At 36.1% G+C, this 56,712-nt stretch carries 67 protein-coding genes, 3 tRNA genes, 1 pseudogene and 2 riboswitches (1 of these 73 running past the window's edge); of the genes and pseudogenes, 55 read left to right on the forward strand and 16 right to left on the reverse strand.

Annotation, left to right across the window (positions count from 1 at the left end; translation table 11 throughout):
* The 3 genes from IGJ41_RS04340 to IGJ41_RS04350 all read left to right on the forward strand — a co-directional run.
* Positions 1–20: transfer RNA gene (locus IGJ41_RS04340), tRNA-Gln, on the forward strand (it extends 52 nt beyond the left edge of the window).
* Between the two features lie 25 nt (positions 21–45).
* Positions 46–116 (forward strand) — tRNA-Cys (locus IGJ41_RS04345).
* 13 nt (positions 117–129) lie between these two features.
* Positions 130–213 (forward strand) — tRNA-Leu (locus IGJ41_RS04350).
* Positions 214–230: 17 nt separating this feature from the next.
* Here IGJ41_RS04350 and IGJ41_RS04355 read toward each other — a convergent pair.
* From IGJ41_RS04355 to IGJ41_RS04365, 3 genes are all read right to left on the reverse strand, one after another.
* Complete coding sequence (locus tag IGJ41_RS04355) at positions 231–491, reverse strand: hypothetical protein (protein ID WP_010827271.1); 261 nt, start codon at positions 489–491, stop codon at positions 231–233.
* A gap of 64 nt (positions 492–555) precedes the next feature.
* A riboswitch (M-box (ykoK) riboswitch) is annotated at positions 556–723 on the reverse strand.
* Between the two features lie 62 nt (positions 724–785).
* Positions 786–1,565: an ABC transporter ATP-binding protein gene (locus tag IGJ41_RS04360; RefSeq protein WP_002360638.1), complete on the reverse strand. Its 780-nt coding sequence runs from the start codon at positions 1,563–1,565 to the stop codon at positions 786–788.
* Between the two features lie 88 nt (positions 1,566–1,653).
* The gene (locus tag IGJ41_RS04365; RefSeq protein WP_002384764.1) at positions 1,654–3,426 is read right to left on the reverse strand and encodes an ABC transporter permease subunit; all 1,773 of its coding nucleotides are present in this window, start codon (positions 3,424–3,426) and stop codon (positions 1,654–1,656) included.
* 44 nt (positions 3,427–3,470) lie between these two features.
* Positions 3,471–3,639: riboswitch (M-box (ykoK) riboswitch) on the reverse strand.
* A gap of 314 nt (positions 3,640–3,953) precedes the next feature.
* On the opposite strand from IGJ41_RS04365, the gene IGJ41_RS04370 reads away from it, so the two are divergent.
* The 3 genes from IGJ41_RS04370 (at position 3,954) to IGJ41_RS04380 (ending at position 6,761) form a co-directional block, all read left to right on the forward strand.
* On the forward strand, positions 3,954–4,469 hold the full coding sequence (locus IGJ41_RS04370) for an AAA family ATPase (RefSeq protein WP_162782995.1): 516 nt from the start codon (positions 3,954–3,956) through the stop codon (positions 4,467–4,469).
* A gap of 268 nt (positions 4,470–4,737) precedes the next feature.
* Positions 4,738–6,336, forward strand: a complete 1,599-nt coding sequence (locus tag IGJ41_RS04375; RefSeq protein ID WP_104855718.1) for an Nramp family divalent metal transporter — start codon at positions 4,738–4,740, stop codon at positions 6,334–6,336.
* Positions 6,336–6,761 carry a universal stress protein gene (locus IGJ41_RS04380; protein WP_002358161.1) on the forward strand — a complete coding sequence of 142 codons (426 nt, stop codon included), beginning with the start codon at positions 6,336–6,338 and terminating at the stop codon, positions 6,759–6,761. The genes IGJ41_RS04375 and IGJ41_RS04380 overlap by 1 nt, the downstream gene beginning before the upstream one ends.
* A gap of 54 nt (positions 6,762–6,815) precedes the next feature.
* On the opposite strand, the gene IGJ41_RS04385 is transcribed toward IGJ41_RS04380, so the two are convergent.
* On the reverse strand, positions 6,816–8,486 hold the full coding sequence (locus tag IGJ41_RS04385) for a PucR family transcriptional regulator (protein WP_002358159.1): 1,671 nt from the start codon (positions 8,484–8,486) through the stop codon (positions 6,816–6,818).
* A gap of 380 nt (positions 8,487–8,866) precedes the next feature.
* Here IGJ41_RS04385 and IGJ41_RS04390 point away from each other — a divergent pair, with 380 nt between their 5' ends.
* From IGJ41_RS04390 to IGJ41_RS04410, 5 genes are all read left to right on the forward strand, one after another.
* Positions 8,867–10,528 carry a peptide ABC transporter substrate-binding protein gene (locus IGJ41_RS04390; protein WP_002363656.1) on the forward strand — a complete coding sequence of 554 codons (1,662 nt, stop codon included), beginning with the start codon at positions 8,867–8,869 and terminating at the stop codon, positions 10,526–10,528.
* Complete coding sequence (locus IGJ41_RS04395) at positions 10,529–11,779, forward strand: amidohydrolase family protein (protein WP_162782996.1); 1,251 nt, start codon at positions 10,529–10,531, stop codon at positions 11,777–11,779.
* Complete coding sequence (locus IGJ41_RS04400; RefSeq protein ID WP_002371358.1) at positions 11,776–12,993, forward strand: amidohydrolase; 1,218 nt, start codon at positions 11,776–11,778, stop codon at positions 12,991–12,993. Before IGJ41_RS04395 ends, IGJ41_RS04400 begins: the two co-directional genes overlap by 4 nt.
* A gap of 234 nt (positions 12,994–13,227) precedes the next feature.
* A complete protein-coding gene (locus tag IGJ41_RS04405) occupies positions 13,228–13,707 on the forward strand; it encodes a GAF domain-containing protein (RefSeq protein WP_002360627.1) in 480 nt (159 codons plus the stop codon).
* A gap of 66 nt (positions 13,708–13,773) precedes the next feature.
* Positions 13,774–14,205, forward strand: a complete 432-nt coding sequence (locus IGJ41_RS04410; RefSeq protein WP_002382065.1) for a VOC family protein — start codon at positions 13,774–13,776, stop codon at positions 14,203–14,205.
* 45 nt (positions 14,206–14,250) lie between these two features.
* Here IGJ41_RS04410 and IGJ41_RS04415 read toward each other — a convergent pair whose 3' ends face one another.
* The 3 genes from IGJ41_RS04415 to galM form a co-directional block, all read right to left on the reverse strand.
* On the reverse strand, positions 14,251–14,889 hold the full coding sequence (locus IGJ41_RS04415; protein ID WP_002379300.1) for a sugar O-acetyltransferase: 639 nt from the start codon (positions 14,887–14,889) through the stop codon (positions 14,251–14,253).
* Between the two features lie 120 nt (positions 14,890–15,009).
* Positions 15,010–15,156: a hypothetical protein gene (locus IGJ41_RS04420; protein WP_002384758.1), complete on the reverse strand. Its 147-nt coding sequence runs from the start codon at positions 15,154–15,156 to the stop codon at positions 15,010–15,012.
* A gap of 130 nt (positions 15,157–15,286) precedes the next feature.
* Entirely contained in the window at positions 15,287–16,345 is a 1,059-nt protein-coding gene (gene galM / locus IGJ41_RS04425) for a galactose-1-epimerase (RefSeq protein WP_002384757.1), read from the reverse strand.
* Positions 16,346–16,532: 187 nt separating this feature from the next.
* Here galM and IGJ41_RS04430 point away from each other — a divergent pair, with 187 nt between their 5' ends.
* The 21 genes from IGJ41_RS04430 (at position 16,533) to tnpA (IGJ41_RS04530) (ending at position 32,108) form a co-directional block, all read left to right on the forward strand.
* Positions 16,533–17,696, forward strand: coding sequence for a galactokinase (locus IGJ41_RS04430; RefSeq protein WP_016626768.1), 1,164 nt, complete (start codon positions 16,533–16,535; stop codon positions 17,694–17,696).
* A gap of 15 nt (positions 17,697–17,711) precedes the next feature.
* Positions 17,712–18,701, forward strand: a complete 990-nt coding sequence (gene galE / locus IGJ41_RS04435; RefSeq protein WP_010710165.1) for a UDP-glucose 4-epimerase GalE — start codon at positions 17,712–17,714, stop codon at positions 18,699–18,701.
* 14 nt (positions 18,702–18,715) lie between these two features.
* The gene (gene galT, locus IGJ41_RS04440; RefSeq protein ID WP_016626403.1) at positions 18,716–20,206 is read left to right on the forward strand and encodes a UDP-glucose--hexose-1-phosphate uridylyltransferase; all 1,491 of its coding nucleotides are present in this window, start codon (positions 18,716–18,718) and stop codon (positions 20,204–20,206) included.
* 6 nt (positions 20,207–20,212) lie between these two features.
* Positions 20,213–21,217 carry a LacI family DNA-binding transcriptional regulator gene (locus IGJ41_RS04445; RefSeq protein WP_438713939.1) on the forward strand — a complete coding sequence of 335 codons (1,005 nt, stop codon included), beginning with the start codon at positions 20,213–20,215 and terminating at the stop codon, positions 21,215–21,217.
* Positions 21,218–21,226: 9 nt separating this feature from the next.
* On the forward strand, positions 21,227–21,793 hold the full coding sequence (locus tag IGJ41_RS04450) for a kinase (protein WP_002408620.1): 567 nt from the start codon (positions 21,227–21,229) through the stop codon (positions 21,791–21,793).
* 27 nt (positions 21,794–21,820) lie between these two features.
* Positions 21,821–22,120, forward strand: coding sequence for a hypothetical protein (locus tag IGJ41_RS04455; protein WP_002390034.1), 300 nt, complete (start codon positions 21,821–21,823; stop codon positions 22,118–22,120).
* A 66-nt stretch (positions 22,121–22,186) separates the two neighbouring features.
* On the forward strand, positions 22,187–22,699 hold the full coding sequence (locus tag IGJ41_RS04460) for a GNAT family N-acetyltransferase (RefSeq protein ID WP_016626404.1): 513 nt from the start codon (positions 22,187–22,189) through the stop codon (positions 22,697–22,699).
* Positions 22,700–22,729: 30 nt separating this feature from the next.
* Positions 22,730–23,488, forward strand: coding sequence for an aminoglycoside adenylyltransferase domain-containing protein (locus tag IGJ41_RS04465; protein WP_162782997.1), 759 nt, complete (start codon positions 22,730–22,732; stop codon positions 23,486–23,488).
* Between the two features lie 23 nt (positions 23,489–23,511).
* Entirely contained in the window at positions 23,512–23,952 is a 441-nt protein-coding gene (locus IGJ41_RS04470; RefSeq protein WP_010712279.1) for a GNAT family N-acetyltransferase, read from the forward strand.
* 192 nt (positions 23,953–24,144) lie between these two features.
* Complete coding sequence (emeA, locus tag IGJ41_RS04475; protein ID WP_173964005.1) at positions 24,145–25,299, forward strand: multidrug efflux MFS transporter EmeA; 1,155 nt, start codon at positions 24,145–24,147, stop codon at positions 25,297–25,299.
* A 204-nt stretch (positions 25,300–25,503) separates the two neighbouring features.
* On the forward strand, positions 25,504–25,959 hold the full coding sequence (tnpA, locus tag IGJ41_RS04480) for an IS200/IS605 family transposase (protein WP_002411089.1): 456 nt from the start codon (positions 25,504–25,506) through the stop codon (positions 25,957–25,959).
* 217 nt (positions 25,960–26,176) lie between these two features.
* The gene (locus tag IGJ41_RS04485) at positions 26,177–27,499 is read left to right on the forward strand and encodes a Y-family DNA polymerase (protein ID WP_024797167.1); all 1,323 of its coding nucleotides are present in this window, start codon (positions 26,177–26,179) and stop codon (positions 27,497–27,499) included.
* A 4-nt stretch (positions 27,500–27,503) separates the two neighbouring features.
* On the forward strand, positions 27,504–27,893 hold the full coding sequence (locus IGJ41_RS04490; protein ID WP_002358138.1) for a hypothetical protein: 390 nt from the start codon (positions 27,504–27,506) through the stop codon (positions 27,891–27,893).
* Positions 27,894–27,964: 71 nt separating this feature from the next.
* Positions 27,965–28,162: a hypothetical protein gene (locus tag IGJ41_RS04495; RefSeq protein WP_002360617.1), complete on the forward strand. Its 198-nt coding sequence runs from the start codon at positions 27,965–27,967 to the stop codon at positions 28,160–28,162.
* A gap of 17 nt (positions 28,163–28,179) precedes the next feature.
* Positions 28,180–28,485: a hypothetical protein gene (locus tag IGJ41_RS04500; protein ID WP_002358136.1), complete on the forward strand. Its 306-nt coding sequence runs from the start codon at positions 28,180–28,182 to the stop codon at positions 28,483–28,485.
* A gap of 52 nt (positions 28,486–28,537) precedes the next feature.
* A complete protein-coding gene (locus IGJ41_RS04505) occupies positions 28,538–28,969 on the forward strand; it encodes a universal stress protein (RefSeq protein WP_002391595.1) in 432 nt (143 codons plus the stop codon).
* Between the two features lie 70 nt (positions 28,970–29,039).
* Positions 29,040–29,282: a hypothetical protein gene (locus IGJ41_RS04510; RefSeq protein ID WP_002358134.1), complete on the forward strand. Its 243-nt coding sequence runs from the start codon at positions 29,040–29,042 to the stop codon at positions 29,280–29,282.
* A 369-nt stretch (positions 29,283–29,651) separates the two neighbouring features.
* Positions 29,652–30,098 (forward strand): GNAT family N-acetyltransferase, encoded by a 447-nt coding sequence (locus tag IGJ41_RS04515; RefSeq protein WP_002390030.1) that lies wholly within the window; start codon positions 29,652–29,654, stop codon positions 30,096–30,098.
* A gap of 139 nt (positions 30,099–30,237) precedes the next feature.
* Positions 30,238–30,951, forward strand: a complete 714-nt coding sequence (locus IGJ41_RS04520; RefSeq protein WP_002365483.1) for a DsbA family oxidoreductase — start codon at positions 30,238–30,240, stop codon at positions 30,949–30,951.
* A 70-nt stretch (positions 30,952–31,021) separates the two neighbouring features.
* Positions 31,022–31,417, forward strand: coding sequence for a DUF805 domain-containing protein (locus IGJ41_RS04525; protein WP_002358131.1), 396 nt, complete (start codon positions 31,022–31,024; stop codon positions 31,415–31,417).
* Between the two features lie 235 nt (positions 31,418–31,652).
* Positions 31,653–32,108, forward strand: coding sequence for an IS200/IS605 family transposase (gene tnpA / locus IGJ41_RS04530; protein ID WP_002411089.1), 456 nt, complete (start codon positions 31,653–31,655; stop codon positions 32,106–32,108).
* A gap of 227 nt (positions 32,109–32,335) precedes the next feature.
* Here the strand turns inward: tnpA (IGJ41_RS04530) and IGJ41_RS04535 are convergent, their stop codons facing one another.
* Positions 32,336–33,757, reverse strand: coding sequence for a helix-turn-helix domain-containing protein (locus IGJ41_RS04535; protein WP_002382000.1), 1,422 nt, complete (start codon positions 33,755–33,757; stop codon positions 32,336–32,338).
* A gap of 174 nt (positions 33,758–33,931) precedes the next feature.
* On the opposite strand from IGJ41_RS04535, the gene ebpA reads away from it, so the two are divergent.
* The 4 genes from ebpA to srtC all read left to right on the forward strand — a co-directional run bounded on the left by ebpA (position 33,932) and on the right by srtC (position 41,802).
* Positions 33,932–37,396 carry an endocarditis and biofilm-associated pilus tip protein EbpA gene (gene ebpA / locus IGJ41_RS04540; protein WP_173963627.1) on the forward strand — a complete coding sequence of 1,155 codons (3,465 nt, stop codon included), beginning with the start codon at positions 33,932–33,934 and terminating at the stop codon, positions 37,394–37,396.
* 3 nt (positions 37,397–37,399) lie between these two features.
* Positions 37,400–38,830, forward strand: coding sequence for an endocarditis and biofilm-associated pilus minor subunit EbpB (ebpB, locus tag IGJ41_RS04545; RefSeq protein ID WP_141435690.1), 1,431 nt, complete (start codon positions 37,400–37,402; stop codon positions 38,828–38,830).
* Positions 38,827–40,710: an endocarditis and biofilm-associated pilus major subunit EbpC gene (gene ebpC / locus IGJ41_RS04550; protein WP_202524506.1), complete on the forward strand. Its 1,884-nt coding sequence runs from the start codon at positions 38,827–38,829 to the stop codon at positions 40,708–40,710. Before ebpB ends, ebpC begins: the two co-directional genes overlap by 4 nt.
* A gap of 234 nt (positions 40,711–40,944) precedes the next feature.
* The gene (gene srtC, locus IGJ41_RS04555; protein ID WP_438713945.1) at positions 40,945–41,802 is read left to right on the forward strand and encodes an Ebp pilus assembly class C sortase; all 858 of its coding nucleotides are present in this window, start codon (positions 40,945–40,947) and stop codon (positions 41,800–41,802) included.
* Positions 41,803–41,823: 21 nt separating this feature from the next.
* Here srtC and IGJ41_RS04560 read toward each other — a convergent pair whose 3' ends face one another.
* Positions 41,824–42,102, reverse strand: coding sequence for a hypothetical protein (locus IGJ41_RS04560; protein WP_438713947.1), 279 nt, complete (start codon positions 42,100–42,102; stop codon positions 41,824–41,826).
* 13 nt (positions 42,103–42,115) lie between these two features.
* Positions 42,116–42,409 carry a hypothetical protein gene (locus tag IGJ41_RS04565; protein WP_002358125.1) on the reverse strand — a complete coding sequence of 98 codons (294 nt, stop codon included), beginning with the start codon at positions 42,407–42,409 and terminating at the stop codon, positions 42,116–42,118.
* A gap of 195 nt (positions 42,410–42,604) precedes the next feature.
* Here IGJ41_RS04565 and IGJ41_RS04570 point away from each other — a divergent pair, with 195 nt between their 5' ends.
* The 3 genes from IGJ41_RS04570 to IGJ41_RS04580 all read left to right on the forward strand — a co-directional run bounded on the left by IGJ41_RS04570 (position 42,605) and on the right by IGJ41_RS04580 (position 43,849).
* On the forward strand, positions 42,605–42,808 hold the full coding sequence (locus IGJ41_RS04570) for a DUF378 domain-containing protein (RefSeq protein WP_002381996.1): 204 nt from the start codon (positions 42,605–42,607) through the stop codon (positions 42,806–42,808).
* 358 nt (positions 42,809–43,166) lie between these two features.
* On the forward strand, positions 43,167–43,679 hold the full coding sequence (entV, locus tag IGJ41_RS04575) for an enterococcin EntV (protein WP_002358120.1): 513 nt from the start codon (positions 43,167–43,169) through the stop codon (positions 43,677–43,679).
* Complete coding sequence (locus IGJ41_RS04580) at positions 43,664–43,849, forward strand: hypothetical protein (RefSeq protein WP_002384733.1); 186 nt, start codon at positions 43,664–43,666, stop codon at positions 43,847–43,849. The genes entV and IGJ41_RS04580 overlap by 16 nt, the downstream gene beginning before the upstream one ends.
* A gap of 223 nt (positions 43,850–44,072) precedes the next feature.
* Here the strand turns inward: IGJ41_RS04580 and IGJ41_RS04585 are convergent, their stop codons facing one another.
* The 5 genes from IGJ41_RS04585 to IGJ41_RS04605 form a co-directional block, all read right to left on the reverse strand.
* The gene (locus tag IGJ41_RS04585; RefSeq protein ID WP_438713949.1) at positions 44,073–45,203 is read right to left on the reverse strand and encodes a tyrosine-type recombinase/integrase; all 1,131 of its coding nucleotides are present in this window, start codon (positions 45,201–45,203) and stop codon (positions 44,073–44,075) included.
* 92 nt (positions 45,204–45,295) lie between these two features.
* Positions 45,296–46,219 (reverse strand): hypothetical protein, encoded by a 924-nt coding sequence (locus tag IGJ41_RS04590; RefSeq protein WP_228462995.1) that lies wholly within the window; start codon positions 46,217–46,219, stop codon positions 45,296–45,298.
* 98 nt (positions 46,220–46,317) lie between these two features.
* Positions 46,318–46,902 (reverse strand): hypothetical protein, encoded by a 585-nt coding sequence (locus IGJ41_RS04595; RefSeq protein WP_002371612.1) that lies wholly within the window; start codon positions 46,900–46,902, stop codon positions 46,318–46,320.
* 87 nt (positions 46,903–46,989) lie between these two features.
* Positions 46,990–47,385: an ImmA/IrrE family metallo-endopeptidase gene (locus IGJ41_RS04600; RefSeq protein ID WP_021164535.1), complete on the reverse strand. Its 396-nt coding sequence runs from the start codon at positions 47,383–47,385 to the stop codon at positions 46,990–46,992.
* A gap of 27 nt (positions 47,386–47,412) precedes the next feature.
* Entirely contained in the window at positions 47,413–47,754 is a 342-nt protein-coding gene (locus tag IGJ41_RS04605) for a helix-turn-helix domain-containing protein (RefSeq protein ID WP_002396425.1), read from the reverse strand.
* A gap of 288 nt (positions 47,755–48,042) precedes the next feature.
* Here IGJ41_RS04605 and IGJ41_RS04610 point away from each other — a divergent pair, with 288 nt between their 5' ends.
* From IGJ41_RS04610 to IGJ41_RS04680, 15 genes are all read left to right on the forward strand, one after another.
* A complete protein-coding gene (locus IGJ41_RS04610) occupies positions 48,043–48,234 on the forward strand; it encodes a hypothetical protein (protein WP_002371609.1) in 192 nt (63 codons plus the stop codon).
* A 12-nt stretch (positions 48,235–48,246) separates the two neighbouring features.
* A complete protein-coding gene (locus tag IGJ41_RS04615) occupies positions 48,247–48,576 on the forward strand; it encodes a DUF771 domain-containing protein (RefSeq protein WP_002358109.1) in 330 nt (109 codons plus the stop codon).
* A gap of 7 nt (positions 48,577–48,583) precedes the next feature.
* Positions 48,584–48,772, forward strand: a complete 189-nt coding sequence (locus IGJ41_RS04620) for a hypothetical protein (protein ID WP_438713953.1) — start codon at positions 48,584–48,586, stop codon at positions 48,770–48,772.
* 66 nt (positions 48,773–48,838) lie between these two features.
* Entirely contained in the window at positions 48,839–49,138 is a 300-nt protein-coding gene (locus tag IGJ41_RS04625) for a hypothetical protein (protein ID WP_137193401.1), read from the forward strand.
* Positions 49,135–49,359: a hypothetical protein gene (locus IGJ41_RS04630; protein ID WP_002367281.1), complete on the forward strand. Its 225-nt coding sequence runs from the start codon at positions 49,135–49,137 to the stop codon at positions 49,357–49,359. Before IGJ41_RS04625 ends, IGJ41_RS04630 begins: the two co-directional genes overlap by 4 nt.
* Before the next feature lie 102 nt (positions 49,360–49,461).
* A complete protein-coding gene (locus tag IGJ41_RS04635; RefSeq protein WP_438713955.1) occupies positions 49,462–50,478 on the forward strand; it encodes a recombinase RecT in 1,017 nt (338 codons plus the stop codon).
* Positions 50,441–51,256 (forward strand): PD-(D/E)XK nuclease-like domain-containing protein, encoded by an 816-nt coding sequence (locus tag IGJ41_RS04640; protein ID WP_438713957.1) that lies wholly within the window; start codon positions 50,441–50,443, stop codon positions 51,254–51,256. Before IGJ41_RS04635 ends, IGJ41_RS04640 begins: the two co-directional genes overlap by 38 nt.
* A 14-nt stretch (positions 51,257–51,270) precedes the next feature.
* On the forward strand, positions 51,271–52,026 hold the full coding sequence (locus IGJ41_RS04645) for a DnaD domain-containing protein (protein ID WP_156194148.1): 756 nt from the start codon (positions 51,271–51,273) through the stop codon (positions 52,024–52,026).
* A gap of 11 nt (positions 52,027–52,037) precedes the next feature.
* The gene (locus IGJ41_RS04650; RefSeq protein ID WP_438713960.1) at positions 52,038–52,877 is read left to right on the forward strand and encodes an ATP-binding protein; all 840 of its coding nucleotides are present in this window, start codon (positions 52,038–52,040) and stop codon (positions 52,875–52,877) included.
* Between the two features lie 138 nt (positions 52,878–53,015).
* Positions 53,016–53,285 carry a hypothetical protein gene (locus IGJ41_RS04655; RefSeq protein WP_033597119.1) on the forward strand — a complete coding sequence of 90 codons (270 nt, stop codon included), beginning with the start codon at positions 53,016–53,018 and terminating at the stop codon, positions 53,283–53,285.
* A gap of 148 nt (positions 53,286–53,433) precedes the next feature.
* Positions 53,434–53,904, forward strand: a complete 471-nt coding sequence (locus IGJ41_RS04660) for a DUF1064 domain-containing protein (RefSeq protein WP_002365121.1) — start codon at positions 53,434–53,436, stop codon at positions 53,902–53,904.
* Positions 53,905–53,923: 19 nt separating this feature from the next.
* Complete coding sequence (locus tag IGJ41_RS04665) at positions 53,924–54,529, forward strand: hypothetical protein (RefSeq protein ID WP_279446799.1); 606 nt, start codon at positions 53,924–53,926, stop codon at positions 54,527–54,529.
* Between the two features lie 15 nt (positions 54,530–54,544).
* Positions 54,545–54,757, forward strand: a complete 213-nt coding sequence (locus IGJ41_RS04670; RefSeq protein ID WP_425139221.1) for a hypothetical protein — start codon at positions 54,545–54,547, stop codon at positions 54,755–54,757.
* A gap of 36 nt (positions 54,758–54,793) precedes the next feature.
* Positions 54,794–55,198: a hypothetical protein gene (locus IGJ41_RS04675; protein WP_424677827.1), complete on the forward strand. Its 405-nt coding sequence runs from the start codon at positions 54,794–54,796 to the stop codon at positions 55,196–55,198.
* Complete coding sequence (locus IGJ41_RS04680; RefSeq protein WP_154230867.1) at positions 55,199–55,354, forward strand: hypothetical protein; 156 nt, start codon at positions 55,199–55,201, stop codon at positions 55,352–55,354.
* Between the two features lie 6 nt (positions 55,355–55,360).
* Here the strand turns inward: IGJ41_RS04680 and IGJ41_RS04685 are convergent, their stop codons facing one another.
* A complete protein-coding gene (locus tag IGJ41_RS04685) occupies positions 55,361–56,158 on the reverse strand; it encodes a hypothetical protein (protein ID WP_438713964.1) in 798 nt (265 codons plus the stop codon).
* Between the two features lie 312 nt (positions 56,159–56,470).
* Here IGJ41_RS04685 and IGJ41_RS04690 point away from each other — a divergent pair.
* Positions 56,471–56,644 (forward strand): annotated as a pseudogene (locus tag IGJ41_RS04690) (DUF3850 domain-containing protein); the annotation flags it as partial.
* Positions 56,645–56,712 lie beyond the last annotated feature (68 nt).

Here is a 56,712-nt window from a genome sequence, read left to right on the forward strand (position 1 = left end):
TTCGAATCCAGCTACCCCAGTTTTTTTGTAACAAAAATGGAATATGGCGGTATAGCCAAGTGGTAAGGCAGAGGTCTGCAAAACCTTCATCACCGGTTCAAATCCGGTTACCGCCTTCCAAAATATCTTGCCGGCGTGGCGGAATTGGCAGACGCGCTGGACTCAAAATCCAGTTCCTTCACGGGAGTGCCGGTTCGACCCCGGCCGCCGGTATACTAAAGACTGTTAAATCATTGATTTAACAGTCTTTTTTGTTTATTATTTTCTCGAATACATAAAAAAACCATCTCAAAAAAATGAGATGGAAAGTTAAGTGAGAGAGTGATAAGTATAGTGCGAATAAATACAAGGGGTACAGAAGAATGTGGGGGTTCTGCATCATCGTCATTAAATGTTCCTGCAGTGGGAATATGAATTTCTGTCATATTATATTCAATAACTTGAACTGTGATGATTACAACAGTTCCAATGATTGCTAACATAGTAGTCATACTTTCACTCCTCTCTTAATTTTAAATAAAAGTACTTAACTGATTGACTAGAGACTAAAAATATACATCAACATGAACGTTGAGCTTTAGCACTATACAACGTAAAGATCACTCTTAGCTATTTTGAGAAAAGCCTTCTCCTCGACCAGTCTTGTTCTACTCATTGGTGTCTCTCGACATTTCTGAGCAATAGCCTATGTTTGTATAGGAGCCTCACCTAACTTATTACAAAGAAATAATAGTCTTTTAAGTAACTCTTTGTCAAGACATAAGCAGAAGTCAAAACAGTTCTATTTACAAATGAATGCGACGAACCATTTCTTCTGTTATTTGTTCTACAATATCAATGGTTGTTTTTGGCGAACGTTGATTTCTGGGGATATCGATTGAGTAAATTTTGGCAATACGACCAGGATTTGCATCCATTAATACAACCCGATCAGAAAGTTGGACTGCTTGTTGAACGTCATGCGTGATCATTACAATTGATTTAGTCGCAATTTGATTGTTTAACCAAATTTCTAATAAATCATTGGATAATTGGCTGGCTGTAATGATATCTAAAGCTGAAAAAGGTTCGTCTAAGAGCAATAAACTAGGTTCGATGGCTAAAGCACGAGCAAAGCCTACACGCTGTTTCATTCCACCAGATAACTCTCTGGGATAAGCTTTTTCAAAACCAGTTAAACCAATCATTTCAATGAGATTACTGACTCTTTTATTTATTTGTTCGCGAGAAATTTCTTTACGGTTTTCTAAGCCAAAGCTGATATTTTTTTCAACTGTCAACCAAGGAAAAAGGGCAAAATGTTGAAAAACCATGCCGATATTGGCATCAGGCTCATTAATGATTTTATCTTCAAAAGTAATTTCACCTCTAGTTGTACGAAGAAGTCCAGCGATACTTCTGAGCAACGTTGATTTTCCTGTTCCTGATTGTCCGATAATACTTAAAAATTCATTCGTTTTAACTGTTAAATCAATATTTTCAAGGACTTTTAAATGTTCTGAATGTCCTTCAATTTCAAATTCTTTATATACTGATTTTATGCTTAATAATTCTTTATTTTCCATCGTCTTATTAGATAGGTCAAGGGAAATAACCTATCGTTCTCCTCTCTAGTTTATCTTAAAAATTTAGTCGAGTTGAGTCGTCCAGCTATTAATAGTGAAATTTTTGTTTTGCTGCTCGATATAAAGGTTGCCAAACAAAGGCGATACATAAACCAACAACGAAACACATCGCTAAGGTTCCTAAGGCAGATTTATCTTTTACACCATCGTTTGCCGCAATATATTGTCCTAGGCCAGTAACATCTATTGATTTTTTGCCCCATTGAATGCTTTCTGCTGCGATATCAGCGTTCCAAGCAGCACCAGCAGCGTTAATAATTGCTGTAATGAGGTAAGGTAAAATAGAAGGGATCAAAAATTTTGTCCACCATTGCCATTTAGATAATTTAAAAAGTTTGGTTACGTCACGAATATCATCAGGGATGGCTAAGTAGCCAGCAATTACATTAAAGAAAAAATACCATTGGCAACCAACCATGATGAGTGGTAAAATCCACCATTCTAATTTGTTGAAGCCCATACTAATAATCAACACAATGAATGGAGTATAAACATTTGACGGAATGGAGCCTAAAATTTGTCCAATCGGTTGAACGATACTTAAGCGCCGATTATCATTCGCAACCCAGATTGCTAAGGGAGTAAAGATAATGCCAGCAACGACCATAGCCAAGGTAACCCGTAGCGTAGTATAAAGGGTTAATCTAGGAATCATGCTGAAATCTTGATGGGGCAAGAAATGATAGAGCTTAATAGAACAATAAACCCCAATAATGGTTAAGCTGACATACCATAATGTTTTGAAGAAATGGCGTAATTTTGCTAGTAATCGATAGAGATAGTCTAGCTTGAAAAAGTACCAAACTTTTGGTAAATCGTAAATCCAAAAATGACTGAATTTCACAAAAGCTTTTGAAAAGTATTTCGTTAAAGTTGCTTTTTTTAATAAATGATAAATGATGGATTTAGGTGGCGTTGTACTTTCGACATCTGTTTCATATTTAAAATAATAAGTGGCTCGAACTAAAGGTTGAAAAACTAAAAAGTTTAAAATCACCACATTGATTAGTAAGGCAAAAACAGCCCATAAACAGGATTTAAAGTCGGCTCGATTTAATGCTACTTGGATATAAGAACCAATTCCTGGTAAATAAAGGTTGGTTTCTTTAGGAAAGGCAACAGAAGCTTGCTCGCTGGCCACCAAGGCAAACCAAGCCGCAGTTTGAGAAATAATAACGTTCCAAAGTAAGCCAGGAATTGAGTAAACAAATTCAAGACGCCAAAATTTTTCCCAAGCATTGTACTTGAACTGATCGGTCACATTGACTAGATCTGAAGGAATAACTTCCATTATTTGATAAAGAGTCAACATGATGTTCCAAGCTTGACCTGTGAAGATGGCAAAAATAGCAACCGCTTCTGCACCCATCACATTTCCTGGAAATAAACCAAGTAACCAAGCAGTTGTAAAGGTCAAAAAGCCTAGTAATGGAACGGATTCAAGGAAATTAACTAATGGTAAAATGACTCTTCTTGCCGTTTTATATTTTACGGCTAAAATACCAAAAACAAAGGAAAACAGGAAGGACCAAGCCATACCCACAATCATTCGAAACATGGTTCGAATTGAAAAGTAAAAAAGATTTGATGGAGATAAGAAATCATCTGTTTTACTTGGTGTTGCGAGGAATTCTTCTGAGGGAAGGGTGTGAAGAGGGCGATTCATTTTTAGCCAAGAGAAGACGATGATAAAAATGAAAATGCCTAAAATGATGAGTAAGGTAAGATTCCCGATACTTTTAGCAAGTAGGGTATTTTTCTTAGATGATGCAGTGACAGCTTTCAATTTAAAAACCTCCAATTAATCATATTAAAGAGGTCGCCGAATAAAAGAAGAAGATTATAGGGTAATCACAATAATTGAGCTTTGGCTTTCTGAGACGTAAGAAAAAAAATTCTAGTTATCTTAGGAAAGCCTTAATTCGACAATCCCTGCTTTACTCGTTACTGTCTCTCGACATTTCCGAGCGATAACCTGTGTTCTTCAGAGTAACCTCACCTAATATGATTCTATTTGATTTACATGCTTATCATACTCGTGACTAAAAATAAAACAATTTCTAGCTGGTTATACCTGAATTACTGTTTGTTGTTATTCTATTCAATGATTCTTAAAAAGATTGCCCACATTCTGTTTTTTTAGGGGAAAATTATCAGATGAGTATGTTATGTAACCCGAGGTTAATAGCGTAGGATGTTGTATTTTTAGTTTGTCTCGTTTACTGTTAAAGATGTAAGTAGTAACTATAAGTGAATGGCTAAAAAAATTAAAAGTAATCTAGCACCTAAATTAAACAACAAAGAAATTTGTTCAGAAGAAAGGAAATTATGATGATTATTTGGTTAAACGGTGCGTTTGGAGCCGGAAAAACGACCATTGCACATGAGTTACAACAAAAACTTCCCAATGCAATCATTTATGATCCAGAAATTATTGGTAGTGCATTGATGGAGTTAGTTCCCGAAGAAATGAAAGAAAATGATTTTCAAGAGTATCAGGAATGGCGTTGCTGGAATGCTCATTTATTAAAACGAATGTCCAAAGAGTCTGGACGGACGATTATTGTTCCAATGACCCTTTATAAAAAAGAATATGAAGAAGAGCTGATTGGTTATTTGAGACGAGCTGGCATTGACGTTTATCATTTTTTGTTAGCGGTCGAGAAAGAAGAAATTTTACAGAGATTATTGAAAAGAAATGATGGAACTTTTGAATGGGGGAAAAATAAGTTGCCCGAAGTACTTGAAGGTTTTCGTCAGATTCAGTTTACCGAGATTTTTAGAAATCATTCAGCTGACACGACAGAAATTGTAGCATCCATTCTTAATAGAATAACCGAATAAAAATAAAATAAGGGACCTAAGCCGAAATGACTTAGGTCCCTTATTTTCTACTTCTTAAGATAATCAACTACCAGCTACCCTGATTTCTTCAAACTTTAAGACCGCACATTTACGACAATCTATTTTTACACTGTCAAAATTTTCTTTCAAGTCTTGCATTTTGTTATTTTTAGCAGTATATTTTAGGTGTACCTAAAATATATTAGAGGTTAACCTTCTAGCGGGAAGGGCCTTTTAAAATTATTGCAAAACGAAAGAAGGAATTGAATTGAAAAATTCAGAAGAACATGAACCAAAGCAAAGACATCATTTGATTGAATATGCAAATGGTCCTTCGCTTGAAGAAATTAATGGCACCATCAACGTGCCTAAAAATATGAGTTTTTGGAAAACGTTATTTGCTTACTCAGGTCCAGGAGCATTGGTAGCAGTGGGGTATATGGATCCAGGAAACTGGTCTACTTCAATTACTGGGGGACAAAATTTTCAATATTTATTGATGTCGATTATTTTAATTTCCAGTTTGATTGCAATGTTGCTCCAATATATGGCTGCTAAATTAGGTATTGTTTCACAGATGGATTTAGCACAAGCGATTCGTGCTAGAACTAGTAAGACGTTAGGTATTGTATTATGGATTTTAACAGAGTTAGCAATTATGGCTACAGATATCGCTGAAGTTATCGGGGGCGCAATTGCCTTATATTTATTATTTCATATTCCTTTAGGTCTGGCTGTCTTCATTACGGTATTTGATGTTTTACTTTTGTTGTTATTGACAAAAATTGGTTTTAGAAAAATTGAAGCTATTGTTGTTGCTTTAATTGTTGTTATTTTTGTGATTTTTGCTTATCAAGTGGCATTGTCAAATCCAGTATGGGGAGATGTAATTAAAGGGCTGGTTCCTAGCGCAGAAGCTTTTTCTACATCGCATGCGGTGAATGGGCAAACGCCACTGACAGGTGCATTGGGGATTATTGGTGCAACAGTGATGCCTCATAATTTGTATTTACATTCTTCTGTTGTCCAAAGTCGTAAAATTGATCGTAAAGATAAAACCGATATTCAACGCGCTTTACGCTTTTCAACTTGGGATTCTAATATTCAATTAACGATGGCATTTTTTGTTAACTCTTTGTTATTGATTATGGGTGTGGCCGTTTTTAAATCCGGCAGTGTCAAAGATCCTTCATTCTTTGGTTTGTTTGATGCTTTATCAAATCCAGCGGTTATGAGTAATTCTATTTTAGCGCATATTGCAGGTTCTGGAATTTTATCAATTTTATTTGCGGTAGCCTTATTGGCATCAGGACAAAATTCAACAATTACAGGAACCTTAACTGGTCAAATTATTATGGAAGGGTTTATTCATATGCGCGTACCAATTTGGTTACGTCGGATGGTCACACGTTTGTTATCTGTTATTCCTGTCTTAATCTGTGTTTTAATGACCAGCGGAAAAAGTACAGTGGAGGAGCATATTGCGATTAATAATTTAATGAACAATTCACAAGTTTTTCTAGCATTTGCTTTGCCATTTTCGATGTTGCCTTTACTGATGTTTACAGATAGCCGTGTTGAAATGGGTGAACATTTTAAAAACTCGTGGTTAATTAAATTGTTAGGCTGGGTTTCTGTCATTGGCTTAATTTACCTCAATATGAAAGGCTTACCTGATCAAATTGAAGGATTCTTCGGTGATAATCCGACAGCGAGTCAAATTACGTTAGCCGATAATATTGCTTATGTCATCATAGCACTCGTCATCCTCTTGTTAGTTTGGACGGTTGTAGAATTATATAAAGGCGATAAACGATATGCACAGCAGCTTGCAGCTATGGAGCAACAAGTAGAGGAGGTTAAATAATGAAATTTTCAAAAATTATGGTTGGTGTTGAAGAGTCGCCAGATGCGTTAAAAGCATTTCATTATGCTATCCAAAAAGCAAAAGAAGAACAAGCTGAATTGGTTATTGTTTCGATTTTAGAAGAGAAGGAGATTAATGTTTACCAATCGTTAGATAAAAATTATTGGCAAGAACAGTTGGCGAAATTAGAGAAACAAACGGAAAAATATCAACAAGAAGCGTTAGCGAATGGCATCGATAAAGTAAGTGTAATTGTCAATGAAGGGAACCCAGGGGAATTAATTATTAATAAGCTTATTCCTTTGAATAAACCAGATTTGTTAATTATTGGCTCCAAGTCAACTAGCAAATTAAAAAGCTTTTTTGGTAGCCAAGCAGCTTATATGGCTCGATATGCACCAATTTCTGTAATGATTATTCGCTAACAAAATTGAAACAGTTAAAAAAGCCGCCACGATTTACTATTCGTGGTGTTTTTTTTATAGTAATTTTTGTTTATATAAATAAACAGCCAAACTTAGTTGTAGCGAACTATCAGGAAATTCTAAAGTTAAGTGAAGAATCTCTTCTATTTTTTTTAAGCGGTAAATAATTGTATTACGATGTACATACATATTTGTGGCAGTCAACGAAATATTTTTATTCGATTGAAAGTAGGTATTGATGGTTTCTAGTAGGGAACTTTCATGTTTTTGATCTTCTTTTTCTAATGGTTCAATCAATCGTTGATATATTTTTTGTTTGGCTTGTTTGGTCAGGGTTTCGATCATTAAACGATAAAAAAAGAGGTCGTCATAATTCAAAATAGTTCGTTGTTGTAATTCTTGACTTGCTTGTGCTAAGTGGAATGTTTCTTGTGCTAATTTATAAGAATCACACAGATTGGTGATTTTTTTGACAGTTGGCCCAATCGCTAATTTAAATGATAATTTTGGATTCAGTTTCATTAGTTGCTCTAGTAAATTCTTGGCAAGATGAGTGGTTTGTGCAAGGTAGGTGGCTTCCTCTTGCGCTGGATTTTCTAGTAATAAAATAAAGCCAGTTTGTGTAGGAAAGGCAGTAATTTTTTGTCGATATCCTTCTAAAATATGATTCAATTGATGGCCAATGCTATTCATTTGAATAGTCGGATTAAACAGTTGTTCCAATTGTTCAATGGCTACAAGCAAGAGACTAAATGTATCTTTTTCATTTAATTGCAGATAATTACTAAATTCTTGCCAAGCTTGAGGATTGGTATTTTTTTCTTGGATAAGGTCTTGAAACAGCGCCCCGATCTTTTGCCTCGTTGTTAAATTTTCCGAAGATTCTAATTGAAGTTGTGGTAAAAGGTAGTGAGCACAGACCTCCACAGATAATAAATCAATCGTCTGTAATTTTTTGGTAGTTTGCCAAATCACTAAGTAAGATAAGCTGAGATTTTTCTTTTTGATGGGTAAAATTCGCAAAGATAACTGATGGTTCGCTAAGGAAAATTCAACAGTCAATGGTTCTTTATAAAATAATAGTAGCTCATTGTTCTGGGCTTTTAGAGCTGTCTCAAACTGTTTTTTGAGAGTCGCGTTGTTTAAAATACTGGTGATTCTTGTTGGCGCATCAGGTAAATCAAAATGATTCATAATCTGAAAACGCTCATCTAAAAGCATTACAGGCGCTTGAATCGCGGCACTTAATACTTCCAGTAATTGGGTACTTTTTCCGCCAGCTTTGATAATTGTATAAAATTTATTATGCATATGAACAGAATGTTGGCTAATCGTTTCGTCAGGTTGATTGACTCGGCGATTGACCAATGAAATAATTTGAGAAAAGTTGTAATTATAAGGGATTGAGAGAATTGGTAATCCGACGTCATTCGCTAATTGGATCATCTCTTGTGGAACTTCATTGAAATAACGTTGGACTTTAAAGCCTAGAGCAGCGCAGTTCATATTTGCTAGTTCTTGAATAAGACGTTTTTGCAAGCAAGGCTGATCTTTGAAAATATAGCCGGTAGTTAATAAAATTTCTCCTGGCGTTAACCAGTCAAAAGCATCAGGATTTTCTAAAATATTTGCTTGTAGAATTGGCGCATCTAAATTGGTCTCGTGCGTCAATAAGGTTAAACCAGGTAGTTCTTCTGCATGGAGTAGATCATTGACCGTCATCATTAGCAAGGCCTCCTTTTGTATGAATTATCTAAAAATTAAGTGTATTTATTGTAAGATGTTACAAAACTATTTTAGGGAAAATAAGGTATCCTTATACTAATAGAAAAAAGTTCCAAGTCATCACGTGATTGGTAGTCACAAGTGACCAAATAAGAACAATCAGCGCTTACAACCTATAGAAACGCATCGTTTAAAGATATAGCAATAGTATACTTAATTTTTAATGCTTTTACTATTGTTTCAGCTACTTTAAATTTCTCAAGTATTTCTATAATCTGTAAGTTTTTTGAGACTCTTATCAGATATGCTTCTTTTTCTATATTTTATCAGAAAATTCTGGTAACTTTGAAGGTTATAGTTTGTAAAATGGAGGGATCGGTATGAAAAAATTAAAAATGTTAGGATGCGTCGGTTTGCTTTTAGCTTTAACGGCTTGTCAGGCGGGAACGGGAAACTCGGCTGATAGTAACAAAGCAGCGGAACAAAAAATTGCAATTAGTTCTGAAGCGGCTATTTCGACAATGGAACCACACACAGCGGGGGATACGACCTCGACTTTAGTCATGAATCAAGTTTATGAAGGACTCTATGTTTTAGGTAAAGAAGATGAATTAGAGTTGGGGGTCGCTGCCGAAGAACCAGCGATTTCTGAAGATGAAACCGTTTATACATTTAAGATTAGAGAAGATGCCAAATGGTCGAATGATGATCCAGTAACAGCAAACGACTTTGTTTATGCATGGCAACAAGTTGCTTCCCCTAAATCAGGATCGATTCATCAAGCTTTATTTTTTGATGTCATTAAAAATGCTAAGGAAATTGCTTTAGAAGGCGCAGATGTGAATACTCTTGGGGTTAAGGCGCTAGATGATAAAACGTTAGAAATAACTTTAGAACGGCCCACCCCTTATTTGAAATCTTTGCTTTCGTTTCCTGTTTTGTTTCCGCAAAATGAAAAATATATCAAAGAACAAGGGGATAAATATGCCACTGATGCAGAACATTTGATTTATAATGGTCCTTTTAAATTGAAAGAATGGGATAATGCCTCTTCCGATGACTGGACCTACGAAAAAAATGATACGTATTGGGATGCTGAAAAAGTTAAATTAACAGAAGCGAAAGTTTCAGTAATTAAGAGCCCAACGACAGCGGTGAATTTGTTTGACTCGAATGAATTGGATGTAGTGAATAAGCTAAGTGGTGAATTTATTCCTGGTTATGTTGATAATCCAGCCTTTCTTTCAATTCCTCAATTCGTCACATACTTTTTAAAAATGAACAGCGTTCGTGATGGAAAAGAAAATCCGGCTTTAGCGAACAACAATATTCGTAAAGCGTTGGCACAAGCTTTTGATAAAGAAAGTTTTGTAAAAGAAGTCTTGCAAGATCAATCAACGGCTACAGATCAAGTAATTCCGCCGGGACAAACGATTGCGCCAGATGGAACAGATTTCACAAAACTAGCTGCTAAGAAAAATAACTACTTAACCTATGATACAGCGAAAGCAAAAGAATTCTGGGAAAAAGGTAAAAAAGAAATTGGGCTGGATAAAATCAAATTAGAATTTTTAACAGATGATACAGACAGCGCAAAAAAAGCTGCTGAGTTTTTCCAATTTCAATTGGAAGAAAATCTAGACGGATTAGAAGTGAATGTTACTCAAGTTCCTTTTACTATTCGTGTTGATCGTGATCAAACGAGAGACTATGATTTAGAATTATCTGGTTGGGGAACCGATTATCGTGATCCATTAACAGTTATGCGCATTTTTACTTCGGATAGTACCTTGGGCGGCGTAACGTTCAAGAGTGATACGTATGATCAATTAATCCAAGAGACTAGAACAACACATGCGGCTGATCAAGAGGCTCGTTTAAATGACTTTGCTCAAGCACAAGATATTTTGGTGAATCAGGAAACGGTTTTAGCACCAATCTACAATCGAAGCATTTCTGTATTAGCTAATCAAAAAATCAAGGATCTGTATTGGCATTCATTTGGACCTACGTACAGTTTAAAATGGGCTTATGTTAACTAATTGAATGAAGGTAGGAAGGGGTTTGTCATGCTTTTAAAAAACTGTAAATTAGAAACAGGATTTTCTACTGTGAATCAGCGAATTGTTGCGACAGAAACAGCTAGCTATGATATTCGAATTGAAAACGAGGTCTGTACTGCGGTCGCACCGCAGTTAAGGCCTTTAGAGAGCGAAACAGTTATCGATGTGAATCAGCAACTCGTTTTACCTGCTCTAAGAGAAATGCATATTCATATTGATAAAACGTATTTTGGGGGACCTTGGAAGGCCTGTCGTCCACTAACGAAAGGAATTTTAACACGTATTGAAGAAGAAACTTGGCTGTTACCTGAACAATTACCAACTAGTTTAGAACGTGCTTGCCAAGTTATTGAGCAGTATATTCAACAAGGCCATTATCATATTCGCAGTCATTGTAATGTAGATCCATCTATTGGAACGAAACATATTGAAATCACTAAAGAAGCATTTAGTCGATATGAACAATACATTACTCATGAAATTGTGGCTTTTCCTCAACACGGATTACTCCGCTCACAAGTCGAACCTTTGATGCGCGAAGCCTTACGCATGGGGGCAACTCATGTCGGTGGCGTTGATCCAGCCCTTGTGGATCGTCATGTGGATCATTCAATTGCAAAAATATTTGAATTAGCTACCACATTTAATAAAAAAATTGATGTTCATTTACACGCCCGTGATACTTTGGGACTTTATGAATTTAATAAATTTGTTGATTATACAGAACAAGCAAAAATGTTTGGCGAAGTCACTTTAAGTCATGCTTTAGCCTTAGGGGGCTTAGAAGAAGCAGCAATTAGAGACATTGCGCAAAAATTCATCGAAACAGGTATTGATTTGACTTCGACTGTACCGATTGGAATGCCCACCATGCCGATTCCAACCTTGGTTGAACAAGGTGTTAAGATCTCCGTGGCTCATGACAGTTTGACGGATCATTGGTCGCCTTTTGGCAGTGGCAATACAATAGAAAAATTAAATACAGCCGCTCAAAGATTTAAAATTAGCGATGAGTATCGCTTGAATCGTTTATGGGGCTTAGCGAGTAATTTTGTAACGCCTCTTGATCCTAACGGGCAGCGAGTTTGGCCTAACGTCGGCGATTCTGCAGATTTCCTACTATTTAATGCTGAGAGCACTGCTCACGTGATTGCACGCCAACAGCCAATCCAACAACTGATACTAAAAGGACAACTGGTTGAAGCCGTTCAAAAGGGGGAAAGAGAATGACAGCATCCATTGTTTATTTGAATAATGTTCGTTTAGAAACTGGTTTTGCTAAAGACCACCACGAATTAACGTATACTAAAACCGCACGCTATACTTTAGCGATTCAAGAAGGCAAAATCCAAGCGATTATTCCGCAAAATCAAGTCACTGAAAAGCAACAAGGCACTGATTTAAACGGACAACTGGCTATTCCCGCTTTTCAAGAGAGCCATAATCACTTAGATAAAACCTACCTTTCATTAGGCTGGCGTGCTAGCCAACCTGTTAAGAATTTAAAAGAGCGTTTAGCAGACGAAGCCAGTGAACTTAAATTGTTAGCGCCGTCAACAGAACAACGAGCGACGGCCATGATTGAAAAATTGATTGGTTATGGAGCCTCTTATATTCGGACACATGTCAACATTGATCCTTATGTAGAACTAGAAAACTTCTGGGGCGTCAAAAGAGCCTTAGAAAAATATGCGCATGTGATTGATTATGATATTGTTGTCTTTCCACAGCATGGATTATTAAAAAATCCCCACACGGTTTTACTCATGAGAGAAGCCCTAAAAAATGGTGGAACAATGGTTGGCGGTTTAGATCCTGCAGGCATTGATTATGCAATTGAAGAATCTTTAGAAACCATTTTTGATCTGGCAGAAGAATTTCAAGTAGGAATCGATATTCACTTGCATGATACGGGGGAAGTTGGCGTTTATACAATTGATAAATTTTTAGACATTTTGGAAGAACGAAAATTTACTCAGCGAACCGCTATCAGTCACGCCTTTGCGCTGCTAGATGTACGACCAGCAGAAAAAGAAAAACTATACCAACGCTTGGCAACGCATCAAACGGCGATTATGTCTACAATTCCCTATGATCCTCGTTATTTATTGCCACCAATTGATGTGTTACGCCAAGCTGGTGTATCGGTTCATTTAGGTAGTGATGGCTTTTTTGACTCTTGGAGTTCTAATGTTTCAGGTGATTTATTTGAAAAATTACGTAATTTTTGTGAAATGACAGGAAAGATTACAGAAGAGCAACTTACTCAAGCTTACGTCCATGGCTGTGGTAAAGAAGCACCTTTTTCATTTGAAGAAGAACGCCTTTGGTTTACAGAAGGCGACGAAGCAAACTTTATTTTTACAGAAGCAGCTTCTACAGCAGAAGTGATTGCTAGAAAACCACAGAAACGCCAGATTATGTTGAAAGGACAATGGGTTTAACTTGCTTTAAAATTAGGTAGAAATAGAATGCTAAAAAGCCAAACAGAGGAAACAGGGTTCAGCTCTGAGCGACGCATAGTGTCAGTCCTGCGGTTACTCGTCACAGTTTAATCCTTATAAAGTGCTTCTGCTCACAACGTGTATCAGCTTTTCAAGTTTGTTTGACTCACTTTAACATAGCACTTTTGCGTATCTTCCTTTATAATAAGACAAAATGAAGGAGATGAACCAAGCATGACTGAACAAACGAGAGAAAACAAAAAAGCAGCCTACGAATTGTGCTTACAACAATTGAGCGGTTTGCTAGAAATAGAAACGGATGCTATTGCAAATTTAGCAAACTCGTCCGCGTTACTTGCACAAACATTACCAGATACCGTTTTTGCTGGGTATTATTTATATAAAGATGAAGAATTAGTTTTGGGGCCTTTTCAAGGGAAAGTCTCTTGTACCAGAATTAAAATGGGCAAAGGTGTCTGTGGTGAGTCCGCGGAAAAACAAGCTACATTGATTGTTGATAACGTGAAGACACACGCCAATTATATTTCTTGTGACTCAGCTGCGATGTCTGAAATCGTTGTACCGATGGTAAAAAATCATCAATTGGTCGGTGTTTTAGATATTGATAGTGGTGTAACAAATAGCTATGATGCGGTTGACCAACTGTATTTGGAAAAATTTGTTACCTTGTTACTAGAAAAATCAGATTTTTAAGCAGACTATTTTTGCTTTCTGACAAATCATGAGAAAATAAAGTATAAAATTTGATCATGAAAGAAGGTGAGTCATTTGTTAGAGCTGTATATAAATTTTAAAGGTGAAGCAAAAGAAGCAATTGCGTTCTATGAAGATGTTTTTGATACAAAATGTCAAAATTTAATGACTTTTGGCGAAGCACCTGAGGATCCTGAGCATCCTATAAACGACGAGATAAAGGATTTAGTGATGAACGCAAGTATCATTATTGAAGGAACCTATGTAATGATTTCAGATGTTCCTGATATGTTTGGTTTTGAAGTTACGGAAGGAAATAACCTTTCGCTCGTGGTTAGCACAGATGATGATGAAAAAATTGATCGCTTATTTAAACGATTATCTGAAGGTGGCACTGTTACAATGCCATTATCTGAAACTTTTTGGTCCAAAAAGTATGGTTCCCTAAAAGATCAGTTTGGCATCCATTGGATGTTTAATTATTATGAAGAAGATTAAAATAAAAAATCCCCAATCCGTTATTTTCATTGGATTGGGGATTTTTTATTCATGAAAGAATTGCTTCTTAGCGATTTGATACTGGCGTTGCTTTTCTGTCCAAAATTGCTGATCGTTTTCATCAATTTTGCGAATGACTTTTGCTGGATTACCCCCAACAATCGTGTTCGCAGGAACGTCTTTTGTAACCACAGCACCAGCAGCGACAATAGCATTTTTTCCAATTGTAACGCCAGGTAAAATGGTGGCACTGCCGCCAATCCACACGTTATCTTCAACAATAATTGGCGTACCGAATTCTAATTCTGCAGTTCGAATCGTTGGATCAATTGGATGGCCGGCAGTATAAAAACTAGCACGAGGGCCAACCATGACGTTATCACCGAAGATGATTTTGTTTACATCTAAAAAAATGCAATCCATATTTGCATAAAAATTTTCTCCTACCTCAATATGGCGACCGTAATCTACATGGAGGGGTGGGGTGATATATAACTCATTGCCAGTTTTTCCTAATAATTCTTTTTCTAGGGCCACAATTTCTTTCACATTGTCGATAGGAAGTTGATTGATTTTTTGAGCTAACACCTTGCCTTTTGTTGATTTGTTTTCGGGTAAAATGGTGGGGGCGTAATATAATTCACCTTTTAACATTTGCATATAATCAAAGTCATTTTGTTTCATATAAGCGCTCCTTTAGGCTTTTTCTCTATTGTATCAAATCAATACAATAAGTCGAGGAATATGTAAAATAAAAAAGGACAGATAGCAAAATAGCCTTGCTTATCTATCCTTTACCTAAGGTTATCCAATTTTTTTAACTCTCCCGCCAATTTTATCTGCTAATTTTTGTGCTTCTTTTTCAGAGTGGTAAACTAAACAACCTGATTTATCTCGCGTACGTTTACCATCTGCAGTTAAATAGCCATGAAAAAATTTGATTGCATACATAGACATCACCACCTTTCTAATTGAAAATAGTGTAAATGGAGCGATTAAAAATGTCAAATAATAGAAGTGCTCTTAACCATTCTTATCTTTTTTAGTTCGAAGATAAGCTTGGTTAAGAGCATCTTTTCACTTAATAAATTAGTTTGAAACGGGTCGTTGAGTGAAATTCCTGTTCAGGTGAGAGGGTGATAGAACCGAACAAGGGAAATCTTTCAGCACCAGGACAGACTTGGGTTTCAAATGTGAGCGCTCCGTGATTGACTAATTTTTGCCCTTGAATATCGGGACCGTTATCAGCAAAATTTGCTGAAAAAATAACAACTGAAGGTTGATCAGTGAACATTTCTAAGGTGATATCTTTAGTAGGACTTTTTAAGATAACATCTGGGTTAATTAAATCATGATTGGTTAAGATGAAAGGGTGATCGAAGCCGTTCATCTTTTGGATTTGTTCATCGTTACTTGAAAAAACCTCAGCTAATTTTTTAGGTTTTTGTAAATCAAAAGCTGTCTGGTCGACGGAAGCTAATTCTCCAAGTGGTAAAACTCTTTCATCAAGCGGGACATACTTTTGGGCATTTATTTGCAACTCATGCGCATCAATGGGGATTGCGGGATTTCCAGTTAAATTAAAGTAGACATGATTGGTTGGATTAAAAAGTGTTTGTTCATCTGTAGTTGCCTGATACTCAATTTGCCATTCATTTTCTTCAGTCAATGTATACGTGACTGAAACAGTGAGATTTCCAGGAAAACCATTTTCACCAGCAGGACTCTCTAGCCAAAATTTCACAGAAGGATTCACTTGTGCCTCTTGGATTTCGCTGTGCCATTTTTTACTTTCAAACCCAGGTGTGCCGCCGTGAAGTGTTGTTTGAGTAGGAGTATTAATCATCGTTTGATACGTTTTACCCGCTAGTTCAAAGGAGCCATCGGCAATTCGACCAGCTGTTCGACCAATTGTTGCACCAAAATATAAGTCTTTAGACAAATATTCATCTGCTGAGGGAAAGCCTAGCACGAGTGATCGGGATTCATTTTTTGTAAGAGGAACGTCGAGCGCAACAATTCGCGCACCAAAATCTGTTGCTTTTAAAGTCACACCATTTTTATTCGTCAGTGTGTAAAGAAGCATTCCTTGTCCAAATGATTCAGTTGAAATAGTCAAAATAATCAATCCTTCTTTCAAGTAAATATTTAGTAAATTTAACTTTGTTGTTTAGATTATTTAAATAGTCGAAAAGAAACGCTAAGAAAATAAATCTTTATTTAATTGTATTGTACACGTTTTCAATCAAAATGACAATTAAGTAAATATTTGCAAAAGTTTAGTAAATATTATACAATTTGTTTACTAGTGAAAGGAGCGATTAGTGATGGAAGAACTGTTAATGAATCGATTTGTAGAAATATTTGGTGAGAAAGGGACAGCCTGTTATTTTGCCCCTGGAAGAATTAATTTGATTGGTGAACATACAGATTACAATGGCGGTCATGTTTTCCCAGCGGCTATTACTTTAGGGACATTTGGTGTGGCAAGAAAAAGAGACGACCAAAAAATTCGAATGTTTTCTGATAATTTTAAAGAGGTTGGTCTCATCGAATTTTCATTAGAAGATTTAACCTATTCAGATTCAGATGATTGGGCAAATTATCCTAAAGGCGTTTTAAATTACTTGATTGAAAGCGGACACAATATTGATTCTGGCTTAGATGTGCTCTTCTACGGTACGATTCCTAATGGTGCTGGCTTGTCTTCTTCTGCTTCTATTGAACTTTTAATGGGGACGATCTGTAATGATTTATATGCTTTACACTGTCCAATGCTTGAATTGGTGCAAATCGGTAAAAAAGTGGAGAATGAATTTATTGGAGTTAATTCAGGAATTATGGACCAATTTGCCGTAGGGATGGGAGAAAAAGATCAAGCTATTCTACTAGATACCAATAATATGCACTATGAAATGGTTCCCGCCAAATTAGGTGAGTATACGATTGTCATTATGAATACTAACAAACGTCGTGAATTAGCAGATTCAAAATATAATGAACGCCGTGCAGAATGCGAAGAAGCCGTTCGTTTGCTTCAAAAAGAGTTATCTATTGAATTTTTAGGTGAATTAGACAGCGAGACATTTGAACAATATCAAGTATTGATTGGAGATCCAACGTTGATTAAACGAGCGCGTCATGCCGTCACAGAAAATGAACGAACTTTATTGGCAAAACAAGCGCTAACTGAAGGGGATTTGGAAGAATTTGGCTTATTATTAAATGCCTCACATCTTTCGCTAAAAGAAGATTACGAAGTAACCGGTATTGAGTTGGATACCTTAGTGGCTTGTGCGCAAGAACAACCAGGCGTTTTGGGCGCACGGATGACTGGTGCAGGGTTTGGCGGTTGTAGTATTGCTTTGGTACCAAAGCAAAATATAGATGCATTTATTGAAGCTGTTGGCCAGAGTTATCAAGATAAAATTGGCTATGCTGCTGATTTTTATCCTGCATCAATTGATGATGGTGCCAGAAAGTTATTTTAGAAAGGAAGGCTTTAAATGTCTATTTTAGTATTAGGTGGCGCAGGCTACATTGGCTCACATGCCGTCGATCAATTAATTTCAAAAGGATATGCCGTTGTTGTTGTTGATAATTTATTAACGGGACATCGTTCAGCAGTTCATGAACAAGCGACTTTCTATGAAGGCGATATTCGTGATAAAGCTTTTTTACGTAGTGTCTTTGAAAAGGAATCAATTGAAGGTGTGTTGCACTTTGCGGCCAATTCTTTAGTAGGAGAATCCGTGGAGCAACCGTTAATGTATTTCAATAACAATGTTCATGGCACTCAAATTGCCTTGGAAGTCATGCAAGAATTCGGAGTGAAACACATTGTTTTTTCTTCCACAGCGGCCACTTATGGAGAACCAAAAGCAATGCCTATTACAGAAGAAACCCCAACGAATCCTAAAAACCCGTATGGGGAAAGTAAATTAATGATGGAAAAAATCATGAAATGGTGCGACAACGCTTATGGAATGAAATATGTTGCTTTGCGTTATTTTAATGTTGCAGGAGCAAAAAAAGATGCCTCAATTGGTGAGGATCACACGCCAGAAACGCATATTGTGCCAATTATTTTACAAGTGGCATTGGGCCAACGAGCAGAGCTAAGCATTTTTGGGGATGATTATGATACACCAGATGGCACGTGCATTCGAGATTATGTTTACATTGAAGACTTGATTGCAGCACATATTTTGGCTTTAGAATACTTGAAAAATGGCGGCGAAAGTGACGTCTTTAACCTGGGTAGCAACAACGGCTATTCTGTTAAAGAAATGTTAGATGCTGCACGCGAAGTGACAGGTCAAGAAATCCCTGCGACAATCGCGCCACGCCGAGCAGGGGATCCTAGTACGTTAATTGCTTCTAGTGAAAAAGCCAAACGAGTTTTAGGCTGGCAACCAGAAGTAACTGAGGTCAAGGACATTATCGCCACCGCTTGGCAATGGCATGTGAAACATCCTCAAGGCTATAATGAATAGGAGAACATCAGATGATGAAAGAAAGTAGTAAATGGATTGCTGCATTTGTAGAGATAATCATAGAAAATGGCGATTGGACGGAAACAGACCGTTATTATTTGACGAATCGGATTGCCAAACTAGTTGGCTGTGATTTTTTTGAACAACCAGAAGCGGTTGCTTGTGAGCAAGAACCGTTGCGTGTGGTGGAACATCTTTTAAACATTGCACAAGCCAATCACCAAATCAATGACTCAATTACGGAAGCAGAACAACTAGAAGCGGAGTTAATGGATTTTATTACGCCGACCCCAACCACTATTAATCGGAAGTTTATGGACTATTATCAAGAGTCTCCACGAAAAGCAACGGATTATTTTTATCAGTTATGTAAAACGAATAACTACATTAAAACGAAAGCAATCGCCAAAAATATTATTTTCCCAATGGACTCACCCTATGGTAAACTAGAAATTACCATTAACTTATCGAAGCCAGAAAAGGATGCTCGAAAAATTTTGGCTGAAAAGAAAATGAGTCAAAAAAAATATCCAGCGTGTATGTTATGTATGGAAAATGAAGGCTATTATGGCCGTGTGAATTATCCAGCACGGACAAACCATCGGATTATCCGACTAAATTTAGAGGACGAAGCTTGGGGCTTTCAATATTCGCCATATGCTTACTATAATGAGCATGCGATTTTCTTGGACCAACAACATCGAGAAATGAAAATCGAGAAAAAAACGTTCCAGCGGCTCCTTAAAATTACGGAGTTATTCCCTGAATATTTTGTGGGCTCTAATGCAGATTTGCCAATTGTTGGTGGTTCTATTTTATCTCATGATCATTACCAAGCAGGACGTCATACATTTCCAATGGATTTAGCACCAATGGAAACAAGATTTTCTTTGAAAAAATATCCTGAGATAACTGCTGGTATTTTAAAATGGCCGATGTCTGTGATTCGTCTTCAAAGTAATCATCAAGAGGAACTAGTTGAGGCGGCCGAATTAATTTTGACCAAATGGCGCAATTATTCTGATGAACGTGTCTCAGTTCGGGCCTATTCAGAAGATGGCACACCGCATCATACGATTACGCCAATTGCTCGACGCAAAGGGTCATTATTTGAATTGGATTTAGTTTTACGAGATAATAATGTTTCGGAGGAATTTCCAGATGGCATTTTTCATCCACATCCAGAAGTACAACATATTAAGAAAGAAAATATTGGCTTAATTGAAGTAATGGGACTAGCTATTTTGCCACCAAGGCTGGCACAAGAATTAAGAGAAGTCGAAAAGTATTTATTAAAGCAACCCAATCAAATTGCTGAAAGTCATCGAGCTTGGGCGGATGAACTCAGTCAGCAAACCATCACTGAAGCCAATGTCAAAGAAGTGATCCAACAAGGAATTGGGACAATTTTTGTTCAAATTTTAACAGATGCCGGCGTCTTTAAACGTGATGAAGAAGGCCGTCGTGCTTTTGAACGATTTATTCAATGTATTGAAAATGATTAATTTGAGGTGAGGAACATCGTAACCATTAAAGATATAGCAGAGCAAGTCGGTGTTTCTTCAGCGACAGTTTCGAGAGTTTTGAACTATGATGAAACATTATCAGTTAGTGATGAAACGAAGAAGAAAATATTTGAAACAGCAGAAACGTTAAATTATAAAAAGCGAGCCAGAAAAAAACAAGCAGGCAAAAAGAAAATTCGGTTTGTCCAATGGTTCAGCGATCCAGAAGAACTGGATGATATTTACTATTTATCGATTCGTTTAGGTGTTGAAAAGCGGGCAGAGGAATTGGGTTTTCTTTTAGTCAAAGAATCTCTGACAAACCTGTCTCAAAAAAGATTTGACGGGACAATTGCCCTAGGAAAATTTGATGAAAAGCAAGTGGCGGCCTTAGCCGCCTTAGGCGCACCTCTTCTATTTGTAGACTTTGATGCAATGGCTTTTGGCCAAAACTCCATTGTTGTTGATTTTGCTGGAAGTGTTAAAACAATTGTGCAAGAATTTTTGGCGCAAGGGCATCAGAAAATCGGTATGCTTTCTGGGCAAGAATATACGAAAGAGTCCCGCGTGGCATTGGTTGATCCACGTTTTGTCGCTTTTAAAGAAACCTTAAAAGATTTGGACCTTTATCATCAAGAATGGGTTGTCGAAGCAGCTTTTTCTGTTGAAGAAGGCTATCAAGCGATGAAAGACTTTATTGAAAAAGCGGACACTCGTCCAACCGCTTTTTTCGCTGCAAGTGATACGTTGGCAATTGGTGCGATGCGGGCGTTACAAGAAGCAGCCATTCGTGTGCCAGAAGATATTTCTATCATTGGTTTTAATGATATTAGTGTCGCAAAATATGTTTCACCAACATTAACAACAGTTAAAGTTCATACTGAATGGATGGGTGAGCTAGCCGTTGAGACAATTAAAGAGTTATGCTTGAATACCCCACCAGTTCCTAGAAAAATTATTGTCGGAACGGAATTCATTCAGCGAGATTCAACGAAACATTCATCAAAATAACAGCAAAACTTGGAGAGTTTTTTCCAAGTTTTTTGCTCTTTTCTGCTTGTTTTCAACAATCAAGAAAATGGAGGGAAACAGATGCAACCGAAATTAATTATTTTACGTGGTAATTCTGGTAGTGGTAAAACAACGATAGCTAAAGCGCTTCATCAGTGTCTTAAAGAACAATCGTTATTGATTTCTCAAGATGTGGTGCGCAGAGAAATGCTTCGTGTTAAAGATGAAACAGGTAATCTAAGTATTGCTTTGTTAAAACAGTTGGTAGCTTTTGGTTATCAAGAATGCCAGTATGTGATTGTTGAAGGGATTTTTCAAAAAGCCATTTATCATTCCTTTTTTCAGGAAATAATCCATCTCTTTGAAGGAAACGTTCAGGTTTATTATTTTGATATTTCTTTTGAAGAAACGCTGAAAAGACATAGCCAGAGAAACAAGAATCAAGAATTTGGTGTCGTGGAAATGAAACGTTGGTGGCTACCAGAAGATTATTTAGAGCTTCCGGGAGAAAAGCGGTTATCTGAACAACTGTCTGAAAAGCAGATTATCAGGCAAATTTTAGCAGATATTCAGTAGTAAGTGCTGCGCTTTTTAGAGAAATGGATGTTGTGGTATGATAAAAAAGAAGGAGTGGTTTCAATGGATTACCAAGAACGATTAAAAAATTTACCACCTGAAGTCATGACAGCTTTTTCAGAATCATTTATTTTTTTAATCAGTAACGATAAAGTTCAACATTTCCCTGCTCGAGACTTAACGCAAGCTGAAATGATTCAACGAGTGAAAGAGAAATTAGGTGAAGCGGTGACGTGGTCCTTATGGCAAGGGTTCGTTATTGCTGTTAATTCAGAAGAAACATGTGTTGCTGTTTTGCCCAAATATCATCAACTCGATGGTTTTTGAAAATGAATAAGGGAGCGAAGAATTATTCGCTTCGTTTTATAAAATGAAAACGCTTTTCGGGAGGGAATGCTAATGTCTGAGCTAGTGGTTATTAGAGAAATGCAAGAGAAAGATATCTTAGCGCTGGATACTCAATTTGCCCAACAAGGTTGGCCAAGTCGCCAAGAGATTTTAATGAACTATTTAGAAGAACAATTAGTCAAGCAACGAACGGTTTTTGTAGCGGAGAAAAAGGCAACGCTGTTAGGTTATGTGACGTTACTGCCATTAGCTAAGGAAGGACCTTTTAAAAATTTATATCCTGAAATAGCTGATTTCAATGTTTTCTTGTCATTTCAAAAACAAGGAGTGGGGCGGTTATTATTAAATCGTGCAGAAAATGTTGCCAAAAGTTATGCAGATACTGTTTCCTTGGGAGTAGGCCTGCATCCTGGTTATGGTGCAGCGCAAAGATTATATATCAAACAGGGATATGTGCCAGATGGTTCAGGAGTCTGGTTTCAAAATAAGCAGCTGAAACCAAACAATCGGTGTGTTAATGATGATGCGTTAGTTCTTTATTTATCGAAAAAACTATAGCAATTGTCAATCAATAATGGAGGAATAATCGTGGTTCATCAATTATTGGCTCAAACGGAAAATGGATATATGAAAATAATAAAAGAAAATTTAGTTGGAATATATCTTCATGGTTCTTATGCTTTTGGAACCTATTGTCATTCAGTAAGTGATTTGGATGTACTGATTGTGGTTTATGAAAAGCTTACTATTGATGAGAAGAAACAATTATTAGATTATACAATTAATATTTTAGATAAGTGGGCACCAAAAAAAGGGATAGAATTCCATGTGCTACAATTAAAAGATACAATAAATTTGAGTTATCCGATTCCCTTCGATTTACATTTTTCTCCGATACATCGTTCCAGATATCTGACTAATAAAAATAAATATATTGAAGATATGATGGGATACGATGAGGATCTAGTGGCACATCTTATGATTACAAAATTATATGGAAAAGTACTCGTAGGAAAACCGATTGATTCCGTTTTTGGCTGGATAGATCAAAAGAAATATTTTGAAAGTATTGTAGCTGATGTGAAAGAGGCAAAAAAAGAAATTGTTCAACAACCTATGTACGTTATTTTAAATATGTGTAGAGTAATGGCATTTAAGCAAGAGAATAAAATTTTATCAAAAAGGGCTGGAGGGGAATGGGGCCTAGTACATTTTCCTACTAATTATCATTCGCTGATACAACTAGCTTTAAAAGAGTATCGAGGCGAAACAGTTTTGTTAGAGCAATACAATGATTCAGAATTAAATGATTTTGCAGATATTATGCTTTCGTTATTATTTAAGTAAGAATGTAAAGGAGGTTGTTACCCTTGATTAGAAAAATGAAGCCAACAGATGCAGCGGCGTTAACTATCATTAATAAAGAACAATTGGGCTATGAAGTTCCCGTTGACGTGACCTGTAAACAGATTGAGAAATTACTACTAGCCAGTGACAGAGAGTTTTTATATGTTTATGAAGAAACGAAGACAGGCAAGATTTTAGGCTATGTGCATGCCCAACTGTATGAAACAATTTATTCCCAAACGTTATTGAACGTTCTGGGATTAGCAGTGGCAAAAGAAGCAGAAGGCCGTGGAATTGGCAAACAATTAATGACGAAACTAGAAACGGAAGCTAAAAAGTATAACTTGTGTGCGATTCGCTTAAATTCAGGGGAACAGCGTACAGCAGCACATCAATTTTATGAACACATTGGCTATGTTTCTGATAAAAAACAAAAGCGATTCATTAAATACTTGGATACTTAAGTTATGTCTTTAAAAAATAACAATTTCCTTTAAAAAAATAAGTAAAAACTAGTGAAATTTTCAGCGAATTAGTGTAAAATGTATCTCAATGACTCAACGAGTGTTTCAGCCGAAACACTGTCAAAGAAAGTACATACAAAGAAACAGAAATAGCCATTTTTGATGGCTGTTTTTTTATGGAGGAGGCAAATTATGACGAAAAAAAATAGTATGATGTACTTAGCAATTTCTAACTTATTTCTTGTTTTTCTAGGCGTAGGCCTAGTCATTCCCGTAATTCCCCAATTAAAAGAAGAAATGCATTTTTCTGGTACCACAATGGGAATGATGATTTCTATTTTTGCGATTGCCCAATTAATCACATCGCCAATCGCAGGTGTCCTTTCGGATAAAATTGGTCGAAAAAAAATGATTGCGACGGGCATGTTGGTTTTTTCAATTTCTGAGTTATTATTTGGTTTAGCCCAAGCGAAAAGCGGTTTTTATATTTCTCGTGGTTTAGGTGGGATTGCCGCCGCTTTATTAATGCCGTCAGTGACAGCTTTTGTGGCAGATATGACCACGATTTCTGAACGTCCGAAAGCGATGGGACTTGTGTCAGCTGCAATTAGTGGTGGTTTTATTATCGGACCAGGAGTTGGTGGTTTTATTGCTTATTTAGGTATTCGCGCCCCGTTTTTTGCAGCCGCATTTTTAGCGTTTATTGGTTTTATTTTGACATTAACTGTTTTGAAGGAGCCAGAGAAACGAATTTTAGCCGCTGTTGAAGCGAAAAAAGGTTCATTTATGGATATTTTAAGAAATCCAATGTTTACCTCATTATTTGTGATTATCTTAATTTCCTCTTTTGGCCTGCAAGCGTTCGAATCTATTTATAGTATTATGGCGACTATTAATTTTGGCTTTACCACAAGTGAAATAGCAATCGTGATTACGGTTAGTGGTATTTTAGCGTTGATTTGTCAGTTGTTTTTCTTTGATGCAATCGTCCAAAAAATAGGTGAAATGGGTTTAATCCAATTAACCTTTTTTGCAAGTGCCATTTTTATTGCCGTGATTGCCTTTACAAAAAATAATTTAGTTGTTGTATTTTCAACGTTTATTGTCTTTTTAGCGTTTGACTTGTTTAGACCAGCAGTAACTACTTATTTATCCAAACATGCTGGAGATCAACAAGGAACCATCAACGGACTAAATTCGACATTTACAAGTTTTGGTAATATTTTAGGACCAATGGCAGCAGGAGCTTTATTTGATATCAATCACTTTTTCCCTTATTATGTTTCAGCAATAATTCTGTTAGGAACGGGCTTTTTATCGTTATTTTTAAATCGAAATAAGATGTAAAAGAAAAAATAAGTATTTGGAATATAAAAATTCCGAATACTTATTTTTTTGATTAATGACTTTAGTCAGTCGAAATCTCTAAAGAGATTTCGACAAAAAAACCACGCGTACTGCGCGTGGAGGCCAGAGCTTTAGCGATAAAAACTCCTTTCGATATAATAGATAAAGGCTACCAACCGTTATCAAATCGAAAGGAGTTTTTGAATGTCGAACGACGATAAAAGTTTAGCACATACTCGTTGGAATTGTAAGTATCATCTTGTGTTTACACCAAAATATAGAAGAAAAGTAATCTATGGTCAATTGAGGCGAGATATAGGGAAAATACTAAGGAAATTGTGTGAGATGAAAGAAGTCGAAATCATTGAAGCGCATGCAATGCCCGACCATATCCATATGTTGGTAAGAATTCCGCCGAAGTTGAGTGTATCAGGTTTTATGGGTTTCTTAAAAGGAAGAAGTGCAGTAATCATTCATGAACGTCATGCGAATTTAAAATACAATTATGGAAATCGATCCTTTTGGTCAAAAGGCTATTATGTGAGCACTGTAGGATTGAACCAAAAAACGATAGCTAAGTATATACGAGAACAAGAAGCAGAAGATCGAGTAAGGGATAGTATAAACAAAAGAGAGTATAAAGATCCATTTAGGAAGTAACAACTAGATAAGAATAGAATGGTAGCGGTTGGCAGTCTCTAAAAAAAGCTCCCTTAAAGGGAGCAGCAGGTAGCGAGCCCTTCTAGGGCTATTAAAAAGCCACCCGCTATGCGGGTGGATATTTACCACCGACCGTTCTTGAAAAAAACAAAAAAATAAACAGTGTTCGCTTGATTAATCGAACGTTTGTTCGTATAATGATTTTGCAAGTGAGGTGATGTTTGTGAAATTTGATTATGAAAAAGAACCTAGTCGCGATATTCTTTGTATTGATTGCAAAAGTTTTTACGCTAGTGTAGAATGCGCAGAACGTGGGTTAGATCCGTTGAAAACGATGTTGGTAGTGATGAGTAATGCCGAAAATGCGGGGGGATTAGTTTTATCAGCATCGCCAATGGCAAAAAAAGTTTTAGGTGTTTCAAATGTTACGCGTAAAAATCAAGTGCCCGCTCATCCTGATTTATATGTGGTTCCGCCACGAATGAATTTGTACATGAAAAAAAATCAAGAAATCAATAATTTATATAAAAAGTTCGTCGCAGATGAAGATCATTCTGTGTTTAGTGTAGATGAATCATTTCTTGATGTAACGGCTTCTTTAAGTTATTTTCATTGTGAAACCGCCTATAAGATGGCTCGGATTATCCAAAGAGTCGTTTATAATCATGTGGGTATTTATGTGACCGTTGGGATAGGGGACAATCCGTTACTGGCTAAATTGGCGTTGGACAATGGCGCCAAACATTCGCCAGATTTTATTGCAGAATGGCGGTATGATCGTGTACCAGATACTGTCTGGCAGTTGCCTTCTTTGACAGATTTTTGTGGGATTGGTCGCAGAATGGCTAAACGACTGAATCGCATAGGAATTGATTCTGTATATGAGTTAGCGCAAGCGAATCCGCATCTTTTACAAGAAACATTTGGCGTGATGGGGCTTCAATTATATGCTCATTCATGGGGGATTGATCGTACCTTTTTAGGGAAAAAAGCGCAACATAAAGCTGAAAAATCATTTGGGAATAGTCAGATTTTACCGAGAGATTATGCGCGAAGAGATCAGATTGAACTAGTCTTAAAGGAACTGACAGAACAAGTGGCTGCTCGTTTAAGAAAAGCGCATTGTCAAACGGAATGTATCACAGTCTACGTTGGTTATTCCAAAGGTCAAATTGACTGCGAAGGACGAACTGGTTGGCGAAAACAACAAACGATTCCTGCAACAAACAATACAAAAGTTTTGATTACCTATGTATTAGCCCTTTTTAGAGAACATTATCTAGCGGGAACCGATGTCCGGCAATTAGGGCTTTCTTATGGGAAATTAGTTTGGAATGAATCTTTACAATTAGATTTATTTTCGGAACCAGAAGAGCAAATTAGTGAAATGGAGTTAAACTATCTGATTGATAAAATCCGACAAAAATTTGGCTTTCAAGCTTTAATTCACGCCTCTTCTTTGTTGGAAGGGGCGACGGCAATTCATCGTTCAGGATTAGTCGGTGGACATGCTGGAGGAAATGTCGGTTTAGGAGGATAACATCATGAAACGAACAAAAAAAGAATTTACACCTTATAATGAGTACCATGATCGGCCCTTTGAACTGAAATGGGCGACCGCTTTTGCATTGGGGGAGTTACAAGAAGGAATCGAAGCTTCTGACGAATATTCTAAGAGAGCGTTTGAACGCTTACCGCAACAGACAACAGAAGAAATTGAAGAATACTTAGAGCAGTCTTTAAAAAATAACCAGGTTTTAGAAATCCAATTGAATACATTGGATGATTTTGGCCGTGTTCAACCGCCAATTGTTGGTGTTTTTGAAGGGATGAGTTCAATGGAGTATGCAAAAGTTGGACATACACATATTTTATTTGAAGAGATTCGGCATATTAAAAGTCATGAGTTTACAAAGTGGTCGAGCCTTGATTAAAAAACTATTGTTATACGTGCGTTTTGTGAAAACATATGAGATAATGTTCATAGGTAATAGAAATAAAAATTATGGAGGTGGCTAGGATGGGACATCATTTAAAAGGACACCATGGCAAAAAAACAAATGCAAATGGCGGCTTTTTAACAAAGTTATTGGCTGGTGGTGCCTTAGTGGGCGTAGGAAAAAAGTTATACGACAATCGTGAAAAAATTAAAGAGCTGTTAAGTGACGACAAAGAAAAAAGCAACGACACTGAAAACAAATAAAGGACTGGATTGACGGAATGGTAAAAGATGCAGCGTATATTATTGAAGAGATTACCACGATTTTAGAGGGAACCTATTTTGTGATAACCAAGAAAGCGAATAAGCGCCGCATGTGTTTACATGTTTCGGATACCGCGAAAGAATTTTTACGTTGTCGACTGGAGTATGAAACATTCTTAGAGCAACAGTTTGATTATGCCACAATGTTTTTAGAAACATGTACGGAAGATGTTTCTGTTGAAATTCAAACGGGACTACTTGAAGAAACAAATTATCAAGCATTAACCGTGGAAAAATTACAACAGATAGCCACTAAAATGTAACACAGCTGTTGTGTTAGTTTTGATTCTTAATTTGGTTAAGGAGGCGGATAAAATGTCAGTATATCAACATATTTTGGTTGCTCTTGATGGCTCAGATCAATCTGAAAAAGCTTTTCATGAAGCTGTCAGGATTGCCAAAGAGGAACAAGCCACTCTTTATTTAGCTACAATTATTAATGATGCTGAATTTACGACGAGTCCATTTTCTTTTGAAGAATTGTATGATTTAGAAAAACACAAGTCAGAAGAGATGCTCACTGAAAAGGCAAAACAAGCGAGTGAAATTGGTGTAAAAACAGTCAAAAAAATTGTTGAGCTTGGGAGCCCAAAACGTTATCTTGCCAACACGATTTCTGAAAATTATGCCATAGATTTAATTGTGCTAGGTGCCACGGGAAGAGGTGCTATTCAACGAACCTTGATTGGTTCTACTACAGATTATGTGGTTAACCATGCTTTGTGCAATGTCTTAGTCGTTCGCTAATTGTGAGTAAATAATCAAGGGAACAATGTTTTATCGGGACGTTTTTTTAAATTAAACGAGAGGTGAGTTTATGAAAACAAAAATCGGAAAAACAGTTATCTTGTCAGCGTTTTTATTCACAAGTTTCCTTTTACTGAGTGGTTGTACCTCGGCTGGCGAAGAGATGGAAAAAACAATTGATCGACAGAAAGAAAAAGTCGATAAAACGGTCGATAAGCAGAAACATAAAAATGAAAATTCCATGGAAAGTTATGACGAAAAAGTTGACCGTTCTTTAGATAGTCAAGAAGACAAAATCGATACTACTGAGTAACGGGAAAGTTTTCAACTATCGGCTAGTAAATAAATAATATACAAAAGGGAGCATCCACTGCAGTTATTTCTCACAGCGGATCCTCTCTTTTGTGGTTAAAAAGAAAAAGTTAACTGCTCCCCAACAGTTAACTTTTAATCATGTTGCACATAGTTAAAACACTCTATATATCATTTATATCATTTGAAACGGGTAGTGTAAAAAGAAATCTCTTGAAAAGAGTCTCCATTTATAGGGAAGATTTCCCATAAAAAAGAGAAACGTATAATCACAGAGATTTAGAGAAAGCAAAGGGAAATAAGTATGTTAAAATAAGAAGCAAGAAAGAATACAAGTATGCAGAAAATAACAACTAATTAGGTGAAAATAATGGAAATACATTTTGAAAAAGTAACAAGCGATAATCGTAAAGCAGTGGAAAACCTACAAGTTTTCGCTGAACAACAAACCTTCATTGAATCAATGGCAGAAAATCTAAAAGAATCGGACCAATTTCCAGAATGGGAATCGGCAGGTATTTATGACGGCAATCAATTAATCGGCTATGCCATGTATGGACGTTGGCAAGATGGGCGCGTTTGGCTAGACCGCTTTTTAATTGATCAACGGTTCCAAGGACAAGGTTATGGGAAAGCAGCCTGTCGACTTTTAATGTTAATGCTAATAGAAAAATACCAAACAAACAAGCTATACTTGAGTGTTTATGATACGAACAGCTCAGCAATTCGGTTGTATCAACAACTTGGTTTTGTATTTAATGGTGAATTAGATACGAATGGTGAGCGGGTAATGGAATGGACATATCAGAATAAGTAGATAGAACAGGTGAGACAAAAGCCACAGCGCATTTTGTTTCACCTTTTTCTTTTAATTGGCTTCATTTGTTTACTTTTAGTAAGTAAAATGGTAAATTTAGTTCAATCTGTTTTGAAAAAAGAGTTACTGGAGGGTAAGGATGAAAATAGAATTTTTCCATGATGTTATTTGTAGTTTTTGTTTTCCAATGTCTGACCGCATGCATGAGATTCAACAAGAATTTCCTGAAATTGAATTGATTCATCGGTCGTTTGCGTTGGGATGGTCAGCAAACGATTTTGAAACAATGTTTGGCTCACGATCAGCAGTAAAAGAAGAAGTTTTGACGCATTGGGTGCATGCCAATCAAAACGATTCAAAGCATCGTTTTAATATTGAAGGGATGAGGAAGCAACGATTTGATTTTCCAACATCAAAGAATGCATTATTAGCAGCAAAAGCAGCTGGATACATTGGCAACCAAGACACTTATTGGTTACTGTTTGATAAGTTACAAGAAGGTTTATTTATGAGAAGTTTAAATATTGAAGAGCCAGAAGTAATTGAGGAGCTAGTAAAAGAGACAACGATTGATTTTGCTTTATGGAAAGAAGCTGTTGCTTCCGAGGCTGTTTGGACGGCGGTTCAAGAAGATTTTGCGCTAGCTTCTGCTTATGGTTTACAAGGAGTTCCCGCACTAATCATTAATCAAAAATATTTAATTAATGGTGCAGTACCGAAACAGCAAATCAGCCAAACTATTCAAAAAATTCTCGCAGAAGAAAAACAACAGCAACCGTTAGTTTCATTGACTCCTTCTTCTGAAGAGTCAGCTTCGTGTGAGTTTAAGGAAGGCACATGGACGTGTCATTAAACAGCATAAAATAACGTTATTCTTTGACAAAACGAAAGACTTCTGTAATAGTTAATGCGGGGGTGATAATATGTTTAACGCGTATAGAGAATACTGGAATAATATTACAACAATGAATGCGTCAGCAACACGAGCACAATATTGGTGGCCACAATTAATTAATTATTTGGTGTTAGGGATTTATTCAGCAATTACGGGCGTTTACAGATATATTGAAGTAACACCCAATGATGGAACAATCATTAAAGAATGGAATACTGTGACCATTATCTTTTTCTTGCTGACTGCTTTAATTTGGTTGGCAAACTTTACTGTTCGAGCAAGAAGATTGCATGATCGCGACCACAGTAACTGGTGGATTTTATTCTATTTACTTCCTTTTATCGGTACTTTAGTGATCTTCATTACATTAATTTTGCCAAGTAAAAGTCACACAAGATGGCCAGTGAATCAATCAGAAATTTAATTTGCTGGTTTCGTTTAGCTGATTATCTTAAGAGTGAAAATAGGACATAAGTCATTTCGACTTATGTCCTATTTTCTTTTTTATTAATGACTTTAGTCAGTCGAAATCTCTAAAGAGATTTCGACAAAAAAACCACGCGTACTGCGCGTGGAGGCCAGAGCTTTAGCGATAAAAACTCCTTTCGATATAATAGATAAAGGCTACCAACCGTTATCAAATCGAAAGGAGTTTTTGAATGTCGAACGACGATAAAAGTTTAGCACATACTCGTTGGAATTGTAAGTATCATCTTGTGTTTACACCAAAATATAGAAGAAAAGTAATCTATGGTCAATTGAGGCGAGATATAGGGAAAATACTAAGGAAATTGTGTGAGATGAAAGAAGTCGAAATCATTGAAGCGCATGCAATGCCCGACCATATCCATATGTTGGTAAGAATTCCGCCGAAGTTGAGTGTATCAGGTTTTATGGGTTTCTTAAAAGGAAGAAGTGCAGTAATCATTCATGAACGTCATGCGAATTTAAAATACAATTATGGAAATCGATCCTTTTGGTCAAAAGGCTATTATGTGAGCACTGTAGGATTGAACCAAAAAACGATAGCTAAGTATATACGAGAACAAGAAGCAGAAGATCGAGTAAGGGATAGTATAAACAAAAGAGAGTATAAAGATCCATTTAGGAAGTAACAACTAGATAAGAATAGAATGGTAGCGGTTGGCAGTCTCTAAAAAAAGCTCCCTTAAAGGGAGCAGCAGGTAGCGAGCCCTTCTAGGGCTATTAAAAAGCCACCCGCTATGCGGGTGGATATTTACTTCAGAAAAATAAAAATATCTTCTGTATGATGGCACCTCACATTACGTGGTTCTTGATAAAAGGGCTATCTTTTTGGTAGATAGGGAAAACCATTAAGACGTTAAAAGTTTAATAAATCGAGCAATTCTCTTTTGTTAGAAAATAAGATAGCATCATTAATTAAAATACTTGGAACACTGGTTTCAATAATTGGTTGATTGGTAATAATCAAGTCAAATTCTTCGAGTCGATGGTCACCTAATTGTTCTTCCGTAATTGCTAACGTATTTGAACGAATCCGATGCAAAGCTAAAATATCGTGGACATAGTTTCCAATATATTGACTATGATTCAGGCCCATGTCGCTAATAATCAAAATCTTTTTTGAGTCGAAACTCTGGTTAATTTCTGGAAAAGTATTAAGCAACCAAAAAATATAAGAAGATGAATAGTTTAATAGATTTGTTTCTAAAAGAGCGGAAAAGAAATGCAATTCTGCTTTTAATCGTGCATATAAGTGAAGCTGAGTAAAATGAATTTGTCGAGTGAAAAAGGTGGCCCTTTGTGTCAATTCGGAGGTGTCAAAAGGCACTAATTGAGAAAACAAATAAAGACAGGTTAACAAGTGAACAGCGAAGTCGACGACTTCTTCTGTTAATTGTTCAATCTGTGAAAAAGCATTAAATTTTAAATTTTCACGTATTCTTTGACTGATGACTTCTTGGTCTTCGGAGTAGTATTGCTGAAAAGCGCCTCTTTGAAAATATCGGAGAACTTCCCGATAGGTTTCACGGCTGAGCCCAGTAAAATGACGACTGAGTAAAAGATAATCTTCCATTTTAATCGGACTCTTTTTATCTGTTTTTTTCTGGAAACGTTGTTGAAATCCTTGATGCTCTCTTAATAAATCAACAATAAAATACATAATAAAGAAATCGTGTTCATAACTGTTATCCATACTAATAATATTTAATTGGCATTGATTACGACGCATTAATTGTTTGATTTCCTGCTTATCTAATTGATAAGGCAATTCATAATGACCATAATACATTAAAAAGAAAAAGGTTGTAAAAATACGTAAAGGCAATTCTTCTGTTTGGCTAGTTAATTGATAGCCTTGATCAACGATAACGCGAAGAGAGTAAGTTTCCAAGACCTGATTACACTGCTTCAATTTTCGAGCAAAAGAAGAGCGACTAATATTGATGGTATCGCAATAATATTCGATGGTTTTGCCAGGATTTTGGATAAATTCATGGAGCAATTGGGTGGTCGTTGACGTTTTTGCCATATCCGTCAGTACGTTTAAATATAAGGACACATTAAAGTTTTCTAAACGATAGCCTAATTTATGCGATGTTTTAATGGTTAAACTTTCGCCCCAACGCTGTTTAATCTCCTCAATATAACGAATAAAAGTAGACTCAGAACTACCAATATATTTTGCAAGTTCTTTTTTAGTCATCCATTTATCAGAAATGGATAAGACACGAATGATTTCTTCCATTTTCCGATAATTTTTTTCTAAAAACCTAATCATATTGTTTCCTCCCAAGTCCTTTACTTTAATGAAACAATCATCGAAACAATAACGCAATTTCAGAAATGAAACCGCTTGGTATGAAAGCTGGTGTGATTTAATGAGCTCCTTCTCTGTATAATAATTATCAGATTAGAATAATGAAATTTTACGTGCTAGGCAATTCTAATTTAACTGTTAATTCATAAAAGAAAGGAGAGAACAGACATTAAATTACTAAAGAAATTTGGGGTTTTCGGCGTAGTCTTTTTACTTGTCTCATCCTATTTCATACCGCTCATTGGCTATGCAGAAACAGCCAAAGAAGTTGAAATTACATCCGCTCAAATGATAACAGATGAGAATGATAAAACGAATATTAATATCGAGTTAAATCTTCTCAACCAAACAGAGCAGCCATTACAACGAGAAATTCAATTGAAAAATGCACAGTTCATGGATACTGCTGTAATTGAAAAAGACGGATATTCTTACCAAGTGACTAATGGTACGCTTTATCTGACTTTGGACGCACAAGTAAAAAAGCCGGTACAGCTTTCGTTAGCTGTTGAGCAAAGTTCGCTTCAAACAGCTCAGCCACCTAAGTTATTGTATGAAAACAACGAATATGATGTTTCAGTTACTTCTGAAAAAATAACAGTAGAGGATTCTGCTAAAGAATCAACTGAACCAGAAAAAATAACTGTACCAGAAAATACGAAAGAAACTAACAAAAATGATTCGGCTCCAGAAAAAACAGAACAGCCGACCGCAACAGAAGAGGTAACCAATCCATTTGCAGAAGCAAGAATGGCGCCAGCCACTTTGAGAGCGAATCTGGCACTACCTTTAATTGCACCACAATACACGACGGATAATTCTGGTACTTATCCGACAGCTAATTGGCAGCCCACAGGCAATCAAAATGTGTTAAACCATCAAGGGAATAAAGACGGTGGTACACAATGGGATGGTCAAACGAGTTGGAATGGGGACCCTACTAATCGCACAAATTCTTATATTGAGTATGGCGGTACAGGAGACCAAGCTGATTATGCCATCCGAAAATATGCTAGAGAAACAACAACACCAGGGCTTTTTGATGTATATCTTAATGTGCGTGGAAATGTTCAAAAAGAAATCACGCCATTGGATTTGGTCTTAGTCGTTGACTGGTCCGGAAGTATGAATGAAAACAATCGGATTGGTGAAGTTCAAAAAGGAGTGAACCGTTTTGTTGATACATTGGCAGATAGCGGTATTACCAATAACATCAACATGGGCTATGTTGGCTACTCAAGTGACGGTTATAATAACAACGCCATTCAAATGGGGCCGTTTGATACAGTCAAAAATCCAATTAAAAATATTACGCCAAGTAGCACTAGAGGAGGAACTTTCACTCAAAAAGCATTAAGAGATGCTGGTGATATGTTAGCAACGCCAAATGGACATAAGAAAGTCATTGTACTTTTAACGGATGGCGTCCCAACCTTCTCTTATAAAGTGAGTCGAGTTCAAACAGAGGCGGATGGTCGCTTTTACGGGACACAATTTACGAATCGACAAGACCAACCAGGTAGCACTTCTTATATCTCTGGTAGCTATAATGCGCCAGATCAAAACAATATCAATAAACGAATTAACAGTACGTTTATCGCCACGATAGGTGAGGCAATGGCCTTAAAACAACGTGGGATTGAAATACATGGATTGGGCATTCAATTGCAAAGCGATCCACGAGCTAATTTATCTAAACAACAAGTTGAAGATAAAATGCGCGAGATGGTGTCAGCCGATGAAAATGGAGACCTTTATTATGAATCCGCGGATTATGCACCAGACATTTCTGATTATTTAGCGAAAAAAGCCGTTCAGATTTCAGGAACGGTTGTAAACGGAAAAGTAGTTGATCCAATTGCTGAACCTTTTAAATACGAGCCAAATACATTATCAATGAAAAGTGTGGGTCCTGTTCAGGTTCAAACATTACCAGAAGTGTCGCTAACAGGCACTACAATTAATAGTAATGAGATTTATTTGGGTAAAGGGCAAGAAATTCAAATTCATTATCAAGTACGTATTCAAACAGAGTCAGAAAACTTCAAACCTGATTTTTGGTATCAAATGAATGGTCGGACAACGTTTCAGCCATTAGCCACGGCCCCTGAAAAAGTTGATTTTGGGGTTCCTTCTGGAAAAGCACCTGGCGTGAAGTTAGACGTGAAAAAAATCTGGGAAGAGTATGATCAAGACCCAACAAGTCGGCCAGATAATGTGATTTATGAAATTAGTAGAAAGCAAGTAACTGACACAGCCAACTGGCAAACTGGGTATATTAAATTATCAAAACCAGAAAATGATACCAGCAATAGTTGGGAGCGCAAAAATGTAACCCAACTTTCCAAAACCGCGGATGAAAGCTATCAAGAAGTTCTTGGGCTTCCCCAATACAATAATCAAGGACAAGCTTTCAATTATCAAACAACCCGTGAATTAGCAGTTCCTGGTTACAGTCAAGAAAAAATCGACGATACTACTTGGAAAAACACGAAGCAGTTCAAGCCATTAGATTTAAAAGTAATCAAAAATTCTTCCTCAGGTGAGAAAAACTTAGTGGGAGCCGTCTTTGAATTGAGTGGTAAAAATGTTCAGACAACATTAGTGGACAATAAAGATGGTAGCTATTCCTTGCCAAAAGATGTGCGCCTACAAAAAGGGGAACGCTATACATTAACTGAAGTAAAAGCACCTGCAGGACATGAGTTAGGCAAGAAAACGACTTGGCAAATTGAGGTGAGTGAGCAAGGCAAAGTAAGCATCGATGGACAAGAAGTGACCACCACAAATCAAGTTATTCCATTGGAAATTGAAAATAAATTTTCTTCTTTGCCAATCAGAATTAGAAAATACACCATGCAAAATGGCAAACAAGTGAACTTAGCAGAGGCGACTTTTGCGTTGCAAAGAAAAAATGCTCAAGGAAGTTACCAAACTGTGACAACTCAAAAAACAGATACTGCAGGATTGAGCTATTTTAAAATTAGTGAACCTGGTGAGTATCGAATGGTGGAACAATCAGGACCATTAGGCTACGACACTCTTGCTGGAAATTATGAATTTACTGTTGATAAATATGGGGAAATTCACTATGCAGGCAAAAATATTGAAGAAAATGCGCCAGAATGGACACTGACACATCAAAATCATTTGAAACCTTTTGACTTAACGGTTCATAAAAAAGCCGATAATCAGACGCCACTTAAAGGAGCGAAATTCCGTTTAACAGGACCAGATACGGATATTGAATTACCAAAAGATGGCAAAGAAACGGATACTTTTGTTTTTGAAAACTTAAAACCAGGGAAATATGTCCTAACAGAAACCTTTACGCCAGAAGGATATCAGGGGTTAAAAGAACCAATCGAATTAATAATTCGCGAAGATGGTTCAGTCACGATAGATGGGGAAAAAGTAGCAGATGTTTTAATTTCTGGAGAGAAGAATAATCAAATTACTTTAGATGTTACTAACCAAGCAAAGGTTCCTTTACCTGAAACTGGTGGCATAGGACGCTTGTGGTTTTACTTGATAGCGATTAGTACATTCGTGATAGCGGGTGTTTATCTCTTTATTAGACGACCAGAAGGGAGTGTGTAATCAATGAAAAACGCACGTTGGTTAAGTATTTGCGTCATGCTACTCGCTCTTTTCGGGTTTTCACAGCAAGCATTAGCAGAAGCATCGCAAGCAAGCGTTCAAGTTACGTTGCACAAATTATTGTTCCCTGATGGTCAATTACCAGAACAGCAGCAAAACACAGGGGAAGAGGGAACGCTGCTTCAAAATTATCGGGGCTTAAATGACGTCACTTATCAAGTCTATGATGTGACGGATCCGTTTTATCAGCTTCGTTCTGAAGGAAAAACGGTCCAAGAAGCACAGCGTCAATTAGCAGAAACCGGTGCAACAAATAGAAAACCGATCGCAGAAGATAAAACACAGACAATAAATGGAGAAGATGGAGTGGTTTCTTTTTCATTAGCTAGCAAAGATTCGCAGCAACGAGATAAAGCCTATTTATTTGTTGAAGCGGAAGCACCAGAAGTGGTAAAGGAAAAAGCTAGCAACCTAGTAGTGATTTTGCCTGTTCAAGATCCACAAGGGCAATCGTTAACGCATATTCATTTATATCCAAAAAATGAAGAAAATGCCTATGACTTACCACCACTTGAAAAAACGGTACTCGATAAGCAACAAGGCTTTAATCAAGGAGAGCACATTAACTATCAGTTAACGACTCAGATTCCAGCGAATATTTTAGGATATCAGGAATTCCGTTTGTCAGATAAGGCGGATACAACGTTGACACTTTTACCAGAATCAATTGAGGTAAAAGTGGCTGGAAAAACAGTTACTACAGGTTACACACTGACGACGCAAAAGCATGGATTTACGCTTGATTTTTCAATTAAAGACTTACAAAACTTTGCAAATCAAACAATGACTGTGTCGTATCAAATGCGTTTAGAAAAGACCGCTGAACCTGACACTGCGATTAACAACGAAGGACAATTAGTCACGGACAAACATACCTTGACTAAAAGAGCCACAGTTCGTACAGGCGGCAAGTCTTTTGTCAAAGTTGATAGTGAAAATGCGAAAATCACCTTGCCAGAGGCTGTTTTTATCGTCAAAAATCAAGCGGGGGAATACCTCAATGAAACAGCAAACGGGTATCGTTGGCAAAAAGAAAAAGCATTAGCTAAAAAATTCACGTCTAATCAAGCCGGTGAATTTTCAGTTAAAGGTTTAAAAGATGGCCAGTACTTCTTGGAAGAAATCTCTGCACCAAAAGGTTATCTTCTGAATCAAACAGAAATTCCTTTTACGGTGGAAAAAAATTCTTACGCAACGAACGGACAACGAACAGCACCGTTACATGTAATCAATAAAAAAGTAAAAGAGTCAGGCTTCTTACCAAAAACAAATGAAGAACGTTCTATTTGGTTGACGATTGCAGGCCTGCTAATCATTGGGATGGTAGTCATTTGGCTATTTTATCAAAAACAAAAAAGAGGAGAGAGAAAATGAAGCAATTAAAAAAAGTTTGGTACACCGTTAGTACCTTGTTACTAATTTTGCCACTTTTCACGAGTGTATTAGGGACAACAACTGCATTTGCAGAAGAAAATGGGGAGAGCGCACAGCTCGTGATTCACAAAAAGAAAATGACGGATTTACCAGATCCGCTTATTCAAAATAGCGGGAAAGAAATGAGCGAGTTTGATAAATATCAAGGACTGGCAGATGTGACGTTTAGTATTTATAACGTGACGAGCGAATTTTACGAGCAACGAGCAGCAGGCGCAAGCGTCGATGCAGCTAAACAAGCTGTCCAAAGTTTAACTCCTGGGAAACCTGTTGCTCAAGGAACCACCGATGCAAATGGGAATGTCACTGTTCAGTTACCTAAAAAACAAAATGGTAAAGATGCAGTGTATACCATTAAAGAAGAACCAAAAGAGGGTGTAGTTGCTGCTACGAATATGGTGGTGGCGTTCCCAGTTTACGAAATGATCAAGCAAGCAGATGGTTCCTATAAATATGGAACAGAAGAATTAGCGGTTGTTCATATTTATCCTAAAAATGTGGTAGCCAATGATGGTAGTTTACATGTGAAAAAAGTAGGAACTGCTGAAAATGATAGATTAAATGGCGCAGAATTTGTTATTTCCAAAAGCGAAGGCTCACCAGGCACAGTAAAATATATCCAAGGAGTCAAAGATGGATTATATACATGGACAACGGATAAAGAACAAGCAAAACGCTTTATTACTGGGAAAAGTTATGAAATTGGCGAAAATGATTTCACAGAAGCAGAGAATGGAACGGGAGAATTAACAGTTAAAAATCTTGAGGTTGGTTCGTATATTTTAGAAGAAGTAAAAGCTCCAAATAATGCAGAATTAATTGAAAATCAAACAAAAACACCATTTACAATTGAAGCAAACAATCAAACACCTGTTGAAAAAACAGTCAAAAATGATACCTCTAAAGTTGATAAAACAATACCAAACTTAGATGGTAAAGATGTGGCAATTGGAGAAAAAATTAAATATCAAATTTCTGTAAATATTCCATTGGGGATTGCAGACAAAGAAGGCGACGCTAATAAATACGTCAAATTCAATTTAGTTGATAAACATGATGCAGCCTTAACTTTTGATAACGTGACTTCTGGAGAGTATGCCTATGCGTTATATGATGGGGATACAGTGATTGCTCCTGAAAATTATCAAGTGACTGAACAAGCAAATGGCTTCACTGTCGCCGTTAATCCAGCGTATATTCCTACGCTAACACCAGGCGGCACACTAAAATTCGTTTACTTTATGCATTTAAATGAAAAAGCAGATCCTACGAAAGGCTTTAAAAATGAGGCGAATGTTGATAACGGCCATACCGACGACCAAACACCACCAACTGTTGAAGTTGTGACAGGTGGGAAACGTTTCATTAAAGTCGATGGCGATGTGACAGCGACACAAGCCTTGGCGGGAGCTTCCTTTGTCGTCCGTGATCAAAACAGCGACACAGCAAATTATTTGAAAATCGATGAAACAACGAAAGCAGCAACTTGGGTGAAAACAAAAGCTGAAGCAACTACTTTTACAACAACGGCTGATGGATTAGTTGATATCACAGGGCTTAAATACGGTACCTATTATTTAGAAGAAACTGTAGCTCCTGATGATTATGTCTTGTTAACAAATCGGATTGAATTTGTGGTCAATGAACAATCATATGGCACAACAGAAAACCTAGTTTCACCAGAAAAAGTACCAAACAAACACAAAGGTACCTTACCTTCAACAGGTGGCAAAGGAATCTACGTTTACTTAGGAAGTGGCGCAGTCTTGCTACTTATTGCAGGAGTCTACTTTGCTAGACGTAGAAAAGAAAATGCTTAATTTCTAGCATCACCGAAGAAATTTTTAGAAAAACAAAGAGGTCGGAACAGAAGTGTTTAGCTCCGAGAACTCTCAAGGACAAAACTGCGACGAGTCTTTGACGAGAAAACACCTTAGAAGTTGTTGAGATCGGAGCAACGCGTAGCGTTGATTCTGTTTCCGCCGTTTATCAGTTTTTAAGCCTGGGCCAATCACTGTCCCAGGCTTTCATGCTTTATTTTTAAGGAGGAAGCAATGAAGTCAAAAAAGAAACGTCATATCATTGATGGTTTTATGATTCTTTTACTGATTATTGGAATAGGTGCATTTGCGTATCCTTTTGTTAGCGATGCATTAAATAACTATCTGGATCAACAAATTATCGCTCATTATCAAGCAAAAGCAAGCCAAGAAAACACCAAAGAAATGGCTGAACTTCAAGAAAAAATGGAAAAGAAAAACCAAGAATTAGCGAAAAAAGGCAGCAATCCTGGATTAGATCCTTTTTCTGAAACGCAAAAAACAACGAAAAAACCAGACAAATCCTATTTTGAAAGTCATACGATTGGTGTTTTAACCATTCCAAAAATAAATGTCCGTTTACCAATTTTTGATAAAACGAATGCATTGCTATTGGAAAAAGGAAGCTCCTTGTTAGAAGGAACCTCCTATCCTACAGGTAGTGCGAATACACATGCGGTCATTTCAGGCCATCGTGGTCTCCCTCAAGCCAAATTATTTACAGATTTGCCAGAATTAAAAAAAGGCGATGAATTTTATATCGAAGTCAATGGGAAGACACTTGCTTATCAAGTAGATCAAATAAAAACCGTTGAACCAACTGATACAAAAGATTTACACATTGAGTCTGGCCAAGATCTCGTCACTTTATTAACTTGCACACCGTATATGATAAACAGTCATCGGTTATTAGTTCGAGGACATCGTATCACATATCAACCAGAAAAAGCAGCAGCGGGGATGAAAAAAGTGGTACAACAACAAAATTTACTATTATGGACATTACTTTTAATTGCCTGTGCGTTAATTATTAGCGGCTTCATTATCTGGTACAAGCGACGGAAAAAGACGACCAGAAAGCATGGAAATTAACGATTCGTATAATAAAAGTGACTATGTTTTTATTTTTTTAAACCCTTTACGTAGTAAATCAATGACCAAACCTAAGCAAAAATAAGTACAAAAATGAAGCCCAGAAGAAATCAACATTCTGGTTGTTAAAGGCTGCTGGGAATAATAAGTATCCAGCACAGGCGTTTGGTGAATAATAGAAAAAACTAGAAAATCTGTAAGGGCCAATAGAAATCCCTTACTATCATATCCAGAAAACCAAAGTAGTATGACGAAAAGGCTAAACATACTAAAAAAAAGAGTAAAAAAATAGCTTTTCAATTTTTAATCCTCCTTATCGTGCATAATTGAACCAGAGAAACAGAAGTATTAACGAAATAACTAAAAGAGCAAGCCCTGAATAAAAAGCGACAAAGGGCCAATCAATCGACTGTTTAAATTCCTGCCAAGTTTGGATTTTTCTGTTTTTTTTCGCGCTATCCTCAAGCGTGAGTAAATAATTCAATAGTAAGAGGAGCAGCAACACCGTGAAATCATTTGTGGTAAAAAGCACATGTAAAAATAGAATGACAAAGACAACACGGGATAACACTCGATTCCGCAAAATTAAAAATAACTTAGCACGCATAATAAACCACCATTTCTTATCAGAGATAATGAATCTGTTTTTGTCTACTCTTTAGTTATATCATAAAATTCTTAATAATGAAAAAATGATTCGAGAAAATAATTGAAAAAAAGTTTTTTTCCTGAATCATTATTTTCGTAAATAAAGAATAAACGTGTTACTCTTGGCTTATCAAATTTGGAAGGAGTGTTAAAAATGAAATATCTGGATATTATTGCTTTAATTTTATTGATTGTCGGAGGTTTAAACTGGTTATTAGTTGGTGCATTTAATTTTGATTTAGTTGCAACAATTAGTGGCGGTGCAACCACACCATTAGCAAAAATTATCTATATTATTGTCGGAATTTGTGCGATTTATTCTATTAAGTTTTTAGCTCCTTTGTTCCGCGAACCATAGGATTGATTTAAAAGATTTAGATAACGTGAAGTTATTTTGACTTAGCAATTGAGAGTTTCCTTGAAAAAGGGGACTCTTTTTTTATTTTCTATATTCGTTTCAGAAGGTTTAGACAAGCTCAAAAAATATTTCAAGAGAGCTGCGTTGTTTTCAAAATAGAACCTAGCATTACCTCGAACGTACCTCAAATAACCTGTGTCTTTTTTTGAATCATTAGTTCAAATTGATGTGATCACTAGTGAGAAAAATCAGCTCTAGGATATATAGGAAAATATAAGCATCAAATAGGGATTTTGATGATAAATTATCTTTTTCCTTGTTATGATTATAACAAGGAAAAGAAAGTAGGGATTTATTTATGGAATTACAGGTGACAAAAAAGGCTAAATTTTTTTGTTTGGCGATGGCATTACTAATGACATTAGGCATTTTTATCAGCGCTGGAACAAGTGTTTATGCATCTGACCAGCTAGAGGATTCAGAAGTTGAGGCTGTAGCAAAAGGACTGGAAGAAATGTATGCGAATGGAGTGACGGAAGATAACTTTAAAAACTATGTCAAAAATAATTTTGCTCAGCAAGAGATTTCTTCAGTTGAGGAAGAGTTAAATGTAAATATTTCTGATGCTTCAACAGTAGTTCAAGCACGTTTTAATTGGAATGCATTAGGAAGTTGCGTTGCTAACAAAATCAAAGATGAGTTTTTTGCAATGATTAGTATCAGTGCAATTGTAAAAGCTGCACAAAAGAAAGCCTGGAAAGAATTAGCAGTGACTGTATTACGCTTCGCTAAAGCCAATGGTTTAAAGACGAATGCTATTATTGTAGCTGGACAACTAGCTTTATGGGCAGTTCAATGTGGGCTAAGCTAATGAATTTAAAAGATCATGTTACGGAAATAGTAATTACTTTTATCATCGCTTTTGTGTATACTTGGATAGATTCAGGAGAAATTGAAATCTTAAAAACTCTTTTGATAACAATAATATTTTTAGCCATGTTCTATGCAATACCCAAAATCACCAATAGAAAAAGAAAATGAAGTGGTTTTAGAAAGATAATGTGGTAGGAAGTGTAAGAGGAGGTAACGAGCCTTCTCTTGCTTATAGAAAAAAAGAGCAAAAACCTTTATTTTATAAGGTTTTTGCTCTTTTTTGTTTTTCTCTACTTTTCTAAAAATGGAGACGGCGGTCGTAAAACCTAGCTTGTAAATGCTGGTTTTATGGCTGTTTTTAACTGCTTGATGCAAAAATAATGCAAAAAAATTATACATACATTTGTTTCATCACTTCATTAACAGCATTACTTTCTTTTTGTTCCATCTCGTCTAAAATGTGTTGATAGGTTTGTAAAGTGGTTACAATGTCCTTATGTCCAAGGCGACGAGATACATATTTTATATTTATTCCTTTATACAACATTATTGAAGCATGGGTATGCCTTAAACCATGACAAGTCAATTCTTTTGTACCGATCTTTCTACAGAATTTACGAAGGACTTTATTTACAGCTGTATTCGATACAAGTTCCATATTGTCATTCAAAAATACTAAATTATTTTCGTTGCGTAGACCAGATTTTAAATAATATTCTTTTTGATGTAACTGTAATTTCTTTAATAAATCGAGCGTATCATCATCAATAGTGATTATTCTTTTTGATTGATAATTTTTCGTATTAGAGAATGTATTTGTATATTTATAGTCCCATGTTTTATTTACTTTTACAGTTTTATTCTTGAAGTCGATACAGTCCCAAGTCATGCCTATAATTTCTGAAAAACGACAACCAGTCGCAATACCAAACAGAATAATAAATCGAGAAGTATAAGTGGGTTTTATACCTTCTAATATTTCGTGAACTAGATGGATAGACTCTTGATAATTCAAATATTTCAATTCTTCGTGCTTAGGATTCTTTTTGCCTATAGCTTGTACTCGATAGGTAGGGTCTCTATGAATAATGCCTTCTTCCAAAGCATCTTTAAGAGCAGCTCGCATATACGTATGATGTTTTTTTACTGAAGCTGTAGCGTGTGTTTCCCCATAGTCATTCAGGGCCTTTTGATATTCTTGTCGAGTCAATTCTTTTAATTTTGTATCAGAAAAATATCTCTCACTAAAATCAACAGCCCGACGAATATCACCGTCATTGTCTTGTGATAACTTTCCTTTCCTGTAAACTTCAAACCAGTTTCGAAAATACTCATGAAATAATTTTTCGCCTTCTTTTAGTGAGTATCCTTTAGAATACCTAGCTTCAATTTCTGATGCTGCCAATTGCGCTTCTTTTTTTGTTGAAAACCCATTGCCGCTTTTTGTTTTATATCGGCCATCTTTATCTTTATAAGAGACTCGAAATTGCCATCCGCTTTTCAATTTTTTTATACTTGCCATTGTATCACCTCCAATACTTTATCGAAGTATTATGCATTTTTTATACTTTATATATTATGATATAAAAGTGTATTCATTGGTAAAGGAGAAAATTATTTTTCAAAATAGTTTAAAGCTAAATTGAAAATCTCTTGGTAGATTAGTTTAGTATCTTGTCGAATGACTCTGCCTTTATTTGCATGTGAAGCAAGATTTCTGAAATCAGCTGCTAGCATTATACGTCGTTTATCCCTTCTGTTAATAACTTTAGTTTTACGTAAGCGGCCAGTTAATTCTCCAAGTTCAGTAGTTTCATTTTCAGAAACAGGTGAATTTTCAAGTTCTAAAATACGTTTTATTAAAGTTTCCATAGCTGTTCCTGCTGTAGCAGTTGCTGCAAGATAAAGAGAATGATCATATGCTGCTAAACTCTCATTTATCGCATATTCAAAATCAGAATCGTTAACCATTTTAATTATTGGATCGAAATCTAAATCTGAGTATGCATATTTAAAAGCATCCTTGGCATAATAAGAAGAAGGTAAATTTATATGACCTATAAATTTTCTAGCATCAGTCAGAAGTTTCTCTCTAGCCATATAACCTAACCATTCTTTTTGAATATCGATATATTCCTCTACCGAAGTATCTCCCCATGCACCACTCAAGTAATTGTCGAAAAAATTTGAAATAAGATATATATTTTGTATCCCAAACTCTTTGTTTAAAACAAAAGAGATGAAATCATGAGATCCGGAAAAGTGTTTAAAATCAGAATAATATGAGTTGGGTAATTCCCAAACATCATGTATAATACCAGTTCCTAAATTCAAGATAACAAAAAAGTTACTTGTAAGTATTCTTTGATCAGTCTTTACCAAATAAATATCAAGTCCTTTTAAATTTGCAAGCGGAAAAGCTTCGGGATTTTCTTTATAAGCTTCAGGATAGAGCAATAGCAGTCGTTCAACATACTCTTGTGAAAATGCCGGAATAATTTTTTTAATAAATTCCTTCTGTTCCATTTCGTTTAACAAATGATCACCTCATGATAAGTTACGTTATATGTTTTAATGTATAACTAAAGCCCCTAACATGAATCGAACATGCTAGAACTCACCAGAGAGGGGGATACTTATTGCTTCCACATGCCGTCCCCGAATGTAACAACATATGGTCCAGAACCTTTTGAAGAAAAGTAAAAAGTTATATTAGCTTTCATTCCGGCAGCTATATCATTAGGTATGTTATTTTGATAAGTGCTAGCATCAAAATCAGCTAATTCTGAATTGTTATCATACATAGCAAAATTTTGAACATTAAAACTGATAGGTGAACTAGTGGTATTCTCTACAACTGCTTTTACTTCCACTGGATGTTCACCATCTTTTGGTTCATGCAATTGGTGGTTAGGAGCATCTTCAGCAGAAATTACTGTGATTTTCTCACCACTACCAAACGTTCCAGATTCATTAAATTTCAAAGTATTGGATGAACCAGTACTATTTTCATCTGATTTGCTAGAATCGGAAGTTCCAAAAGCATCTAGTATTTCATCAAGCTGACTAGCTTTTGTGCTTAATTTTTTATTTTCCTCTTTTAAACTTGATACAGTTGTTTTTAATTTATTTACTTCTGCCGTGTTATTATTAGTTGATGAACACCCAGCTAAAATGGCAAAAGATATTAGTGATACCCCAAACAATTTACCTATTTTCATTTTTAAAATTCCTCATTTCTGTTATAATATTTTTATCAGCTAAATCTCGAAATGAGGTTGAAGTCCGTGTCCCCACGCGGGCTTTTTTTATGCAAAATTAATTCTTCGTAGTTTATTAAACAAAAGAGTTCTTATACACTCTTCATAACGTGCATCAATATCAGCATCTTCTATAAAACGCATATAGTTAACTTGTTCAACAGTTAAACCAGTTTTAGACATATAATCATCTAAGAGATTGTCAATCATGAATACATCAGCTTCATGCTCCATTTTAGAATGTAAAGAAAAAGCTAAATTATATAATTGGTAGTTATGTTGATGTTCGCTAGCGTGGCCTAATTCATGAAGAAGGGTTTTTCTTTTATTCCATTCGTCCAAAGAATCTTTTAAAACGATGGTATTTATCGACGCAATATAATGTCCATCTGCATCTAAATCCTCTTTTTCTAAGATGATTACACCTAACTCTTTAACAATCATTTCAATTTGTTTCCTCAACAACAACACCTACTTATTTTTCTTCTCCAAATACGCTTCAATAATGCCTGACAAAATTTCTCTATCATTTTCAGTCAGCGGTTTTCCGTCACTACTCATAACAGATGATAAAGCTTCTTCGACTGTTAGTTGATTTTTGTCGACTGGATTGGGGTTTTCAGTTCTACCAAGTAAATAGTCTACAGACACGTTAAAATAGTCAGCTAATTCTTTTAATTTTTCAGCCGATGGCTGTTTGCCACTTTTTAGACTATAGAAATAGTTTTCACTATATCCTAAATCTAATGTTACTTGTTTCATAGTTTTTGATCGATTTTTTGCAAGTGTTTTGACACGTTCAAATACTGTCATATCAGCATTCTCCTTAAATTCTTACAAAAAACAATAAAAAAGTGTAGTTTTTTATTTACAAATACAACACTATAGTGTATATTGTTCTTGTAAGTTAATTGGATAGAAAAAAGCAAACTAAAAACACACCTTATAGCATTAAGTTTGGCGACCGAGTGCATAATAAAGGTTTTGTTATAGGCTTATTTCGTATGTCTATATACTACACTATAGTGTAGTGTTCGGTCAACAATTTTATACAATTCTATCTAATTAACTTACTAACTATTAAAAGGAGGGATAAATAATATGCCAGACACAACGACAGGCAGAACTAAAATTCGTGAATACTTTGATAAAAAAGGAATTTCTTTAGTTACTGTAGCAACATACTTTAATATTCCAAAACAAGACTTGAATGATTATCTTTCTGGGAAAAATCAAAGTAAAAAGGCTCATGAAACGCTAACCGCAATTATTGAATACTACAAAATTAGATAGGGGGTCAGTAAGATGACGCAACTGATAGAATCAAAAATTTCAATTGAGATACCGTCTAATTTGATTCTGATTGAAAAGGCAAAGATTTTAGAATTAGAAAATCAAACCTTAATTGGTCAGACGTGGAATGCAAAAGATGTTACTAACCGCCTAGGTGGGAAAGATATACGTGACTGGAAACTCGTTTTCTATAAATATCGCGAAGAGGTAGATATAAGAAACGGCGGATTCGTAAAGTTCCCAACTAGTAAAGGGATGCCTTGGAAGTTTCATGCTAAGATGACCGCTCATTTTATAGATATTCATTGGAAAGAATTCATGGAGACGAAAGATCGTTTTTAAAGAAAGGATGATCACATTGAGAAAAATCTATCATTTAAGACGTATAGCGGCATTGCTAATCGTTTTTGGTTTGGGACTTTTAGTAGGTGGCAATGTTGGAGCATTAATCCAAAACGTTTATATAGCAGCTTTCATTATTTGGTTGCTCTACTACGATTTAGCGTTGGAAGATCGTGAAATAAAAAAACAAAAATAAAGACCCACTTCGACGGCCATCAAAGTAGGTCAATTACAAATATCAAATTCAAGGAGAGTGTACCACATGAATAAAGAAATTGAAAGAATGATTATTGAACTTGAAAAAGAATGCGAGGCACAGAATGTTGAACTTCTTCTGTGTGCTACAAATTTTGAAACAGGCCAAGGAAGTACTGCGTTTTGTGGTTCAGTTATCGGGTTAGCTATACTCTTGCAAAAACTTGTAGGTGATCTAAAAGAGCAATTAAGTATAAGCGAATCTTGTGATTGTCCAGAATGCGTAGCAGAAAGAGCCGAAGATGCTGCAAATGAAAAATCTATGGATGAACTACTAACTGCATTTTTACGAGGTGAACTGCAATGATTGAAGTAAGAGGTTTAAGTGATGATGTTTACGAATTAATGTTAGCGAATGCTCAAAATAGAATTGTTCAATCAATTCGAACTGCAGCAGCGAATGGTAATACAAGTTGCGTAGTGAATAGTAAAGGTCTTACATCAACGTTTTTATCTCAATTAGAAACAGAAGGATTTGATCACGTTGAACTTGAAGAAAACAAAACGAAAATATTCTGGGAGTGGTGAAAATGCCTGAATTTGATTCGTTAGGTGCTAGACAAGAGCCGCCAGAAGAAAAAGAAGTATTAGAGCCAACGTGGGAATATGACGAAGAAGAGGAGAATGACAATGAGTAACGATTTAACACAAATGACACAACGATCTTTAGATGAACAAGTCATCGGAAATTTAAATAGATTGCAAGAGCAGGGATTAGAAATGCCGCCAGGCTATAGTCCACAGAATGCATTGAAAAGTGCTTTCTTTGAACTAACTAACAATTCAGGAGGGAACCTTCTTCAGTTGGCAGCTAACAACCCAGAAACTAAAACATCTATTTCTAATGCCTTACTAGATATGGTCATCCAAGGATTATCACCTGCGAAGAAACAATGCTATTTCATTAAATATGGAAATAAAGTTCAGCTTATGCGCTCATATTTTGGAACCATGGCTGTGTTAGATCGAGTAACAGGAGGGGCAGATATCACGCCTGTTGTAGTCAGAGAAGGCGATGTATTTGAAATTGCTATGGACGGACCAGACTTAGTCGTGGCTAAACATGAAACATCCTTCGAAAATCTAGACAACGACATCAAGGCTGCCTATGTGGTTATTAAATTAGCAAATGGTAAAGAAGTAACAACGGTCATGACAAAGAAACAAATTGATAAATCATGGAGCAAAGCAAAAACAAAAAATGTTCAGAATGATTTTCCAGAAGAAATGGCCAAAAGAACTGTCATCAATCGAGCTGCTAAGTATTTAATCAATACTAGTAACGATAATGATTTATTTGTGCAAGCTGCTAAAGACACACTCAAAAATGAATTCGAACGAAAAGATGTGACACCAGAGCGAGAAGAGCAAACAGCGGTACTCGAAGAAAAAATATTTGCCAACAATAAAAGAACTATAAATCAAGAAAAAGATAAAGAACAAATTACACGTATAGCTGATGTTCCAGGGCAACCCGATATTGAACAAGCCAAACCAATTGAAAAAGAAGATTTAAAGAAAGTTGCGGATCAAATTTTAGAAGAACCAGTTCAAGAAACTTTAGATGTGATGGCTGGTTATGAACACAATCAGAAAGAGAGTGAAGCTGATGTCTCAACGATTGAAGAAGACGATTATCCTTTCTGATGAAAATTATTATTCACAAGAAGCGGACCTAGCTTATATGTCTGTCTCTCAATATAAAAAATTTCTAGAATGTGAATCTGCAGCTCTTGCCAAGTTAAAAGGCGAATGGACACCAGAGAGTGATCCAAAAGCATTACTTGTTGGTAATTATGTTCATTCTTACTTTGAATCACCAGAAATTCATGAAGCATTTAAAGAAGAAAACAAAAGCAAGATGTTTTCTTCAAGAAAGCCGTTTGGCCTACTGAAAGATTTCCAAATTGCGGAGCAGATGATTGAAAGATTAAAACAAGAAGAAGCCTTTTTAAATATTTATCAAGGCGAAAAAGAAGTGATCGTCACAGGTGAAATTGGCGGAGCAGTGTGGAAAGGGAAAATTGATTGTTTAAATTTAGAAGAAAAGTATTTTGTAGACATCAAAACAACCAAAGATATGCATGAGAAGAAATGGGATGAACGTTTAAACAGAAAAGCAAACTTCATTGAACGCTTCGGTTACGTGTTGCAAATGGCTGTTTATTGCGAACTGCTTCGGCAACAATATGACAAAAATTTTCTTCCTCTCATAGCAGCCGTTTCGAAACAAACACCTAGTGAAGCAAAACTAATCACTCTTAGCGAAGAAAAAATGATTTACGAATTAGAAGAATTAAAAGAAAACATCGAGCATGTTGTGCGAGTGAAAAAAGGCGAAGAAGAACCAGTTAGTTGTGGAACTTGTGAATATTGTAGAGGACACAACAAAATTACCAATTTTACCAGTATGGACGATTTATAGGAGGTGCATAACGAATGAATGCTGGTTACGTCAAATTGTATCGTAAGGTAATGGATTCATTCGTATGGACTAATCCTTACATGTACAAATTGTGGAACTTGTGTTTGATGAAAGCTAGCCACGAAAACAGAAAATTTCTTTTTAATGGAAAAGAAATATGGTTGAACAGCGGAGAATTCGTCACAGGGCGCGACGCAATAACGTTTGAGATGAATAAAGGTGTCAAACGTGAACATCAAGTGAACAGCGGTTCTGTATGGAGATGGTTAAAACGATTTGAAAAAGAAGGAATGTTGAACATCAAATCAACTACGAAATACAGCGTCGTATCAATAAATAACTGGGATGATTATCAAGCAAGTGAACATCAAGTGAACATCAAACGAACAACAAGTGAACAACAAGTGCACACAAACAAGAATGAAAAGAATGAAAAGAATGAAAAGAATGTTGTAGTAGTAGAAGAGCAGCAGTCAGTTTTTCAACTTTATCAATCAATTTTTGGAATGCTAAATTCGGTCACTACTCAAAATTTAGAGTACTGGTGTAATGATTTATCAACTGAATTAGTAAGTGAAGCTTTAAAAATTTCCGCAAAATCAAATGCTAGAAATTTCAAATACACTGAAAGTATTTTGAGAAATTGGGAACAAGAAGGCGTTAAAACTTTAGATGATGTAAAAGCATTAGCCGTAAAAAGAGAACGTACTACAACCAAGCAACAGAAATCAAACACAGGTCATTCGGATTACGATGATCTTGGATTTTAGGAAGTGAAAGAATGCAGTCAGCATCAGATGGATTTTCAAAAATGATTAAAACGTTGCTTTATATTACACCTGATCCATGTCCAGAGTGCGGAGGAAATCTTTATGCTTGGCGTGCAAAAAACAAAGATGGGTCCGATAGGTGTCCGCCAACTTGCATGGAATGTGGCTATAAAGCACGCAAAAAAGCAGAAGACCTCGAAACAGAGAAAATGTTTAACGATAGTTTGAAAGCTAGAGCGATTAATTACTTGAAGTACAGCTCTCTTTATACCGACAAAAATTTAATTAATTGTCGTTTTAAAACTTACAAAACAGTAGACACAGAAACTAAGCTTGCTTTTGAAATTGCCAATCGAGCCACGACTGAAATTCTTTTGAATAAACCAACTCATATGATTCTTTCAGGAAAAAGCGGTGTTGGTAAAAGTCATTTAGCTATGTCAACGGCATGGGAAGTGTTGGAGAGATCAAACTATGATAAACGCTGCCTGTTCATTAGCTATGCGGAACTCTTAGAACAACTAAAATTTGCGATGAAAGATGAACAAGCCAGAAAGACAATAACAGGAACCTTAATGGCAGAGATTAAAAGCGCTGATTTAGTTGTTTTGGACGACTTAGGGGCCGAGTTAGGCGTTAAAGGGAATAACAGTACCAACTTTAATAATGACACCTTAAATCGCATTGTAGAAGCTCGGCAGAATAAAGCAACAGTGTTTACAACGAACTTAACAGGTAAAGAAATGAGCCAAGCTTATGGGGAGAGAATCCTTTCTCGCATCATGAGTAATTCACAAGGTTTTGTGATGAAAATTGAAGGGACATCAGACAAACGAGTAGCAGGCATCTGAAATGTTATTTTTAGCGAATATATTCAGCGTAGAACAGTTTTACAATCAAGCGAATAGAAATAGATGTAAAGAAAGAAAAAAGGCTTAAAACGCATTTTAAAGCCTTAAAAACAAATCGATAGAAAGGGGAATCATTCAATGCCGTATGTAGTGAAAATTTCAGCTTATCTTGGCAAAGATGGTTGGCCAGTAGCTAATTTGAAAGATGCTGTGCTATTTGAACAAAAAGAGACAGCAGCTATTTCAACAATCGTATCTGGCGGAACTGTTTCAGAAGTAAAGGAAGCCATCATAATGCCAGAAAAATCGAAGAAACATATAGGAAAAGCTATCAAACGGGGTGCTAAGAAGGAACCAACCGAAAAAGCAACCAAAAGTAATCAAGCCTGGATGAAAGGGGCTAAATAAGAATGAAGTGTGTTAGGTGTCAAGATCAGCGTGTGATTTGGGGAAAAGACAGATTTAATTATGCAACGCCCGTTCCATGTCCTGAATGCAACAAAGATGGAAAAGCAGTTCGATCGGAAACTGCTACCAAGGAAAGGGAGTTAAAACAATGCAATCACCAACAGCCCTGAATAAGCGAGGAAATAAAGTCACGATTGATGGTTACACATTTGATAGCCAGAAGGAAGCTAACTTTTATACAAAGTTTGTCAAAAATTGTGGGTTGCCTTTTGAAGTTCATCCGCGTTTTAAACTAACCGAACTTACACCAACTGCGGATGGTATAGGTAAAATTTCGGCGATAGCTTATTCACCTGACTTCATCATAAAAAACTTAGATGGAAGTTGGAGACATGTCATTGACATTAAAAACTCTTTTGGTGTGTATGGCATTGACCAATCCGTTAAGCTTCGTTTTCGTCTATTTGCCCTTAGATATGGTCATCCAGTTGAAGCGATTGTTGTTCGTGCTAGAGATTTTAAAGTGATTACACAAGGCGTAACTAAGCCTTTAAACGAAAAAAGACCATTCATAACCGATAATTTCGATTACGAATGGAAAGATGCAACTAATTATTAAACGAAAGTAGGAAAATAAAATGACAAAACAAGTAAATTTCAGACCAGAAGTGAAAAAAGTGACATCTAAATCAAACGGAAATATCGAAGTGCTATTAGTGGTTAGCAACGCTTCATTAAAAGGAAAATATGAAATTTTAAACGAATTTTTAGGCAAAACAGTATCAACGACCATCGAACCAGAAACAGTAGAATACAAGGTACCAGTTAACAAGCAGACCAATAAGCCGAATGTCGAATATGTTGTAAATAACGACGGGACAGTTGAAGTTCTAAAAGAAGAACAAACTTCTTTAGAAATGGGCGATGATGTGCAAGAAGTCGAAGAAGTTGCTGTGCAAGTATCGAAAGAAACCATTGACGAATTCATAAAGAAAGCAACGACTATCGAATGGCCAGAATCAGTAACAATCAACGTTCGTGGCGTATTGCATCGAATAGATGAAGGGGAAGCGCTAGAAGAAATTGCGTCTGATCATGATGTTTCAGTTGAAAATCTAATCAACCAAGTTGAACTTGCACGCCAACATTTTGCACCGTTTGCAGATTCTTGGAGCAAAAACAAAGAGAACATCATTTTCCCTGAAAAGACAGTTGAAGATGATGAAGAAGAAATCGAAGAATAATCTCGTAGAAAGTGAGTGTTCATTTTGCTGGAGATTTATTATACGCCAACATCCGCAATAATTGCGGATGCATTGGCTAAAACATATGAAGTCGTTTCTTTAGACAAAGCTAGAAATATTGCGAAGAAATTTAAGGCTAGTTTAAAGCAGAAAACTGACCTTTATGTGATTGAGGGAATTTTGATTGATGCTGGTTATAAAAAAGAGCCAATAAAGTTTAAGCTTTAGAAGAAACCTCGCCCGATAATGCTAGGTGAGTTATACATGACTTTGGAAATCTATAATAAAGGCGTAGATCAATTCTTAACACCATACTATGTAGCTCATCTAATGGCAGAAATGAATTTTAGCGAAAAGGGCAAACAATTGAAAAAGGGATATCCATTACAAATGAATTGGACTTTAGTTCCTGGTTCAAAAGGTGCAGTGAAAATTAAACCTAGTTCATATAATAACAGCACATACAACGATGTAGATAATTTATATCCAAGTGTCGACAGCTACTGTCAAACAAAAAAATGGCTGAGATTGTTAAACAGTTACAACAACCAATTCGACGAACTCAACCAGAAACGCCACAACAAAACAATTGGGAAGAACCATAGGTGCTACACTAGCTCAATAGCCAACTCGGGGATTTCAACCTGGAGCATTTTCGGAGGATCATAGTTGATATTAGGGGAAGGACATCATACACAAGACTTTAGTGACCATACTGATTGGATTATTGAAGAGCTAACAAAAGATAGTACTAGAACGTACTTTTTAGAAATAAATTGGTTTGATGAACCAACAATAATTGATATTGAAATGGCAAAAAAATAAAAGGGGCTATCCACCAAGTCCCTTTGTCACAAAATAACTAATGAAAGCTGAAAGTATATTAGTAACAACAAATAAAACTATAAAAAAATAAGGTTTTTCTTTGAATCTATACCAATGCGCAAAGAATGTCCTTCCATACAATTCTTTTTTAGAAGTATTAGTTTTAAGAGTTCTGTCTATAGCCATGTTTATCATTTGTGTAAACATACGTACCTTACTTGAAGTAGACACACTTAATTCATAATATTGTTCTTTTTCAAAAGCTGTTGCCTCATCGGCACCAGTTAAATAGTATTTTGGTTTCAAATCGTTTTTCTTCATAAGATTGTCCATCTTTTTATCTTCGATATAATTTGGACCATAAATTTCTTTGAAGAGAGAGGCAATATTAATTTTTTGGTTATCAGGAAGAACAAAAGGGTTTCCTCCTAGTACCTGATAACGGTGTTCCAGCGCTTTAAATCCAAAAATAGAATCTCTCATGTCCCAATGTAACCATTTTCTATTTTGATTGTTTTTTAAGTAATCAAAATATTTATCTAACATTTTTTTTTCTATTTCGTTGTAATTTTTTGATATTTCATCAAATGATTTTCCCATTTCTTCAGCAGATTTGTAAATTGCGAATAATTCTGTTTGACCAAATTCGAGATTTTGAACTGCTATAGAGGTTATTCGTGGACTTTTTCCACCAAGATCATAAAAACTTTCACATGAATAGTGAATAACTAAATATTTAGCTTTATCTTTATCGATTTTTTTTAGAGTATCTAAACCTTTTAATCTATCAGTAATTTGACTCATTATAATCCTCCATTTTTATCTAATTATATCAACAAAAAAAGGGAAAGTCTATGGCACTTAGACCATACCAAGAAGAAGTTCATTCTACTGTCCAAAATGAGTGGCAGAATAACAAAAAGAAAGCATTATGAGTTTTGCGTATAGGAGGAATCTGAATGAAACTATATCGATATGAAAGTTCAAAAAATACTGGGTGTTGGACTGTTGGACAGAAGGCCTAAATCACTCAAATAAAAAATTCGAAGAGAAAAAAAGCTACTTAATGGCTGACGTTCCTGAGGAAGATGAAACAGTAAAACTAGTCACAATTGAGGCGATAAACGTTTTGAAATCCGTAATAATGACCGTAACTATCAAAAAGGCGATATCTTACGCTTAAACGAATATCAAGACGGACAGTATACAGGTGATGTTCATATTGCAGAAATAACATACATTACAGATTATGCCCAACAAGATGGCTATGTAGTGCTGGGGATTAAGTGAGGAGGACGGATAATCAAGTTTTAAGAGATTTAAACCAATTCCTAATAATGTCTATAATCAAACCCAGA

The organism is Enterococcus sp. DIV1537a (genome assembly GCF_051712085.1).
GTDB classification, from domain to species: domain Bacteria; phylum Bacillota; class Bacilli; order Lactobacillales; family Enterococcaceae; genus Enterococcus; species Enterococcus faecalis.

Coding starts and splice junctions, on each gene's coding strand:
- IGJ41_RS04355 (WP_010827271.1), bottom strand. CDS start 491: ATGACTACTATGTTAGCAATCATTGGAACTGTTGTAATCATCACAGTT.
- IGJ41_RS04360 (WP_002360638.1), bottom strand. CDS start 1,565: ATGGAAAATAAAGAATTATTAAGCATAAAATCAGTATATAAAGAATTT.
- IGJ41_RS04370 (WP_162782995.1), top strand. CDS start 3,954: ATGATGATTATTTGGTTAAACGGTGCGTTTGGAGCCGGAAAAACGACC.
- IGJ41_RS04380 (WP_002358161.1), top strand. CDS start 6,336: ATGAAATTTTCAAAAATTATGGTTGGTGTTGAAGAGTCGCCAGATGCG.
- IGJ41_RS04385 (WP_002358159.1), bottom strand. CDS start 8,486: ATGATGACGGTCAATGATCTACTCCATGCAGAAGAACTACCTGGTTTA.
- IGJ41_RS04390 (WP_002363656.1), top strand. CDS start 8,867: ATGAAAAAATTAAAAATGTTAGGATGCGTCGGTTTGCTTTTAGCTTTA.
- IGJ41_RS04400 (WP_002371358.1), top strand. CDS start 11,776: ATGACAGCATCCATTGTTTATTTGAATAATGTTCGTTTAGAAACTGGT.
- IGJ41_RS04405 (WP_002360627.1), top strand. CDS start 13,228: ATGACTGAACAAACGAGAGAAAACAAAAAAGCAGCCTACGAATTGTGC.
- IGJ41_RS04415 (WP_002379300.1), bottom strand. CDS start 14,889: ATGAAACAAAATGACTTTGATTATATGCAAATGTTAAAAGGTGAATTA.
- IGJ41_RS04420 (WP_002384758.1), bottom strand. CDS start 15,156: ATGTATGCAATCAAATTTTTTCATGGCTATTTAACTGCAGATGGTAAA.
- IGJ41_RS04430 (WP_016626768.1), top strand. CDS start 16,533: ATGGAAGAACTGTTAATGAATCGATTTGTAGAAATATTTGGTGAGAAA.
- galE (WP_010710165.1), top strand. CDS start 17,712: ATGTCTATTTTAGTATTAGGTGGCGCAGGCTACATTGGCTCACATGCC.
- galT (WP_016626403.1), top strand. CDS start 18,716: ATGAAAGAAAGTAGTAAATGGATTGCTGCATTTGTAGAGATAATCATA.
- IGJ41_RS04455 (WP_002390034.1), top strand. CDS start 21,821: ATGTTGTGGTATGATAAAAAAGAAGGAGTGGTTTCAATGGATTACCAA.
- IGJ41_RS04460 (WP_016626404.1), top strand. CDS start 22,187: ATGCTAATGTCTGAGCTAGTGGTTATTAGAGAAATGCAAGAGAAAGAT.
- emeA (WP_173964005.1), top strand. CDS start 24,145: ATGACGAAAAAAAATAGTATGATGTACTTAGCAATTTCTAACTTATTT.
- tnpA (WP_002411089.1), top strand. CDS start 25,504: ATGTCGAACGACGATAAAAGTTTAGCACATACTCGTTGGAATTGTAAG.
- IGJ41_RS04485 (WP_024797167.1), top strand. CDS start 26,177: ATGTTTGTGAAATTTGATTATGAAAAAGAACCTAGTCGCGATATTCTT.
- IGJ41_RS04490 (WP_002358138.1), top strand. CDS start 27,504: ATGAAACGAACAAAAAAAGAATTTACACCTTATAATGAGTACCATGAT.
- IGJ41_RS04495 (WP_002360617.1), top strand. CDS start 27,965: ATGGAGGTGGCTAGGATGGGACATCATTTAAAAGGACACCATGGCAAA.
- IGJ41_RS04500 (WP_002358136.1), top strand. CDS start 28,180: ATGGTAAAAGATGCAGCGTATATTATTGAAGAGATTACCACGATTTTA.
- IGJ41_RS04505 (WP_002391595.1), top strand. CDS start 28,538: ATGTCAGTATATCAACATATTTTGGTTGCTCTTGATGGCTCAGATCAA.
- IGJ41_RS04510 (WP_002358134.1), top strand. CDS start 29,040: ATGAAAACAAAAATCGGAAAAACAGTTATCTTGTCAGCGTTTTTATTC.
- IGJ41_RS04515 (WP_002390030.1), top strand. CDS start 29,652: ATGGAAATACATTTTGAAAAAGTAACAAGCGATAATCGTAAAGCAGTG.
- IGJ41_RS04520 (WP_002365483.1), top strand. CDS start 30,238: ATGAAAATAGAATTTTTCCATGATGTTATTTGTAGTTTTTGTTTTCCA.
- IGJ41_RS04525 (WP_002358131.1), top strand. CDS start 31,022: ATGTTTAACGCGTATAGAGAATACTGGAATAATATTACAACAATGAAT.
- tnpA (WP_002411089.1), top strand. CDS start 31,653: ATGTCGAACGACGATAAAAGTTTAGCACATACTCGTTGGAATTGTAAG.
- IGJ41_RS04535 (WP_002382000.1), bottom strand. CDS start 33,757: ATGATTAGGTTTTTAGAAAAAAATTATCGGAAAATGGAAGAAATCATT.
- ebpB (WP_141435690.1), top strand. CDS start 37,400: ATGAAAAACGCACGTTGGTTAAGTATTTGCGTCATGCTACTCGCTCTT.
- ebpC (WP_202524506.1), top strand. CDS start 38,827: ATGAAGCAATTAAAAAAAGTTTGGTACACCGTTAGTACCTTGTTACTA.
- srtC (WP_438713945.1), top strand. CDS start 40,945: ATGAAGTCAAAAAAGAAACGTCATATCATTGATGGTTTTATGATTCTT.
- IGJ41_RS04565 (WP_002358125.1), bottom strand. CDS start 42,409: ATGCGTGCTAAGTTATTTTTAATTTTGCGGAATCGAGTGTTATCCCGT.
- IGJ41_RS04570 (WP_002381996.1), top strand. CDS start 42,605: ATGAAATATCTGGATATTATTGCTTTAATTTTATTGATTGTCGGAGGT.
- entV (WP_002358120.1), top strand. CDS start 43,167: ATGGAATTACAGGTGACAAAAAAGGCTAAATTTTTTTGTTTGGCGATG.
- IGJ41_RS04580 (WP_002384733.1), top strand. CDS start 43,664: ATGTGGGCTAAGCTAATGAATTTAAAAGATCATGTTACGGAAATAGTA.
- IGJ41_RS04585 (WP_438713949.1), bottom strand. CDS start 45,203: ATGGCAAGTATAAAAAAATTGAAAAGCGGATGGCAATTTCGAGTCTCT.
- IGJ41_RS04595 (WP_002371612.1), bottom strand. CDS start 46,902: ATGAAAATAGGTAAATTGTTTGGGGTATCACTAATATCTTTTGCCATT.
- IGJ41_RS04600 (WP_021164535.1), bottom strand. CDS start 47,385: ATGATTGTTAAAGAGTTAGGTGTAATCATCTTAGAAAAAGAGGATTTA.
- IGJ41_RS04605 (WP_002396425.1), bottom strand. CDS start 47,754: ATGACAGTATTTGAACGTGTCAAAACACTTGCAAAAAATCGATCAAAA.
- IGJ41_RS04610 (WP_002371609.1), top strand. CDS start 48,043: ATGCCAGACACAACGACAGGCAGAACTAAAATTCGTGAATACTTTGAT.
- IGJ41_RS04615 (WP_002358109.1), top strand. CDS start 48,247: ATGACGCAACTGATAGAATCAAAAATTTCAATTGAGATACCGTCTAAT.
- IGJ41_RS04620 (WP_438713953.1), top strand. CDS start 48,584: ATGATCACATTGAGAAAAATCTATCATTTAAGACGTATAGCGGCATTG.
- IGJ41_RS04625 (WP_137193401.1), top strand. CDS start 48,839: ATGAATAAAGAAATTGAAAGAATGATTATTGAACTTGAAAAAGAATGC.
- IGJ41_RS04630 (WP_002367281.1), top strand. CDS start 49,135: ATGATTGAAGTAAGAGGTTTAAGTGATGATGTTTACGAATTAATGTTA.
- IGJ41_RS04635 (WP_438713955.1), top strand. CDS start 49,462: ATGAGTAACGATTTAACACAAATGACACAACGATCTTTAGATGAACAA.
- IGJ41_RS04640 (WP_438713957.1), top strand. CDS start 50,441: ATGTCTCAACGATTGAAGAAGACGATTATCCTTTCTGATGAAAATTAT.
- IGJ41_RS04645 (WP_156194148.1), top strand. CDS start 51,271: ATGAATGCTGGTTACGTCAAATTGTATCGTAAGGTAATGGATTCATTC.
- IGJ41_RS04650 (WP_438713960.1), top strand. CDS start 52,038: ATGCAGTCAGCATCAGATGGATTTTCAAAAATGATTAAAACGTTGCTT.
- IGJ41_RS04655 (WP_033597119.1), top strand. CDS start 53,016: ATGCCGTATGTAGTGAAAATTTCAGCTTATCTTGGCAAAGATGGTTGG.
- IGJ41_RS04660 (WP_002365121.1), top strand. CDS start 53,434: ATGCAATCACCAACAGCCCTGAATAAGCGAGGAAATAAAGTCACGATT.
- IGJ41_RS04665 (WP_279446799.1), top strand. CDS start 53,924: ATGACAAAACAAGTAAATTTCAGACCAGAAGTGAAAAAAGTGACATCT.
- IGJ41_RS04675 (WP_424677827.1), top strand. CDS start 54,794: ATGACTTTGGAAATCTATAATAAAGGCGTAGATCAATTCTTAACACCA.
- IGJ41_RS04685 (WP_438713964.1), bottom strand. CDS start 56,158: ATGAGTCAAATTACTGATAGATTAAAAGGTTTAGATACTCTAAAAAAA.